Source organism: Chryseobacterium paludis, from assembly GCF_025403485.1.
GTDB classification, from domain to species: domain Bacteria; phylum Bacteroidota; class Bacteroidia; order Flavobacteriales; family Weeksellaceae; genus Chryseobacterium; species Chryseobacterium paludis.
In genome coordinates, this window is sequence record NZ_CP099966.1 from 1,441,788 (window position 1) to 1,499,458 (window position 57,671).

The following is a 57,671-nucleotide window of genomic DNA, read 5'->3' on the forward strand; positions in this document are numbered from 1 at the left end:
CGCAATTTTTCACGCTGCAGAACCCTGGTCTGCGAATAGCATTGCTGATGGAAATATTGTAACCGGACAGAACCCAGCTTCTGCAAAAGGTGTTGGTGAAAAAATAGTTGCAATTTTAGAATCAAAAAAGAAATAACCTTTAACATTAAATTCAAGAAAATGAGTCAAAAAGCTGTTTATATATACGCCAAATGGCAAGTAAAAGAAGGGAAACTAGACACCGTATTGTATCTCATGAAAGAAGTCGCTGAGAAAAGCTCTAAGGAAGAAGGAAATTTGTTCTATAATCTTCATCAAAGTCAACAAGATGAAAATACATTAATCTTATTTGAAGGTTATACAGATAAAGATGCTGTAGAAATACATCGTAATTCTGAATATTTCAAAAATTTAGTTCTGGAAAAAATCGTTCCATTGCTGGAAAGTAGAGAAGTAATTGTTATGGATAAAATTTTATAGCAATCTTTTCTAAAAACAAAAATTCCGGAAACTATTGGTAGTCCGGAATTTTTAATTTTAATTTTCAAAGAAATCAACATCTTCATTACTTATTTTCACGAGATATTCTATTCCGTCTATTGCTTTTGAGATAATCTGGTTTCGAAGCATATTTGACATATTTTCCCAATAGGCTCTTCCATAAAAAGAGTAGTTCTGGGGAATAATTTCAATCTCAACAGTACGTACAAAACCTTCTTTTGGTTTATTACTGATCATGGTACCTCTTTTTACCCTTACTTCCTTTACCTCATCTTTTAAAATCATCCTGCAATAGTTCTTGACATCTTCCAGGGATATAATTTTATCTCTAGTTGTCAGAGCATATTTATAAGCTTGAATGCTGTCTGTCCCTTTCTGCTCTTCAGCCCCACCAATAGTTTCAGTAAGAAGCACTAAAGACTGTGATTTCAACTGATTTGAAAGCTCTGTTCCAGGACGCATATGATTAGCAAGAGTACAATGTGTGATCCAGAAAGAAGCATACGTATGGTCTGTCTTTTCAACAGGCTCCATTATCACATAATTAAGTTCTTGTTTGATACTTCTTTTGGCATTATTTACTTTTTGTACCATAGACTTCATTTTGTCTGACATTTCACTCAATACTCCTTTTACATTATCCCTGTTTAATAAAGAAAATGCTGCAATTTCATCTCTTGTCAGTTCTAGAACATTAGCAATCATATCAACTGCATTTCTATTGGTAAAACGTTCCATTCCTCCTTTTCTGACTGTATAAAGACCTTTCTTTAAATCATCAGCTGGTGTAAAAGGAATTTCCGTATATCTTCTACCTTCTCCATCCTGAACTTCGTCTACATATAAAAAATGCTCCCCTTCGTCGGTTACCAGCGGAATATTATTTCCCATAATATCCAAACTATATTCAGTTTTTTTCCACCCTCTGTTATAAATTGGAAAAGCATTAAATACGAATGAAAAATTATCTAAAATTTCAGCAGAAAACTGTGGTGGAAACTCAAAGGTCAGCCATAAATAACGCTTTCCTTCAAGGTATTTTTCAATTTCCTCTCTACCTTCAAGAAAGTCCAGATTCTCAGGGAGTTTTCCGGGTTCCGAAAACAAACTATCTGATAAGCCTGTTATTTCGATAAATTTATGATGATAAATACTTTTAATATCTTCTATCGTTTTTGTTTTGATAGATTGCTCACGGAACATTTGTTCATACCCTTCTGCCTGAGTATTTTTCAAATAGGATAATCCTTCTCTTATAAACAAAGGATTTCCATCACTTGTAACCGTTATGTAAGGTAAAAGTTTATATACAAAATCAAGATGTTCAAAAGCCGGGTTTGAACAAAATATACTAAGGTATTTAGGAAAGTTCTCACTTACATATTTAGAGACATTTACACCAATAGTAACCTTGCGATAATCTTCCGGTTTACCTTGGAATCTAGCAATAGGAATCTTGTTCAATCTTTCATCAATACTGTAGCAGGTATTCCCTACAAACATGATTGAGGTCTGTACTTTATTGATCCTTACATTTCCAATCGGAGTGAAAGGAATATTAACCTGTTTATCTGATTCTGATTTTACAGTGGAAGTCATCTGCTTTCTGAAGAAAAACTCTGTATGTTCCAGCAATACTTCAGAAGATTCTGAAGGCTGGGTAAATGCGATAGAATGAGAAGGAATAGGGTGAGTATAAATAGATGGCGTAAGTAATTTTGCCAGCTTTTCTAATATGCGGGCATTTACGGTCTGTATCTCATTATTCGCTTTGAAAATCTCAGTACTGAATGCATCTATCAATAATTTCACAAATGGATCCAAAGATTGTGGGCTCTTTAATCCCCAGACTTTAGTTGCATTTTGAAGCATTCTTGCTTTTACGGATTCTTTAGAATATATATTCTGATCTAAATTCATAAATTTTAATTACAATAAATATTTAATCAATAGACATCGGGCTCAGAAATAATTCTGTAGAAAAACTGAATCGGTCACCTGTCGCCTCCATTTTGGCATTAATGGCGATTCGTACTTTTTTCTTTATCTCTGTATGTTCCTTGGTGTCATAATTATGTTCTACGATTTGCACATGAGCGTCAACTTGTGGCTGAACAATTCTTGGTTCGTATTCCTGTATCTGTCTTTTTAGACTCTTAATAAAAATATTCTCCCAAACAGCACTTGTAACTCCGTTATCGAATTCAAGATTCCATACATCATTTCCGTAATTTTCATCATATCTATTTTCTCCTTTTTTAGTTGTTATCAACAACATAATGTTATGGGCGATACTCTCCCCCATGTCGCAGGTATCTATACTTCCTCCTTCGGACATTAATGTTGACGGAACAAAAGGCATTCTGTAATTTGGTGTGTCCATATATCAACTTTTCTTGCTTTTTCTTTATTTTTTCATTCGCATAAAACAAAATACCAATTTAAACATTTTTCAATAAATAATATATGATACAGAAATAAAAATATTCCTTAAAATTTACGGCTTTCAAACCTGTTTGAAAGCCGTAAATGAAGTTATTTCGAAATGAATATTGAATATTTTAAAGCAAAAGGAATTACCATATTCCCTGGTTAGCAAGTTATTTGCTATCTCTTTTATTTCTGTTAATAAAGTAGTAAACCGGAAGTCCGAGTAAAACCATTACAAAACCTGGCCATGTATACTGTTGTTTATAGATCAGTAATAAAATACAGAAACCAGCTCCTATCAACAGATAAATGATAGGTGTAATCGGGTATAACCATGTTTTATAAGGCCTCTCAAGGTTAGGCTGTTTAAACCTTAGGTAAATCACTCCAAAAACTGTTATCATGTAAAATAAAACAATAACAAAAGAGATCATATCCAGTAAATTTCCATATTGTCCACTCAGACACAATATGGAAGCCCAGATTCCCTGCATCCAAAGTGCATTTCCGGGAACCTCATTTTTATTATTTTTTTCTGCTGATTGAAAAAACATTCCGTCCTTAGCCATCGTTTGAAAAACCCTTGCTCCAGCTAAGATTAATCCGTTATTACATCCGAAAGTAGAAATCATTACCAGTAAAGCAATAATAACCGTTCCCGCACTTCCAAATATATTGTGTGAAGCTGCAACAGCTACCCTGTCATTTGCTGCAAAAGCAATTGAATCCCGATCGAGAGCATTTAAATAAACATAATTTACTGCTATATAAAGAATCATTACAGCAGAAGTTCCGAAAATCATTGACTTCACAACATTCTTCTTTGGGTTTTCAATTTCACCTGATACAAAGGTGACACTTTCCCAAGCCACAGAACTGAAAACAGAACCAACCATCGCTGCTGCTATACCTCCTAGCAAAGTCATTCCTCCAATAGGCTCCCAGCCTTGTTTAAGAAAATTTCCACTCAGATCCTTTTTAAGATTACTGAAAGCGTCATAACCAGAGCTGAAGTTTTCGGAAAGATGAGAAACATCTATCAAAATAAAACCTGCGGCAATTAGTCCCAACAGAGCAACAATTTTAGATCCTGTAAAAATATTCTGTAATATCTTACCACTCTCTACACCTCTAGTGTTGATATAAGTAAGCAGAACAATAATAGCAATTGCTAATATCTGAATCCATGTAATTTTAAATTCTCCACTTTGAAAAATAGCTTCTGCATCATTAAGAGCTGGAATCAGGTAAGCAGTAAATTTACCAAAAGCCATTGCTACAGCAGCAATAGTACCCGTCTGGATTACCGTAAAAAGTCCCCATCCATACAAGAAACCCATCCTCTTACCGAAGATCTCTTTAAGATAGGTATACTGTCCTCCTGCCTTAGGAAATAATGCAGAAAGTTCCCCATAGCTAATTGCCGCAGCTACCGTCATTATTCCTGTGATAACCCATACAATGATCAGCCAGTAACCAGAACCCAGATTCCGCATCATGTCTGCACTTACAATAAAGATTCCACTTCCGATCATTGAACCCATTACTAACATAATGGCATCCCAAAGTTTTAATTTTTTATGCATAAATTATTTAGAATTCCCAAATATAAACAAATATGCACTTGATTTTGAATTTTGTGTAAAATTTAGTGATACGCCTATTTTTTATCAAGTATATCACACTTATTAATTCAATTTTTATTGTTATTTTTGAAAAAAATATTAAAAATGAAATTCAAAGCCATACTATTTGCTGTAGCGATCAGTGCTTCTACTGTAGCTTTTGCACAAGAAACAGTACAAAAGAAATTTTCTCCACCGGCAGGAAATGCTATTGTAGGTGATACCTACGGAGCTGGCGTTGGTTCATCTGTTGAATCAAAGGCTATCAGCGTTGAAAAATTAGGTAAGAAACTTAAGAAAGAAAATAAAAAGGTTGAAAATGTAGCGATTAAAGGAAAAGTAACCGATGTTTGTGAGAAAAAAGGATGTTGGTTAACAATCCAGACAGAAGATAATTCTCAATTTTTCGTAAAAATGAAAGATTATGCATTCTTTGTTCCTACCGCTTTAAAAGGGAAAAACGTAGTTTTAGAGGGTGACGCTGAAAGAAAGATAATTTCTATTGACGAGCAGAAACACTATGCAGAGGACGCTAAAAAACCACAATCAGAGATTGATGCGATCACTACACCGAAAGAAGAGATCAGATTTGTAGCAAATGGAATTAAGGTGGTAAATTAATCCAAATTAAAAGAGTATCTATAAAACAAAAGCGGAACCAATTGTTCCGCTTTTTTAATCTTCAATAGTAAAATCTACTTTCTCATCCAGTTTTGGATATTTAGTAGAGCAAACAAATTTCTTTCCTGTACAGTCTATTTCCAACCATCCTTTTCTTTTTTTAACATCTCCCACTTCCATTACAAAAGGTATAAAAGACAGATCATCCTTTTCCTCCTCCTTTACTTCTCGATATTGTACTGCTATATCCAGGACACAATGATGATCCGTATTGAGCTTTACATTTCTATAAACAATATCATAATGGCTTTCTTTATTTTCAGGGATATCTAAATAGGTCTCCCAACCAGTAATACCAGAGTTTAGCTCAGTGATTGCTTTTAAAGCATAGTATAATGCTATTGTATAATATTTTCTGGTTCCCTTTCTGGTGTAATCATCTATAAAATGTCCTCCTTCAAATAGAATAGTAGGCATTCCGGCTTTTATGAAATTATCCCCCGTAGATGTAGGATAAAACTCATCTGAGTATCTTCCGATCTGATTAGGGATCAACTCCTGTAGATGATTATAAATATTTGCAATCACTGCCATGCATTTCTTTCGATTATCTGTAACCGTCCGTTCTTCATTTTCAGATGGAGCTAAAAATGAAAGTGTAGCGGGATGAATTCCATCTGTTGTAAAGATGGTTCTCTGCTCATGAAGATTCAGTGCATAATCATATCTATTTTGAGAAACAATATTCTTAAGGAGCTTAATCTCTTTACTGGCTTCATTATGGAAATCCCGATTGAGATCAATATCTACGGCATTTAATCTGGTCCATTTTTCAGAACCATCAGGATTTAGCATAAAGATAAAATCCAGTTTAATCCTGCTAAAGAGTTCCTGCTTCATAAAGTGATCTTTATCCAAGCTAACTAATAAATCTAACATGGCATGAGTAGCGTTTGATTCATTTCCATGCATTTGTGACCAAGCCAGAACATTAATATCTCCTGTTCCAATGCTTAGTTTAAAAATAGGTTTATCTAAATAAGATTTTCCAATCTCCTGAATATAATCGCTGAGATTCGTCTGTAAGTAAGAAAATAATTTTTCAGGGGAAATATAGCGATTAGGAAATGTAGGGTTTTGAAGGTAGAGCTGTTCAAAGTTCATCTGACTAATAATTTACATGAGTCAAAAATAACCATTTTTAGGTGAAAAATGAAATTAACATTTGTAATATAGTTAAACGATGTAAATTGCCATTATGTCTGTGGATAAAATTGTGGATTACATATAATTAAATGTAATATATTTAAATATTTAAAAGTCAGTTATTTATGAGATTTATCTATATTATACAATTAACTTTACTTTAAGTGAATAATATTCTGATTATCAACAATTGAGTGTAATTCTTTTAAACAAGAAAAAGTGTGGAAAACATTGCATTTATCTATCGTATACAAATGTAAATTGTGGATTATTTTTTAATTTCAACTCCATTTTTCGTCAAATTTAATCTGAGTTTAATTAGGTAAATAAGCTTTAAAGAAAGTCTATAATACCAAATAACGTATATTAAAAATAAATGTTAAAATTGAATTATAGAGGGTGTTTATGCCCCAAAATGTATCATATCACAAGCATTGCGATAGTCATTTATCTATATAATCAGATTATTAGCTTATCTCTCACTCTTTAGCTATAACAAAGCGTATAAATACAACCATAATAGCTTATACCAGGAGATTTAATAGAAATATTTACATAGAATTTTATCAATAACTCATTTACCTCATCCATTACTTTAAGTTATTTATCAAAAAACAGATTTTGAGGATAAATTGTTGAATAAAAATCAATGATTAATTTTATCAACATTATAAATAGTTGTTTATCAGACGAATATGTAGTTTACTTTTGTATACTTGATAACTTTGTAATTGTTTACATTTGTATTTTGCATTTGTAAATCTTATCTTTACATTTGTAAAATGATTAAAAGCTTATTTTATGAGTTTAAATGAAAGAATTTCCAAAGTTATAGAGTACTCCAAACTTACACCTTCAGAGTTCGCTGATGAAATTGATGTACAACGTTCTTCTATTTCTCATATCACTTCGGGAAGGAATAAACCTTCCTTAGAGTTTATCATAAAAATAAAGTCTCACTTCCCCGAGATCCTTTGGGACTGGTTAGTAAATGGTGACGGTGAGATGTTGAAGTCTGCTCTACCTGAAACTTCTGAACAGATAGCAGAAGAAACAGATGAAGACAAATTAAAGCCAACCTCACTTCCGGATCTATTTACTATGATGAATAATGATGAAGATTTTGGAATTGAAGAAACAGAAGTAATCCCTCAAAAACAAGCTATCCGAGAATCTCCTATATCATACAAGATCCAATCTCATGAAAAAATAATCGATTCTCAGCGATTAGAAAAACCTAATGACGAAATGATCAACCAAGTAATTGAAAATCAGAGTCATAAAATAAAAAGAATTGTTTTGTTTTATGAAAATGGAAAATTCGAAAGTTTTGAGCCATAAAAACCTTATTAAAATAAGAATATCTTAAAAAGGAAAATCCTAGTCTTTTAAATTTAAGACAATATATAAAATATAAAGAATTTATAAGATTGATGAAGAATTTTATGATGAAAATAGAATAAAATAAGCCTCACAAATTGTGAGGCTTATTTATTTATATACAGAATAGAATATTACTATTATTATCTGTTATTTTTTCTTCTATCTAATTCTTTCTTTAAAAGTCCCAATTCTCTTCCTGTCTGCCCGGCTACAGAAGTATTTTCCTGAGCTCTTCTTGTAAGATATGGAACAACATCTTTTACAGGCCCATAAGGAAGATATTTAGCCACATTATAGCCTTTATCTGATAATGAGAATGTAATATTATCACTCATCCCATAAAGCTGTCCAAAATAAACATGTGGATTTCCAGTTTCAAGAGATTTTGCTTTCATTTTATCCATTACCAGTTCAGAAGAGATCTCATTATGGGTTCCAAAGAATGCAGACACCTTATCCAAATGATTCATTACGAAATCAATTCCTGCATTGTAATTCTGATCAGTAGCTTCTTTATTCGGCTGAATTGGATCAGCATATCCTTTTTGTTCAGCTCTTGCTCTTTCTTTTTCCATATATGCACCACGAACTATTTTGTAGCCAATAAAATAATTCTTTTCTCTGGCTCTTTGCAAATGCTCTTCCATATATTCCAGTCTTCCGGTTCTGTACATCTGAATAGTATTCCAAACAATAGGCTTCTCCTGATTGTACTTTTCCATCATTTCTTCACAAAGATGGTCTGCTGCATCCTGCATCCATGTTTCTTCAGCATCTACCATTACTTTTTTATCATTTTCATGGCAAAGCTTACAAACCTCATCAAATCTTTTTACAACTCTTTCCCATTCTTCTTTTTGACTCGTAGTCAATTCAGCATTCTTGCCAACAGCTTCGTAGAGATCAATTCTACCAAAAGCCGTAGGTTTAAAAACAATAAATGGAATTGCTGGATTTCCCACTGAAAATCTTACAATATCTTTAATTTCTTTACATACTGCATCAAAGGTCTCTTCATCTTCTTTCCCTTCAATAGAATAATCGAAAATACTTCCGACTCCTCGCTTGAAAAGTTGCTTTACAACTTTCATACTTTCTTCGCGTGTTTCACCACCACAGAACTGTTCGAATAAGGTATTCTTCACAATTCCTGTAACGAACGGAAAATTATTATGAACTGTAAAATTAAGAATAGAAGTTCCAACACTTGTCAAAGCTGGTTGTTCAATCATTTTAAACATCCAATAAGCTTTTCTTAATTGGGCATCTGTTTTGTCTGCAAATGCAACTTTAGTATCGTTAAAAATGGGCATTCCTTTTTATTAAATTTAATTTGGCAAAGGTAATAATAACCTTAGTCTTTTTAAAGAATATTTTCTATAATTTACTTTCGATTCCATTTAAAAGCATGGCAATGATTCCTACAAAAACCCAAAGCCTTAATATATTTAAGGTAATGAATTTACTTTTCCTTGAGTAATTCAACAATAAATAGATGCATACAATCATGATAAACATCCCTCCGGTAAAATAATAGGCCATAAATCCGGAAATTCCCGTTTTTACAATAAGCTTCATGGACACAGCCATTGTGATCACAAGTAGAGAAATGATAATGATCTTTGTCTTTTTATTGTCGAAAAAATTGGGAATTGTAGTATATCCAAATGCTTTATCCACACTTTTCGTTAAGGTATCTTTTACAATATCAATACACAAAAGAATGAGAAAAAGAAAGATAGCCATTAAAAGAACTTTTTTCGAAAAAGTTTCATAATACACCATCATTCCAAAGAAAGGATAGAGTGTAAGACTTACAAAAGTAAGGTTATTGAGTATTAGGATACGACTTAATTTATGGCTGTAAAACCACATAAAAAACTGATAGATCAGAAAAAATATAAAGACATTATGTGAAATAAACCATGCCACTCCCAAGGATATAACACTTAATACCAAATAGGCATAGAGAAAATATTTCTGAGCAATAAAGCTCTGTAATCTCGTCCGGAAAGGTTTTACGATATGATCTTTTTCAAAATCATAGAATTGGTTGATAATACCGCCAGCAAGAATTGTTAAAACAGTACAGAAGATAATTCCGTGAACTTTAAAATCAAATACAAAATTCCTGAAACTTTCTTCTTGATTAAATAAAAAAAAGGTAGATACATAAAGGGCAAAAGTAAGCAAACCTGCTACAAAGAACCTGGCACCCAAAAGAAAGCCCACGAATTGTGAGAATCTATAAAATAAAGATTTGGATATAAAATTTTGTGATTGGAAAGTTTCTTTTTCAGAATTCATTCCCAACCTATTTAGAATCTGTAAATTACTTCTTTGCTAAAACCATCAAGCATTTTTTCAGCTTTTTCATAGTCTTTTGTGAAGCCTAAAATATAACCTCCACCTCCGCTTCCACAGAGTTTAAGATAGTATGCATTAGAGTCCAATCCTTTTTTCCAGATATTAAAAATACTTTCAGGAATCATTGGACGGAAATGTTCATAAGCCCAATGTGAAAGCTTTTTTAAATTTCTAAAGAAAGGGTTCATATCTTTTTTTAGGAAAGACTCAATACAAGCATTATTATAACGTATAAATTCTTCTTTCAAAGTTTTACGGAAACCTTCGGTTTTCATTTTTTCAAAGAAAATCTGAATCATTGGTCCTGTTTCACCGCTCATTCCAGAATCAATAAGGAAGATGGCTCCTTTTCCTTTCTCGCCATCAGGAATAGAAACTCTATCAAGGTTTTCTTTATTTTCAATAAGAATAGGTAAATTCATATAACAGATCAAAGGATCCATACCTGAGCTTTTACCATGGAAATAACTTTCCATTTCACCAAAAACGGCTTTTAATTTTTTAAGATTATCTTTAGAAATGCTTTCAGGATTCAGTTTATTCAATGAATATCTTTCAAAAACTGCTGCTACTAAAGCTCCGGAACTTCCAACCCCATATCCCTGTGGAATATTAGAATCAAAGAAAAGTCCTTTTGAAATATCTTTTTTAAAGTCTTCAATATTAAGCTTGAAATCATCAGAAAGGTTTAACTCACCAAGAAAATTAGCATATTTCTGCAGATGTTGATTTGATTTTGACTCAAATTCAGAATTCAAATCAGAAAATTTTAGAGCTCCTTTGTAAAAGCTATAAGGTACGACAAGACCCTGAGAGTCTTCTATCATCCCATATTCTCCAAACAGAATTATTTTTGCGTAAAATAGAGGGTTCGTCATCTTGACAATAAATCTTTTTGCAAATTTATAATTATTCTGCTGAATATAAGCAAAATCCAGGCCGAATTACAATTTTTTTTTGAATAATAAGGACTCAACGGTTATAATCCAACTAACTTTAAAACGATTAGGAATTAATAGAAAAAAGCCTGAGATAATCAGGCTTTTTAAATAAGGTATATATTTTTATTGTTTTATTAATTTCTTAGTAACCGTTTGTTTCTCCGTTTCTACCGAAACTACATAATTTCCGGTTTGAATTGAAGAGAGATTGACTTCAAGTTTATTGCCTTTTAATGAAGAAGAAGATAATACTAATCTTCCTGCTTCATCATACATTTTATATGATTTCAGGTTTTCTTTAGAAGAAATGACGATTAAATTTTTTGCGGGATTCGGATAGATACTGACAGTGTTATCTTTAGTACCAACCTCTTCTATTCCTAAAACTGCACATGAAAAATTAGCTTTCCATCCATTTTCAGTAACTCCAGGGTCTGATTCAAATTTTACCGTAATCGCTCCTGTTGAATGGGTAGAAGTAAACGATCCAGGTAGGGTATTTCCAGTTAAAGTCCCGTTAGTAAATAATGGTGAAGCAGTGGATGGTCCGTTATAAATATACAAATAATCATAATCTTGTTCAAGCGCAAGCTCAGTAAAATTCAGTGTAAGTGCTGAACCTGCATTAGGATAAAATGTCTTAACGATGGTTTCATTGTTTCCGTAAGCAGCAGTTGCCCCTCCGGTGTCTGTAAACAAGGCACCACCACACCAATTGGCATCTGTTAAAAATACTTGCGACCTCTGATAAGCATTGGATCCGGAACAACTTGAACCTACAAACAGCTTATAATAAGTTGCGGGTTGAAGATTAGTTAAATTAAGGTTTTGAGTAGTTGTATTTCCAGAGGTAACAAGAGTTCCATCCATTGTTGTCAATTTATATTTCCAGGATGTAGAAGTAGCATCTGTAATGGTAGCACTTGCTGTATTGGTTGTAACATTAGAAATATTCATTGCTGTAACTGTAAGATTACAGGCGGTTGTACAATTGGTACCAAGACAAGGTTTAGAATCTACTGTATTTCTAATTAATGCTGCAGGCTGAGGACCAAATCCATTACTAAAACTAATTCCTACTCCAGAAACTAGATGGCAGTAACTCATGATCGTTCCTTTAACTGTAGTCGCTGGAATAGGTCCTGTGCAGCCTTCACTATAACCAGCTTGTGCCCCACATCCGTCGATCGGAGTTCCATTTCCATTCCATGCGCATGCATGAGTATGTGGTGACCCTAAGCTATGCCCCATTTCATGAGTCATTGCCTGAATAGTCCATGAATATATAGGTACATTTGAATATGTTTGAGAGATTCCAGAATAAGCATATTTATTTCCTGTACAAAGCGAATTCAGAAAAGCTATACTTGTTGTTGCTGGTGCATTAACAAGGTGAGCCAGATCACCATTAAAAGTGGGTCTGTTTGTTTTGAAACTGTTTAAATTACCACTTGGAGTTCCTGTATATGGATCTACAGTTGTCCAGATAAATATTTCATTTAAGGCTACTCTTACATCATCATTGCTATAAAGAGTAGCTATATTATTGTGAACCGCAGTAAGCCAGTTAGTCACGGTAGTCGTGTTTGAACCATTATTCTGATAAGGTGCAAAACAAACTTCATAATAAATTCTAACACAATTTTCTGTTACCGCTTTTTTACTAGTATTAGGATCAAAAGCTATTTTTTGAGTTTGATTTTCTTTTAATTCATCTACTCCACAAACAAATGGATTAGCTCCAGTTAGTTTCGATTCAGAGTAACTGACAAAATCTTCAGAGTTTTTCACTTTTCCTACAACAACATTTCCAAGATCTGAAGTAGAAGCTACTCCTACTACATCATTATCAAAGAAACTAAAAGCGACCACAGAGCTATTATCTCCTTTAATAATACCTCGGTAATAAACCCCAGGAGTATACTGTACAATCTCCCCTTTATTAGTGGTTACTTTAAAATTATCTGTAAAAATCTGACTTTTATATAATTCTATGGTTATTTTTTTGTCTCCCTCAAAAGGAAATGACATTTCAAGAAATTCGGGCTTATCTTTTACAAGTTTTTTTAGCTCAACAGAATTAATAGACATTGCTGTAATATCCGTTGCAGCTCTTTTGTATTCAGCCATTTTTGATGAAGCTTTGTTGACTTCAAACAAATCATATTTCACAAAACTTTTACTTTGATTATGATATTCTGTTATTTTTTGAGCAATGGGTCTTAAATTTTGAGAAAAACTTAAGATAAAGCACATTGAAATACCAAGAAGTAGAATTTTCTTTATCATTATTATTAATTTATTAATGCAAATAAACAAAAAAATTCCACATTAAGTGATTAATAATCATAATTTATCTTAATTTACTAATTAATGAACAACTAAAAGAGAATTAAATTAAAATAATTCATTAAAAAACATACTTTATTTGATATTAACCACAAAACATCAAGATTAAAATAAAAAAAGACGTTAAAATAACGTCTTTTTCATTTTGTATATATACTATTTTTTACAAAGTATCTCGTTCTTTCAACGTATTTACTTTTAGGAATCGAATCAATATTAGCCCAACACCAAAGAATAATGTCATAGAAAGCGCTGCAATACGCATATTATTAAAGTGCTCTATTAATGTCGCAAAAATAAATGTTCCTATAATGATCGCTATTTTTTCTAACACATCATAAAAACTGAAGAAAGTTGTATTTTCCATGGAATCTTCCGGTAATAGTTTTGAATAGGTAGATCTTGACATTGCCTGGAGTCCACCCATAACTAAACCAACTACTGCAGCAACCCCATAGAACTGATATTCTACTGTAGGATTTTCTTTATTTAAGAAATATGCCCATAAACAAGCTACGATCCATAAAACAATAGCAATAGAGATTACATTTTTATTACCTATTTTTCTTGATAATCTCGAGAAAATAACAGCACCTATAATAGCTTCAATCTGAATCACTAAAAGTGTTCCTATAAGCTTATCCTGTGCCAGATTGATTTCACTTTTCCCAAACAATGTTGCCATTAAAAAGATCGTTTGCATTCCTACACTGTAGAAAAAGAAACTCGATAAGAAAAACTTAAGGTTTTTATCTTTAAACAGTTCATTCCCAACTTTAAAAAGCTCATGAAAACTTTCTTTGGCAATATCTTTATAAAAACTCATATTATCCTTTAAAACCTCAAAGAAACCTCCTTGCTCTTCATGTTTTTTAAATATGTTCTTATAGTTCAATAATACCAAATCTTTAGGAAGATTGTCTTTTACATTACCAAACTGTGGCAAATGCTTAAATGTATATTGAGAGAATCCAAACCACCATGCCCCTGTTAAAAGAAAGCTTATTCTTGTAAATAGCAATTGCTGAGCTGCTCCTTTTGCAAAGACCTGAATCAAAACCAAACAAATCACCACCAGAACTACAGATCCTATATACCCATAAACATAGCCTTTTGCTGAAAGTGCATCCTGTTTATCCCGAGTCGCAATATCTGGTAAAAATGAGTTATAAAATACCAAACTCCCCCAGAATCCCACACTCGCCGTAATACTGAAGAGTAGCCCTAAAAAAACATTATGCATTCCTGTAAACATAGCCAATCCCATACAAGAAGTAGCACCTAAATAACAGAAAAACTGTAAAAATGATTTCTTATTTCCAATTGTATCTGCTAAAGAAGATAAAAATGGAGAAAGTAAAACCACAATGAAAAAAGAGATTGTCAATGAATAGCCATATACAGCATCCGGTTGATATTCTTTTCCAAAGACTTTTATTAAATGCCTTACAGGGACATCAATCCATTGTTTGGTTTCTACTACATATTCCTTCTTTTCATACGCGGTAGTAAGAATAGAATAGTAAATAGGAAAAATAGTAGAAGTAATAACCAGGGAGTATACAGAGTTGGCCCAGTCATAAACGGCCCAAGCCTTCATAATCTTCGGGTTATTCTTTATATTTTTTGGTTGTTGATTCTCTGTTTCAGACATTTCAAATATATTAGATGCACAAAAATAGAAAAACCGCTGAATATTCAACGGTTTTTTTTATTAATTAGATTATTGTGAAAGATTATAAATTATTAAACAGCTTTTTATATTTATAATTTCTGCTGGCTCTATCTTACAAAACCTCATATAAAGACTAAAAGACATTGCTAGAATATTTTTAACAAAATTTATTAATTTACTTTCTTTACAAATTCATCCAAGGGTTTCCGCACTTTTTTTAATGGCAGGTTCCAGTCGTTTGTTTCATCTCTATAACCTAATGCAAGAAGCATAGAGCTACGCAATCCTTTCTCACGTAAATCTAAAACCTCATCTAACATTACAGGATCGAATCCCTCCATTGGCGAAGCATCAATTTTGTTTAAAGCAGCGGTTGCAAGTGCAAGTCCCAAAGCAATATTAGCCTGTTTTGCTGCATGATGAAAGTTTTCTTCTTTAGACATTTTGCCAAAAAATTGTTTAGCAAAATTTCGTTGCCTACCCGAAATTGTAGTATCTGCATTTCGTATTAGGTTTAAATGATCAAATACCTTATCTATTCTTTCCGGTGTATAATTATCCCAGGCTGCAAATACCAATACATGAGATGCCTCCACAATTTGTGGTTGATTCATCGTAATCGGCAAAAGTTTTTCTTTCCATAATTTATCGGAAATAATAAAGATTTCGTAAGGTTGTAATCCAATACCTGATGGTGCCAGATGAGCAGCTTTAATGATTGCATCGAGAATATCATGTGGAATGGACTCTCCTGTCATTCTTTTTGTTGCATACCTCCATTCTAAGGCTTTTATAATATCCATTTCTCTTTACTAAATATTAACTGTACTTTTCTACCCATTTTGCTTTAAGCTCGGCTCTCGCATTGATAAATTCTATATCTGTTCCTTGGGCTATAGCATCCAGAGGATAACGTAAAGGACGTGTTCCTTTCTCCATATTAATAAGGTTTAATACGCCATCTGCAATGACTTGGGGATCCATATTGAATTCAGCCATTTTACCAAATAATCCAGCTCCGATATTGTTAAACATTTCTGTAGCAACAGGATCATATTCCTTGGTAATTTCTGGCTTATCAGCTTGTACTCCTGCTTTACTCCCGGAATTCATTTCTGTTGGATACACTCCTGGCTGGATGGTTACATTTTCTATATTGAATTGAGATAGCTCATCCTGAATAGCTTCTGTAATTGCTTCAACACTAAATTTAGAGGCAAGGTAAGGTCCCATAAAAGGCATTGCATGTCCACTAGCTCCGGAAGTAATATTAATAATAAGCCCTGACTTCACCTTCCGCATGCCTGGTAAAACAGCTTGATAGGTACGAATAACACCATAGAAATTGACTTCAAAAAACTTTTTAATCTGATCGATAGAATATGCCTCTACCAATCCAAAACCTGCCAGACCCGCATTGTTCACCAGTACATCTATTTTTCCATGTTTAGCCAGTGTATTTTCAAAAGCTTCTTTTACTGATGCATCATTAGTAACATCTATATCTACCACATCTACATTTGGAAGTGCCGAAAGTTCTGTAGCTACTGCTTCATTTTTGTCTTTTGTTCCACGCATCCCTGCAATAACAGTATGCCCTGCTTGTGACAATGTAATTGTCATTAATTTTCCGAATCCGGTACTTGTCCCTGTAATGAAAATTGTTTTGCTCATATCTTTTAAATTTTTTATTTAATATTGAGGCAAAATTAGTATCAGAAACCGTCGTGATCCATTGATATTTAAAGGAAAAAACCATTGACAATTATCAATGGTTTTACTTTTTTGTTGATTGTGTTCGTATGCGACTAAGCGTTTCAGGTGAAACACCCAGATATGAGGCAATCATGTGCTGAGGAATTCGATTCACTATTAATGGATTCTTTTGAATAAAATCCTGGTATTTTTCTTCTGCAGATAAACTTATATTTGCGTGTATTCTTTTTTGTGAAACCAGGAAACTTCTTTGTAGAATTTCATTAACCAGGTTATTTAATTGTGGTATTTTCTGACATATACTTATAAAATCATCTTTCGTAATAAGGATAATTTCTGAATTTTCCAATGCAACGATATTAAACTCTGAGGGGTTTCCAGATGTTAAGCTTTCCCGATCACCTGTCCAATAGTTTTCTGCCGAAAAATTCATGATATGTTCCTGACCTTTGGAATCTACAGAAAAAGTCTTCACCAATCCACCTGAAACAAAAGCATTATATTTCCACACGTCACCTTCCTGGAGTAAATACTGGCGCTTTTGGAGTCTTTTTAATATCGCTACACTTTTTATTAACTCAATCTCGTGCTCAGAGAGAGTGATTTTTTCTTTTAAATAATTTATAAAATAATCAAGCATTGGATAATGATAAATGATAATTTAAAGGTAGTTATTTAATGCTAAACTTAGTTTTACAATCTATTGATTTAAGCTTTACCACAAAGTTAAATAAAGGCTTTCATAATCAGCGTATCTATTCATGTATCTACAATAAAAAAGTTGGAGCTATCTGCTCCAACTTTTTGCATTCTAAATCCTATTTGAAGGATTACATATTTTCAATAACAATGGCAGAAGCACCACCACCTCCATTACAGATCGCAGCAGCACCATATTTAGCATTGTTTTGTTTTAACACGTTAATTAAAGTAACTATAATTCTTGAACCAGAACTTCCCAGTGGATGTCCTAAAGCGACAGCACCACCATTTACATTTACTTTAGCAGCATCCAATCCTAAGATCTTATTATTTGCCAAACCAACTACAGAGAAAGCCTCATTAAATTCAAAGAAATCAATATCACTAATTTCTAAACCAGCTTTTTTAAGAGCGATAGGTAGAGCTTTAGCAGGTGCTGTTGTGAAATTTTCAGGCTCCTGAGCCGCATCAGCATAAGATACTATTCTTGCTAAAGGTTTAAGACCTAATTCTTCCATTTTTTCTTTAGAAACAAGGATTAACGCAGAAGCTCCATCATTTAAAGTAGATGCATTAGCTGCTGTTACTGTTCCGCCCTCTTTTTTAAATACTGTTGGAAGTGTTGGAAGTCTGTCAAAATTAACAGCCTTATATTCTTCATCTTCAGCAAAAATTACAGGCTCTCCTTTTCTCTGAGGGATCTCAACAGATACTACCTCATCATTGAATTTCCCTTCACCCCATGCCTTAGCTGATCTTTTATAAGATTCAATAGCAAATTGATCCTGATCTTCTCTAGAAAAAGAATAGTCAGTTGCACATTTTTCTGCACAAACTCCCATATGAACTTTATTATAAACGTCTGTAAGACCATCTAAAACCATTCCGTCCTGCATTTTTACATCACCTAGTTTTGTTGCAAGTCTAGCATTATAATAATGTGGAACTGAAGACATATTTTCCATTCCTCCGGCAACGATTACATCTACATCACCTGCTTTAATTGCCTGTGCTGCCATAGTTACTGCTTTCATTCCTGAAGCACAAACTTTATTTACTGTAGTAGAAGGAGTTTCAATAGAAAGTCCTGCTCCTAATGCTACCTGACGAGCAGGTGCCTGTCCTTCTCCTGCCTGTAAAACGTTCCCCATGTAAATTTCCTGAACCATTTTAGGATCAAGACCAATCTTGTCTAATGCTCCTTTTACAGCAACAGTCCCCAACTTAGTAGCCGGAACAGTTGATAAACTTCCCATAAAACTACCCATTGGTGTTCTTACTGCGGAAACGATGAATACTTCTTTCATGTGTATGATATATTTTTTTTATTGATATATTTAACCTTACGGTTTCATTTTACTAATAATTTGTTATACTTTAGTTAATATCTTCTACTTTACTAAGTATAAATTCTGAGGTCTTATTATTATATTCTGAGGTTAATTTCAGAAAATTGCGATCTGTTTCTATGATTCTATTAACCATCACTTCACCTAATTTTACAGGATAATTTTCATCGGATTTTCCAATTATCGTAACTTTATAACTACAATTATCAACAAAATCCAGGCGTGACCTCACATAATCTTTACCATCATTATAATATTCTGTCTGGATATTATCCTGAACAGTCATTACCCATTTATCAATAGGCATATCAACACGTAGAAATTTTCCGGCCTTTATGATTTGACAATTAGTTGGGTTATCAGATGTTAAGAACATATTTTGTTGAGACTTCAATTTAGAAAATCCCATACAAAAAAATACAATTAATAAAGTGTTAAGATGTTTCATATTTCTGTTGCGTTTTTTTAATTAGCAATAAAAAAGCTCCCAAAAACTCAACGATCCAACCCCATTTTAGCTTTACTACACCTGCAAAGGTTTCCCGCCAGGATTTAAAGGGTAAAAAACTGAAATAATCCAAAGATTGAAGCTTAACAGCAATCAAGGTAAAAATGAATAATAGGATTAACAAAACTCCAAAAATCTGTGCTATTTTTGGTTTATTATTAACTACTCCAAAAAGCGCGCATGCTGTAAGGATCCAGCAGGCAACAGCTAAATAATGATCTAATTTCCAGTAATTCCAATTTCCTATAATGGGAACGTGAACCAGTGGTAAAAAGCTCCCTACTATTATCAGTAGTACTCCTATTAACTGAATATTTTTCATATTTCTTAAAGTGCCAAAATACAAAAAAAAACACACTTTAAATCAGTGTGTTTTAAAAACAAATTTTTCAAATTTAAACATTGACGGCTATAAAAAATCTAATGAAAAACTAATAATTTAATAAGAAAAAATAAGTTTCTTTGTTTAATTAAAAATTGATATTGGCAATCTCAATTCCGATTTGCAATCCATATTTATTCCTTAGCTTAGCATCATTGTTGAAAGCCGGAGTAAAATCTTTTTGTATAAATATGTTGATACCCTCATAGCTGACTCCAAATTTTCCACCAAAAATAAAGTTATTAACGCCATGCATTGCTCTTTCTCTTTCCACAATTCTTTTGGTATTCTCCGTTGAAAATCTGTTATATATAACACTTCCAACTTTCACACCTCCATAAATACCTGCTATAATGCTGAATTGTTTTTTCCTGTTATCAAGATATTTTACACCATCATATTCTATATATTTAGGATTTAAAACAAATTTAAAATCAACAGGAACAAAAAGATAAGAATTGGTAAGATAGGTATCTTTTAAATTTCCCCGTGTAAAATCCTCTGTGAACAAAGTCTTGCTATCCTGTGCAAACGCCTTACCATATTTTGGAACAAATCTATCCATCCTTACTCCAAGTCCTACTCTATAAAAAACAGAACTTGTAAAACCTCCAATCTGATCTTCATATCTTAATGTATAACTTGAAGAATTGATAACCGTATTTTTCACATCAGAATCCTTATCATAAAGTTTAAACGGTTTATCCTTTGTGGTAAGCATGGCACCCGTTAAGCTTATTGAAAACTCCAATGTATGTAGATAGTCCTTAGGTGTCTTTTTATTTTTGTTGAGCTTTACCCTAATACCATTGAATCCGAACTGCATTTCATTTTTATCTCTATTTAAAGTATCCGGTTTCTGTAAAACCGAGTTTTTCACCATTTCTTTTGTTGCATTTTCCAGCTCGGACTGCTGTGCATCTACTTTTTCATTGATAATCTGTTCATACTTTGAAGCTATGTCTGTTCTCATTTTCTTCTTTTCATCAGATGTAATTTTATTTTCTTTAAAACTTTTATCAATAACATCCAATTCTGTATTCATATTTGATTTTTCAGAAACTACAATGCTGTCGATTTTTTTAGAATAAATCTTTATCTGGGATTCCATTTGTGGGCTTTCCTGCGCAAAATTGTAAGAAAAAGCCATTACGGCAGCCAATAGAGTAATTTTATTTTTCATAGTTTAAATGTTATTTTTGAGACCATATTTTACCTCTGCTCCATTTTCAGAACAGTATATTTTGTATTAAAAAGTTTAAAGATTATTTGGTACCAGAAGAATCGGAAAACACGGTCAGTCCGAGGATTTTAAAAGAATTAGGGCCTTTAATTTTAATTTTATCCATATCTACCACTCCCATTTTTTTATGTTCATTATGATTCTCTTCACGGGTTTTATCAAATTCTCTTCCTAGCAGTAATTCATCAGCATTGATATAATTTGCTTTTTTCTTTTGAGCAATTACAATTGGCTTTTCAACAATCTGATCGTGGGCTTTCTCCTTCACAGTAGGGATATTGACGAGGGTTTCTGTATTTTTTTCTTCTTTAGCTTTAACTAAAATCGGATTATAAGATTTAAACTCTTCTGGATAAGTTTTAATTATGGCTTTTTCAGATTTAATTTCAGCTGCATTTCTTTTATCTGAAATCGCTACGTTTTTATGCTTTACTTCTTCAGCTTCTAAGCGATTAAATTTATCATCCTCTTTTTCTACTGTTGAAGTTTTGTCAGGCTTATCAGATTTTGTAACTAATACAGTATTTTCAACTTGTTTTGAATCAAAATAAAAATATATTCCACAAGAAATCAAAAGCAATACGACAGCAGCGTATTTCCACCATTGAACAGATTGTTTTAAGGGCAAATCAGAGGTTTCTCCCATTCCATGATCTATTCTATCCCAAAGATCACGAGACGGCTTTATTTCTCTGCTTTCGTAATCAGATCTTAATTGTCTCAGTGTTTCTTTTTTCATTTTCTTTTGTTTTAAAAAATTCAACAAGCCATTTTTTAGCTTTATTCAGCTGACTCTTGCTTGTTCCTTCGGAGATATTAAGAATTTCAGCTATTTCCTGATGTTTTTTCTCTTCAAAAACATATAGATTAAAAATTATCCTATATCCTGCCGGCATCTTAGAGAATACTTCTTCAAGATTAATTTCCTCTAGTTGTTCTTCAAAGTTTTCATCAGAAAAATCATCTGCAACATCAATGTCTACATAAAGTATATTTTTAGACTTCCGTACAAAACTTATAGAGTCATTAACTACAATTTTTCTCAACCAAAAAGGAAAGCTTTTATAATCTCTGCACTCATTTAATTTTGTGAAACACTTTAGAAATGCATTTAATAATACATCTTCTGCATCATGAATATTATTAGTATATGAATTTGCAATAGCCAACATTCTACACGAGAAAGCTTCATAAAGAGCCTTCTGAGCTCTCCGATCTTGTTTTTTAGCAAGTATAAAGTTTTCCTCTAAGTTCTTCATGTATGAGTTTCTATCTATAAGACGATGGAAATGATAAAAGGTTGCCTCAAAAATAAAAAAAATGCACTTTATTTTTAAAGTGCATTTTAATATATTGATAATTAACTTAATAAAATTTAGTGATTTACATTAGCTACCTCTTTAGGATCATGCTTATGTTTAAATAAGAGAGCAAAAAGTATGGCAAGTACCAAGGCATATGCTGCAAAAGATAGCCAGATCTGATGCCAGTCTTTTACCAAAACAATTGAAGATAAAGTTCCGTCATTATTTACCGCAGCATTAAAAGAATTTTTAAGAATCTCTAAAAACGTAGGGTTATCCGGTGTTGTTTCTAGGTAAGATGATAAATCGGAAACATTAGTAAATCTATGTGTAAAGAATTTATCAATAGCCCAACCTGCCATATAGCTTCCAAAAACAGCTCCAAAACCATTGGTCATCATCATAAACAAACCCTGTGCAGAAGAACGGATCTTTTTATCAGTTGTAGTTTCTACAAAAAGGGAACCTGAGATATTAAAGAAATCAAAAGCCATCCCGTAAACAATACAAGAAAGCACAATTAAAGCCAAGCCATATCCATCGGGAATTCCGTAAGCAAAAAATCCAAATCTTAAAACCCATGCAAACATTGACATCAACATTACTTTTTTAATTCCGAACTTTTTCAAAAAGAAAGGGATAGCAAGTATAAATAAAGTTTCAGAAACCTGAGAAATGGACATAATAATTGTTGATCGCTGTACTACAAAAGAATTTGCATATTTTGGAAAATGTGCAAATTCACTTAGGAAAACATCTCCATAAGCATTAGTCAACTGTAATGCAGCCCCTAAAAGCATGGAAAACAAGAAAAATAATGCCATTTTATAGTTTCCGAAAAGCTTGAATGCATTTAAACCAAGCTGTTCTGATAAAGGTGCACTTTTATCAATCAATTTCTGTGGTGGACATTTTGGTAGGGTAAGTGCATAGATTCCAAGTAAAATTGCAACAACTCCACCAATATAAAACTGTCCTTCTGTTGCTTTATTTCCTGTAAGATTTGTAATCCACATTGCTACAATAAACCCAATTGTCCCCCAAACACGAATGGGAGGAAAATCTTTTACAACATCCAAATTACTATTCTTTAGTATCGTGTAAGAAATAGAGTTCGCAAGTGCAATTGTTGGCATATAAAAACACATGGCAGCAAGCATTACGTAAAAGAACGAATTAGGATCTCCTGTATGTGGTAAGATAAATAGAACAATCCCATAAAGAATTTGTAGAGCCGAAAAAATTCGCTCCGCATTTACCCAGCGGTCTGCAATAATTCCGGTGATGGTAGGCATAAAGATAGAAGCTATCCCCATTGTTCCGAAAACAGCTCCAAACTGTGTCCCGTCCCAATGTTTTGTACCGAACCAAAAATTAGCCATCGTAATCAGCCATGCTCCCCAAACAAAAAACTGCAGAAAGCTGAGGATGGTAAGTCGTAATTTTAAATTCATAGTTTAGTTATAAATATCTCTTTTAATCAATTTTCTTTTTCCTTCTTTTGATTTCTTCCTGAATTTCTAAGGCAGTATCATAATCTTCTTCTTTTACTGCATCTTCTAATAATTTTTGAAGTTCTTCCATTGAAAGAGATTTTAAATTATCCTCAGACTGAACGGTTTCAGAGAATGATTGTTCTTCTTTCGAAACATCTTCTAATTCCAAAAGAATTCCTGCTTCATTTAAAACTTGTTGGGTGGTGAAAATTGGTGCGTCAAAACGTACCGCCATAGCAACAGCATCAGAAGTTCGGGCATCTAAGATAAGCTCTTCTTCTGTTACTTTGTTTTTAAAGTTAATATTAGAAAAGAAAACTCCATCTACAATCTGATAAATAATGACTGAGACCAATTCGTAATTCGCCGAAACTATAAATTTTGTAAATAAATCGTGTGTAAGAGGACGTGGTGGATGAATATCTTTCTCCAGACCGAGAGAAATGGATTGTGCTTCGAAATTTCCTATAACAACAGGTAATTTTATATGTGTTTCTTCATGTTCCAATAACAAAGCGTACGCCCCTGATTGGGTCTGGCTGTACGATATTCCTCGAATAATTAGCTGTTTATAATCCATAACTACAAAGATAAATTAATTTTTTATTGTAGGTTTTACTTTTTAGACAAAAATAAAAGCTCGGAGTGCCCGAACTTTTATTTTTTTTATTTATTATAAGCTAAATTTTATCCTTTGATTGCTTTAATCTTTTCAGTTAATGCAGGAATAATCTGGAAAGCATCACCTACTACTCCATAGTCAGCAGACTTAAAAAACGGAGCTTCAGGATCACTGTTAATGACTACGATAGTTTTAGAAGAATTCACTCCAGCTAAATGCTGAATTGCTCCAGAAATACCTACAGCAATATAAAGATTTGGAGAGATCGCTTTACCTGTTTGTCCTACGTGTTCTGTGTGAGGTCTCCAACCTATATCAGAAACAGGCTTAGAACAAGCTGTAGCAGCGCCTAAAACATTTGCTAAATCTTCAATCATCCCCCAGTTTTCAGGACCTTTCATCCCTCTACCTGCAGAAACCACTACTTCAGCTTCTTTAAGATCCAGTTTTCCAGAACTCTGTTCATGAGAAACTACTTTAGTATCTTCATTGGCTACAGATAAATTTTTCACTTCTTCAGAACCGGAAGCTGCATTTTCCTTAACCCCGAAAGCATTTTGAGAAACCGTAACGATCACTCCTGTACCTTCAGCTTTAGCATGCATAAATCCTTTTCCTGAGAAAGCTCTTCTTTTCACCTGGAATGGCGAAAGACTTTCTGGCGCTTCCAGAACGTTAGTAATTAAAGAATAATTCTTCATTATAGCTAACATTGGTGCTACAGAAGAAGCATCTGTAGTATGCGGGAAAATGATAATATTTCCATCAGCTACTTCACTTACTGCCTGAGCAAAAGCTTTTGCTGAAAAACTTTTAAGACCTTCGTCTTTAATATTGATAACATTTGATGCTCCATATTTATATAATAAATCTGAAGAATCAGTAGGGTTTACAGAAATCGCTGTAACGGTATCTCCAGCCTGATCTGCAACAGCTTTAGCATAAGAAACTGCCTCGAAAGCTGCTTTTTTGTAAACTCCATTTATATTTTCTGCGTATACGAATACTGCCATTTTTTTAAAATTTAAAGATTAAAAAATTAAAGGATTAAAGAAATGGATTTAGAACAGGATCTTTAAATATCCTTGCTTCTGACATCCAGTTTCTAATTTTTATATCACTTTAGCTTCCTCATGAAGAAGTCTTACCAACTCATCCAAATTATCAGGAGAAACCATTTTCACAGCAGCCCTAGGTGGAACGCTGTCATAAGAAACTCCCTGAACTTTTACTTCTGAAGAAGTAGGCTCAACAACCTGTAAAGGTTTTGTTCTCGCAGACATAATTCCTCTCATATTAGGAATAATAAGATCTTTCTCATCCACTAATCCCTTCTGACCTGCAATTACAGCAGGAAGTTTTACAGAAATAGTTTCTTTACCGCCTTCAATTTCTCTTACAGCAGTTGCCTCACTTCCATTTACATCTAAACCTACAGATGCGTTCACGAAAGGTTGGTTTAATAACTGAGCTACCATTCCTGGAACAGAGCCTCCATTATAGTCAATCGATTCTTTACCACAAAGGATAAGATCATAACCTCCATTTTGAGCAACAGCAGCAATTTCTTTAGCTGTTGAATAACTATCTTTCGGATCAAGATTTACTCTAACTGCATCATTTGCACCAATTGCCAATGCTTTTCTTATTACAGGTTCTGTAGCAATGTCTCCTACATTTATTACTGTAACCGTAGCTCCTTGAGATTCCTGAAGTTTAACCGCCTTTGTCAATGCAAATTCATCTAAAGGATTAATAACCCACTGAATTCCATTTTTGTCGAAAGCAGATTTATCTGCTGTAAAGTTAATTTTGGAAGTAGTATCCGGAACACTACTAATACAAACTAATATTTTCATGTGTACTATTTTATTTTTCTCTTTTTATCGCATAAAAGTTCTGTACCGTTATGCAGAGATTTTGTTTGATTAATTTCTGTAAATATAAATAAAAAATATATTATGCATGCATAATACTTATGATTTTATTATTCAATACATTAAATGTAATTACTTACCTGGTTTTGTTGCCCTAAACTCTATCTTACTAGGCAAAACCCGTGGGTTCATTTTTAAAATATCCAATACCAAATTCCCCATATCTTCGGGTTGGATTTTCCATTCATCCTTTTCAGAAACTACATTTCCATTGAAATTTGTTGCTACAGAACCTGGCATGATCACCGTTGTTTTAATATTGTATTTTCTAAGGTCTATCATAGCAGCTTGTGTAAATCCTACAACTCCAAATTTTGAAGCATTATACCCGGTACCATTTTCAAAAAAATTAGCTCCAGCCAAACTTGAAATTGTGATATAATATCCTTCTGACTTTTTCAACTCTTCTACTGATGCTTTTAATGTGTAAAAAGCACCTGTTAAATTAGTTTCTATCATAGAATTCCATTCCTCAGAAGTTAATTCATCTACAGGTTTAAATATCCCTAATCCAGCGTTAGCAATAACAAAATCCAATTTTCCGAATTTATCTATGGTATATCTGATAGCTTCTTCTTCACTTTCCAAGCTTCTCACATCAGAAACAATTCCTAATACCTGACTGGAATATTTTTGTAATTCTTTTTCCGCTTCCATTACATCTTCCCGTTTTCTTCCTGAGAACGCAATAGATACTCCATTCTCAAGCAAAATTTTAGCTATTCCAAAACCTATACCTTTGGTTCCACCTGTTATATAGGCTACTTTATTCTCGATCATATATTTCACTTTAATTTCTCTAAAATAAAAAAAACGCTTCAATTGAAGCGTTTTATTGAGACTAAGATTTATCAGTAATTTATTTTTTAATGAATTTTTTAGAAAATTGCTCCCCTTTGGTTTCAATAGAAAGGATATACACTCCTGGAAGAAGATTCCTTACATCTATTTTATCACCATTAAGTTTAGCGTTTATGATTCTTCCCGCCGCATTAAAAATTTCAGCTTTAGTAATCTGTGACTTTGATTGTATAGTAATAAAATCAGTTGCAGGATTAGGATAAACTGAAATATCATTTTCTTTCGCAACAGCCTCTTTTGTCGCTAATACTGTCGTATTTTTAGCGGTTAACATATAGTTATCAAAAGAAGTGATGTGAGCCACTGTATTTCCTGAACCAACTACTGAAACAAAATCCATTTCATACGGATCTATGCCTGCAGCAAGCGGTATATAATTTGAAGCAGGGCTATAAACAACACCTCCAGGTCCTGTCCATGTAACCGCTCCTGTGGTTTTATTAAATGTGCACTTTAATGTGATCCATGTATTTGCAGGATAAGTATATGTGTTTGGCTCCAAATAAAAAAGAATATTTCCCATTGCCCCACTATTAGTATTGTGATAGTTTGCTATACCAACAACTCTTTGTGTAGCAAATTCATATCCAGCTCCAAGCAGCGTTTTATGGGTTGTCTCATCATAAACTAAAACAGTTGCTCTACCCACGCCACCTGTCACACTTCCAGTGTATAAATTAAATTCCAGTTCAAGGATATTATTTCCTGGTGTTCTTGCAGCCCACGCAGCAGGTAGTCCATCTTTCCACATATACTTTGTTCCTGTTGCGGTCGAACTTCCCGTAAGCTGCAAAGATTTGTCATGAGAAGCATCGATATTTACAATTTGTGCATCTGAATTTTGACCTCCTGCAAAATCTGTACGAAACCCACCTTGCCCCAAAGTAGTCGGGGTCACGGTTGTACCGACATTTCCTATATTATAGGAATTAAAATTATCTTCTTGTAAAGATTGGGCATTTAATGTCTGTAATAAAACAAATAAAAATGCATTAATTAGTAAAATTTTTTTCATAAGATTTTTTTTAATTTGATATTATTATTGAAACTATTTATAATTAGCTTCTATTGATAAGACAACAAAAGTTAAAAAAGGTTGCCTGTAAATAAAAAAATAAACAAAATGTCTCCTATCAATGAATTTAAAAAACATAATCATTTATTAAGATGCATTTTTGACAAGTTATTTGTTTAATTTTCTGAAATTCTTTAATTCTATGATTAGCAAAATTGATCGTTACAAAGCTATTTTGGTATTAAGAGATTACCAATACTTAAAAACAAGTAATTATTTATACCTGATATTAGGTATTTTCAGTATTACAAGTTTTAAGTAGATTACAAATTAGTCTTATAATAAAAGTATTATTTACATCAAAATCTATAAAACTGTAAACATTCACACTTGTCTAATTGAATGTATATACAAAAAAAGCGCTCCAATTGGAGCGCTGTATGTTTATGTAAATTAAGATTTACCTGTAATTATTCTTTAATAATTTTTTGAATATATACTTTTCCATCATTAGCTTTAACTTTTAAAATATAGTTTCCTTTTGGATAGCTTGATACATTCACTTCGTTCACATTTTTGTTATTTCCGATAGAAGTAACTACTCTACCATTCATATCAAAAATATCTATTCCTTCAGATTTCAAATTGTTTCCAAATTTAAATTTCAGGACATCTTTAACTGGATTTGGATAAACCTGTAGATCTTTAGAATTAATTACCTCTGTAACTCCTAAAGTATTTTGTCCTGTAACTGTAATAACCCATCTTGCTGAACCAAAAGCCGCCAAGGCACCTGTTCCGGTTGCAATAGGTGTATCAATACCACAAGCCTCTGAAGACAAATATGAAGGTGCTGTTTGCGCACTTGCATTAGTTCCTAAATAAAAAGACTGTGGTGGGGTAGTACCACTACCATCATGAAATAGTTCTACTATAAATGTACCTCCTGCAGGAACAATTTGCGAAAGACCAGTTCCAGTGTTTACCATTCCTAACACGTTAGCTGGTGTTACATTAACCGTTGTTGTTCCAAGAAAAGTAGGAGTTCCTGTTGGAAATGTACCAACTAAAGTATAAAGATTGACCTCCACAGGAAGAGTTGTACTAGCAGTTTGAACTCCAAACGCTACATTAGTAATATTATAGTTATAGTTAATCCCATAATCGGATAATTTAAAAACTCTATAATATGAATTATCTGAAGTAAAGCCTCCAGCTTGATTTCCGCAGGCAACAGAACCAGTTGATACTACTGTATTCTGTGTTGCGTTTTGTGATATTACTTGTGCAAAGGTTGTACCTGCAAATATTACAACCGCTAAAGATGTAAAGATTTTTCTCATGATATTATTTTTTAGTTATTTTTGTAAAGATATTTTTTTTTCTTGATTAAAAAAAATTTTAATTTAAAAAATATATAATCAAAAATAATCAGTCATATAAACAATAAAATAAACAACACAATACACTATTAAGTGAAAAATAAGTATTTTTATATTATTTTTTATAATTAATAAAATAAACCATTAAGTATTTTTTATTTAAAATATAACCATCAAAAAAGAGAATGCCCATTACAGGCATTCTCTTTTTCGATTTTAAGCTTAGTGGTTAATTACTTTAACAATAATTATCTTTCACAAATAGCTTTTATTTTGAATAGTTTTCGAAGAATAATGGAATACTTTCAATTCCTTTATAGAAATTGAATAAGCCATAATGTTCATTGGGAGAATGGATAGCATCGGAATCCAGACCAAAGCCCATTAAAACAGATTTCGCACCTAATACTTTTTCAAACATAGAGGTGATAGGAATACTTCCGCCTCCTCTGTAAGGTAATACTTCTTTTCCAAATGCTGTTTCCATTGCTTGTTTTGCAGCTGCAAATTCTTTGGTATCAGTTGGCAAAACATAAGGCATCCCTCCATGATGTGGAGTAACTTTCACTCTAACAGTATCAGGAGCAATTTTCTCGAAATATTTTGTAAATTTTTCTGTGATCTCTTCCGGAGTTTGATAAGGAACCAAACGCATTGAAATCTTTGCAAAAGCTTTTGAAGGAATAACTGTTTTTGCTCCTTCTCCTGTGTAACCTCCCCAAATCCCATTACAGTCTAAAGTAGGACGGATAGAAGTTCTCTCCAAGGTTGTATATCCTTTTTCTCCTTCTACATTGCCAAGACCAATTGCTTTTTTAAACTCTTCTGGATTATCTTTCAATTTATTCATTTCAGCTCTTTCTTCATCTGAAACTACATCCACATTATCGTAAAAACCATCAATCGTAATATGTCCATCTTCATCGATCAATTTTGCAATCATCCTTGAAAGAACATGAATAGGGTTTGGAACAGCTCCTCCATAAAGGCCAGAATGTAAATCTCTGTTCGGCCCTTCCACTTCTACTTCTACATAACTTAAACCTCTTAAACCTGTAGTAACAGTAGGTTGTTCGTTGCTATAAATATGGGTGTCAGAAATTAAAATGCAATCGCAAGCTAATTTCTCTTTGTTTTCATTTACAAAATCTCCCAAGCTTACAGATCCAACTTCTTCTTCTCCTTCTAAAATAAACTTAACATTACAAGGAAGAGAATTGGTTTTCATCATTGCTTCAAAAGCTTTCAGGTGCATGAAAAATTGACCTTTATCATCTGCAGAACCTCTTGCAAAAATTGCCCCATCAGGATGAAGTTCAGTTTTTTCAATATAGGGTTCGAAAGGTGGTTTTTTCCACAGTTCTAATGGATCAGCAGGTTGAACATCATAATGTCCATAAACCAATACCGTTGGCAGGCTTTTATCTAAAATTTTCTCACCAAAAACAATAGGATAGCCTTTTGTCTGGCATACTTCAACATTATCAGCGCCAGCATTCTTAAGATGTGTTGCACATACCTCTGCACATTTCAATACGTCACCTTTGTAAGCAGGATCTGCAGAAATAGAAGGAATTCTCAATAACTCAAATAACTCATCTACGAAACGCTGTTTGTTTTCGTTGATGTAATTTAATGTCTCTTGCATTGTAAAAATTTGTTTTGTTAAAATTAGAAAAAATGGTCCGCAGGAGCAAGCAAAAACAGAGAATTTTCCCACAGACTGATATTTATTGGAAATTTAGAAACCATTACTATTTTAAAACAAAAAATGCCCTGCAATTTTGCAAGACATTTTTATATTTTCTACTAATAATTAGTGTTCAGCTTTAGCTTTCTCAGCTTCTACAGGCTTTGCAGTGGTAGCGCTATCTTTTTTTGGAGCCTCAGCATCCTGTTTTTCAGTAACACCAGCTTCTTTGTGCTCTGCAGCAGCTTCATGCCCCTTACCATGAGCTTCTCCACCTCCTTGCGCATCATCAGAATATCTTTCTGCTCCTTCTTCCAGTTTTAAGGTATTCTTATTCCCTCCAGCTTGTATTTTCTTACAGCTTACTGCTACACTTGCAATGGCTAAACATATAATTAATTTTCTCATGCTTAAATTTTAGATTGCCCAAAATTAAGAAATCTTGCCTCTTTTGGCAACATTTTTATATTGATTTTAAAATAATTTTTCCTTTTTTGGATTGGGTAAAAATAAGATATTGCTCACCACCATCCTTTAAACCATATTTCTTCTTAATTTCATCTGGCTTCAGAGGATAGTTCTTAGAAATAATATTAAATTGCTCTTTCTTTTTAATCTTCTTACTATCAATAACTTCCATCTCTAAAACTCTCCCAGGAAAATTACTGATCATTTTATCGGAAGTGTAAATATGGGTATTGGGATGAAGTTTCTCCAAATTAAATTTTTCTGAAATTAAATTAAAGATTCCACATTTTAATATTGAATTATTGGGTAAATAAATAAATCTTTCAGGCTCAGTATATTCAGAGTGAGCATTTTCTTCTTCACCAAATTGAAATGTAAAAGGTGATTCATTAACCTCCAGGTTCACACAATGGCAAATAATATTTCCTGAATTTTTATTTGACAAAGATATAACAACCTCCTTTACATCATTTCTGACAGCAATAATATCAATTCTTGAAATTTGCTTTACTACAGATATCAGATACTTCAAATCAATTAATGGTGATAGTTTTATAATAACTTCATTTGAGATAGATAGTAAATGATCCTGAATTTCTAAAATATCGGGAGACAAGTCTTCTAAAAGAAAAACTTTATTCTTGTTGCTATCCCTTCTTGCGGGATCTAAATATATAACATCAAAAAAATCTTTATTTTCACTTAAAAAATCTTCCAGATTTGTGTTGATGAATTTTGCTTTTTTTCCTAAAACAGTCCAATTATGTTCAACAATCTTTAAGAGCTCTGTATTCTGTTCTATTAAGGTAACATCTTTAAAATTTTGGGATAGGTAATAAGCATCTATTCCAAAGCCACTTGTAAGATCAATAAACTTATTCCCATGTAAAGATTCTGATTTATAAAGGGCTGTTTTTTCTGAAGATGCTTGCTCTAAATTAAGCTGTGGTGGAAAAACAATTTCATTGTGCAGTAAAAAGGGGAATTTTTTCAATGCCACTTGTTTTCCTTTTATTTGCTGAACAATTTCCTGCATCGTCACTTCAGGAAATGGAGATTTTTTCAATAATAAAGAATGCAAATCTGAATTTGTATTTGCATTAATGAATTCTTGAACCTTTTGGTCTAGTATTTTGTTTCCCACAGATTTCACAAATATCACAGATTAAAAAACCATTAATCAATAGTTCCATTTATTTTTCTAATTATACTTTTAGCAATAAAGTCTGTATTAAAATTAATTAATATGCCCAACTTAAAACCAGTTAATTTAAAATAAGTTAATAATTGTTTGTGATGCACTTTTCATTTTCATTCATTTGTGTAGTTTTATTTGAAGTAATTTACAAATCAGTGTGATTTGTGAAATCTGTGGGAACAAAAATTTACTCCAATAAATATTTATCTTTTGTAAAAGATATAATCCGTTAATAATGGCTCAACCCCACTTTGCTTTAATAAAGAGTTGATCTGACCTCTATGATAAGTTGAATGATTAATAGCATGAAAAAGCATCTCAAACACACTATTTTCAAATTTGGTGCCTCTTGAATTTTGATAACCTATTCTGTTATCTAAATTAAAATTTTGAACAATCTGAATACTTTTTAAAAAATTCTGATGGTTGATTTCTTCCAGATCTTCAAGTGGATTTATCTGCCAAACCCCAAACGGTTGTTCTCCCAATATTCTTGCATTCCAGATTTGTTGAGCGTCAAGCGTATGGTTTATCAATGCAATGGTTTTTTCATCAATTTTCGAGATTTCTTCTTTAATAAGTTTTATAATTTCTCGATTATAATGATGAGTATATTCAAATAAATCAATTAACTTTTCATTCATTACTCAAACATTTCTGCCCAACGGACCGGTTTTATTTCTTTCTCGTTGTAAAGCTCTTTAATTGACCTTTTAACTTCTAGTTTTGGATAAAGATTCACTCCGATCAGCTTTATTTTACCTTCTTCAACCCATTTTTGTTCTTCAATGGCTTGATCATAGATCTTCTTCTGTACAATTCCTTGTTTAATTAATTCCAAATACCCTCCTGCATCTTCTATTTCCAGGAATAAGTCCCATGATTTATCTGCAATCTGTTGAGTTAGATCCTCAACATAATAACTACCATTAGAAGCGTCTTCAAATACATTAATTATACTTTCATAAGCTAATACAATCTGCTGCTTGAAAGAGATCTCTTGTGAGTTTTCAGAGCTTTTTTCAATCTTATAATCGTTACTATAAACAGCATCAGCCCCACCTATCATAGCAGCTGCAAGCTCTAATGTGGAACGGATAAGGTTATTTTCACTATCTGAAAACGCTTTATTTCTCAGAGAAGTTTCTGCAAAAATATATGGAATCAGATCTAAATTATATTCTTTTGAAAGTTGATTAAAAATCAATTTGAAAGCTCTTATTTTGGCCATTTCAAAGAAGTAATTGCTTCCAACTGCTATCCTGAAAATTAGTTTGTTTAAAATTTCAGTTCCAAAGACTTCAACAAGTTCTTTAGATTTTGCCAGACCAATACCTAACTGCTGAAAGATCGCAGCTCCTGAATTTTGATGAAGAGAAATATCTACGCAAATATTCCTTCTAAAGTCTTTAGCAAGTAATTCTTTGACAAGTTGTTCATTAATTATCCCTTCTTTTTCATCGAACACATCGATTAATGAGAAATACTGATCTTCATCTTTTGGACTGATATGTTCGGCAAGGTCTTTATTATTAACAAAAATTGTTTTTTGCTCAAGGTTTTCTACATTCTGATCCAAAAGGAAAGCAAAAACGTCATCTTCTAAACTTTCATGGTAATTAGATACTAAATGTGTACTTTCTTCAACTTTTGGCAGATTTACTAAAGGTTTTTGTACTGCACTATAAAAAGGCTTTACAACAATTCCTTCTAAATTTTCTTTTTTCAGAATGGTATAAATATCTTCTGTTTTAAGTTGCTTTTTTACTAAATTTTCCCAGTCGGGAAATGTATTTATATTTGACATTTAGTTGAAAGTTATGAGTTAAGAGAATAATTTATGAATCCTATTTTTTAGGAATATTTGTACTGTCTACCACCAGAATAAAGATCTCTTCATCTGGTTTTTTCATAAAATAATTTTCTCTTGCGTATTTTTCTTTTTCAGATTTATTGTTCATCAGTTTTTTATAAAACGTATCGTTCTTTTCATACTCGGTTTTATAATACTGTAATTGTTCCTGGTATTTATTAATCTCACCATTAAGTTCATTAATTACCAAGAACGAAGTTTTATCAAAAAAAACCATCCAAACCAAAAATAAACAGATAGTGATAAAATACCTGTTTACAATGTATTTTTGAAGAAGCTTTAATACTTCTGATTTTGGTTGTATGTCTTTAATTAATTTATTTGCCATTTTAGTGTTTTCTCAACGAGTTTTTTATAACAGTAGTTAAAAAATCAATCGCTACGGAATTTTGTTTCATATTAGGGATAATAAGATCGGCTTCATTTTTTGAAGGCTCGATAAATTCCTGATGCATTGGTTTCAAAGTGGTTTGATAGCGATGTAAAACTTCACTTAAATCTCTTCCTCTTTCCTGAGTATCTCTTCTAATCCTCCTAATTAGTCTTTCATCTGAATCTGCATGAACAAAAACTTTCAAATCAAATTCTTTCAATAACTCCTTATTAGTAAGTACCAAAATTCCCTCCACAACCAAAACATTTTTAGGTTCTACAGTAACATGATCTCCGGTTCTGGAATGAGTAACAAAGCTGTAAATCGGCTGTTCAATAGGTTCATTATTTTTTAAAGCTTTTACATGTTTTAACATCAGTTCAAAATCTATTGACTTCGGGTGGTCATAATTTAAAGCTTCCCTTTCAGTCAGTGTAAGATTATGGTTATCATGATAATAATTATCCTGAGAAAGGATGTTCATTCCTTCGATATCAAGCTGTTGGAGTATTTTATCAACAACTGTAGTTTTGCCGGATCCTGTTCCTCCTGCAATTCCTATTACAAGCATTCTTTTTGAGTTTCTATATAGTTGGGTACAAATATACTATTTTAGTTGAATGCAAGTAAAGTAATGCCTCTGTAATTCTTGAATAAAAAAAAGCCGGCATAAAATGCCGGCTTTCATTAGAGTTTTATTTTTTGATAAATTTAGTAGATAAATTTATGCCTTTCATATTCAATAAGTAGTCACCTGTTTGAAGATTAGAAACATCAACTTTATTTTTACCGTTTCCAATGGTGGTTTCTAAAACTTTTCGGCCTTCCATGTTGTAGATCTCCACTTTTTCTTCTTTAGTTATTTTTAAAGAAATGTTCAATACATCATGTACCGGATTGGGATAAACAGCAATAATTTCTTTTTTAGAAACATCATCAACACTCAGCTGACAGCTGTAAGCTGGTAAAACATATCCTGCAGCAGTAAATTCCTGTGTCATAATAGCAATATCCCCACAAGTGAATCCAAATTGCCCAAGCATATCAATCGCCGCCTGTCTCACTGCAATTGCTGCCTGTTGCTGATTAGTGCTCGATCCTGTCATAGATATTCCCTCCAAAAATGCCCGGTCAGTTTTCGCTCTTCCTATTTGATCATAAATCCTCATAAGAGCAGAAGCCCATATTTGTCCTCTGATGTGAATAGCTCCACTCCCTGGATATAAAGCTGTATAGTTTGTAATTCTTCCTGCCCAGCATTCATTATGTCCATCCCAGCTGAACATCCAATTATATTGTGGAGCAGATGAAGGCCATTGATTAAGGCTTCTGCTATACGACTGAGCCCAATAGTCTCCACATCCCTCGCTCAATCCCTGAACCTGAGACAAATTTCCATTCGTTAACCAATCATGTACTCCATGACCTAACTCATGTAAAATAACATCGGCATCTTCAGCATCATCTACACAGCCTTCGCCAAAAACCAATCTGCCATTACTGTAATAAGAATTATCATCACCATCCACTCCGTGTGGGTCATACCACAATATCCCTTCGTTAGTTAATGGTTTACATACGATATTCAAGGTTTCATTAATGTATCTTAAGCTATTATCTATATGCCAGTAAGCGTTTACCGCCTCAAAACCCTGTTCATTTCTGTTAAACAGGAATTGATTTGTTGCTTGAGTAAACAGCCCTGTTGCCGGTGTTTCTAATTCTTTAATTTCTGCATAAGAACCTTTTAATTTATACACTCCCCCAGCAAAATCTACTTCGGGAATGGTAACCAGAGTTCTTGCAGCATCCAAACTAGCATTAGTTGCATCATCATTATCTATATACTGTCCCCCATAAGTAACCTGCATTTTAGAGAGAGGATCAGGATTGAAAATATAACCCGAGCCGGGTACAAAAGCTTTTTTTGTATTTATTTCTTTATTTGTGCTTTTTTTTCTGGGCTTTTTGATTTCATTTTTATCATGATGATAAAGTGCAATATCCTCTACACTGATTATGTTACCATTTTGTGCATCTACTATTGTTTCCCAGCTTCCGGGATTATCATGAGAATTTGTAAGTACTCTGTAGACAAGTTTTGTTTCACCACTTTTTGTGGCATAAACAAACAGTTTAGTTTCTTCAAAAGTAACTTTCCCTTTTGTTTTTGAAACAGTATGGGCTTTTTGAAGCGCTTCAGAGGCTTTAAGCGAAGGAACTGTATTTACTTCTTCAATATTCTTTTTTAAATTTTCAGTGGAGGTATAAGTGATTTTACCTTCCTTATTGAAGTGTACCAGGATCTCAGATTGAAAAACAGGTACATCTTTCACATATTGTTGAAAGCGCAATGTTTCTCCAGAGGTTCCTTTTTTCACAAAGTTTAGAGTCAGTTGACTACTTTGAATTCCTAGATTCCTAGAATTTTCACTAATCCATTTTTTCGCAGGTGCTTCAAAAGAAGATTCTTGGGCTAATAGGCTGGAAGATGCCAGTACACACCCAAGGAGTAAAGAATTAATTTTTAATCTCATATAATATTTTTTAAGTTGTTTTACTAAAATAGCAAAGATTATTGAGATAAGACCTTCTATTTTAAAATATCTTAATAAAATATTAAATAATTGTAAATAGATCAAAAAAAGCCCCGACATCATGTCAGGGCTATATTATACTATTTCACTTGTTAATTCTCTTGAAATTAATTTTTCGTGCATCGGCTTCAAAACTTCCATTGAGCCTGTTTTTACTGTACATTTACCTTTATAATGTATTAATATGGTACATTGTTCAGCTTGCTCTAAGGTATGTTTGCAGATTTCCACCAAACTATCAATTACATAATCAAAAGTATGAATGTCATCATTGTGTAAAATTAATTTGTAAACATCATCCGTTTCTTCCAACACAAGAACTTCTTCTTCATACTGACGTTTTGGATTTTCGTAATCCCTTATTCCGTTATAAAAAATCATTTTAGAATTATTTAAACTTCTCCTAATCTATCTGCGATATCATTTAAAATATTTGGTCCTTCATAAACCAATTCAACAAGCTCAACGCTCTTATTATTCATTTTTAAGATCTTAAAATGATAATTCTCAAGGTCAAATTCCTGATTTTCAACTGGAATATCTTCCAAAGCATGAAGGATAAAACCTGCTAATGTATTGTATTCACTTTCTTCTGAAGGCGCTAATTTCTTAGGTAAAAATTCATTAATTTCTTCTAAAGGCTGCGTAGCCTGTACCCAATAAATATTGTCTCCAATTTTATCCACCACCTTATCTTCATCATCCTCTTCATCCTGAATCTCACCCACTAATTCTTCAAGTATATCTTCTAGTGTGATAATACCTTCGGTACCACCAAATTCGTCAATCACAATAGCTAAATGTTGCTTTTTCTGTTGGAAAATCTTTAGTAGATCAGAGATCTTTTTACTTCCAACCACAAAGAATGCATCTCGCATCAAGATTTTTAAATCATCATGATTCAGTTCTCCCTTTCTCTTAACAAATTCCCGGATAATCTCTTTTGTATAAAGAATACCTATTACATTATCAATAGAGTCTATATATACAGGAATTCTGGAATAACCACTATCCATAATTTTGTTAATAATATCACTGATATCTTCTTCAAAATCAATTGATGTAATATTTTGCCTCGGAACCATGATTTGTTTCGCAGAATGATCTGTAAAATCAAACGCATTTTTAATGATCTCATAGTTCTCCTCTTCAATTTCTCCACTATCTGCACTTTGTTTTACCAAAAGCTGAAGCTCTTCAGTGGAGTGAATCTCCTGTTCTGAAGCAGGGTGAATTTTCATTAATCTTAAAACCCCATTAGACATGGAATTCATTAACCAAATAAAAGGTTTAAAGATGGTATAGAAAACCCTTAAAGGAACAGCAGTTGCCATTGTCGTAGCCTCTGATTTCCTTATAGCAATTGACTTTGGAATAAGCTCTCCAAAAACAATATGCATAATCGTAATGATAACAAAACTGATTATTAACGATATTGAAGTAACAGAAGCTGGGCTCAATTCAAAATTAATTGATATAAAAAGATTTTCGATAACATGATGCAATGCGCTTTCTCCCACCCAACCAAGGGCAAGTGAAGCCAATGTAATTCCTAATTGTGTTGCAGATAAATATTCATCAAGATGTTTTATGATGTGCTCTGCCTGTTTAGCCATAGAATCACCTTCTGCAGCTTTTATCTGAATTTGCGAGTAACGAACTTTAACAATTGAAAATTCTGCGGCTACGAAAAAGCCATTAAGTAATACAAGAAACAAGGCTAACAAAAGCCTGACTATGTCCGAGTCCATTTAGAAAATTATATAAAATTAATTTTTACAAAGATATATAAAATAAAAGTAACAAAAAAAGCATCAATATACTCGATGCTTTAATATTCTGTTAAAAATATTTCTTACGAATTTTCAGATCTCTGCTTCAGAAATACTACTTAGATATTTTTACAAAAAAAAGTAAAAGTAAAATATCCTTCTAAATTTCATATAGATACTTACGAGCTTTAAAAATAACTTAAGCCATTTATTCTGGAAATTATTGTCTAATTATTTTCCCAAGCCTTACGTACTTCAGCTTCTATATCATTTTCTACTACAACTTCTTTGTCAAAAACTAAAGATGCCCGTGTTTTCTTGTTATAAAGAGGCCAATTATTTATCTCACTTTTGTTTGGATTGCCCGTGTGAGCAAAGTTGAGCCAAGCTTGTTGCATTGTCTGCGAAAGATTTTGTATTTCCTTTTCATCCGAACCTTTCAGCGTTTCTACCACATCGTCTGATTGAAGATTACCAAATGCAAACGGAATTTCTAATGAATGAAAACTACAAAGTCCTGATGTTCTTAAATAATCGCTTGCCCACCTAAAACGGTACATAAAAACAGGATTGCTATCCAACATTGCTGTTGCAATAGTAACAGCAGGCATCCAAATGCTTGCATCACCTCCCATTTTAATGGGTCTTAAATCTGCCGGGATTTCTCTATAAGCTTCTTTAATTTCAGAAGCTGTATTGGGATAATTTTGCTCCAAATAAATATTTATCAGTGTATCATTAACCGGCATAATTTTAGGCACAGGCAACAAAGCAAACATAGTCCCTTCATCTTCATTTGAGCCAACTATTAAAGGTACCTGACTTCCCAAACCTTCCACGACAGACTGCTCTGGACGAAGAGGTAGCATATCATCACCAACTATGGGTTGAAATACGATATTACCCGGAACAAGTTCTGTCATTTCTTCTATGAGTTGTGTAGATGCTTTTAATAAAGTATCAACTGGTATATGAATCAGTTTAGTAAGCTCTGATGGACCGAGTCCTAAGATTTTTAAAAAACGGATTGTCCATTGGGTAGCCGTTTTGGTATCTGTGTAAATACAAGATGAACAAGGACTCTGGGCAATGGCCTTATGAAATAACCCTTTTGACAAAGGTGATCCTAGCTGATTAACAACACTCGCTCCCCCTGCTGATTCGCCAAAAATGGTAATATTTTCAGGATCTCCACCAAAAGCAGCAATATTTTCTTTTACCCACTCAAGTGCTGCTAACTGATCCCGTAAACCATTATTAGAGTCAAAGAGATCATTATCTACTAAATCTTTAGTGTACAAAAAGCCAAATGGACCTAATCTATAATTAATGGTTACTACAACTACATTTCCTGTTTTCGCAAAACTAGCGCCATTATAAGCTGGTGTAGAACCTGAGCCTGTTACAAAAGCTCCCCCGTGTATCCAAAAAAGTACGGGCCGTTTGCTATTATCAGCGGCAGGCGACCAAATGTTAAGGAAAAGACAATCTTCACTGGTCTGCTCTTTGAGTGCTTCGGGGCTAATTTGTGGTGCAATTGCACTAAATGCAGTTGTATCTTTTATTCCGCTCCAACTTTGCGGTGGTTTTGGAGCCTTAAATCTTAATTGATTAATAGGCGCTTGGGCGTAAGGTATTCCTTTCCATACAGCAATACCATTTTCTACTGCACCATGTACTTTACCATACTGAGTAGAAACTAATGTAGGGATATTCATATTTGTGTTTTATATCGTCGCGAATATATACATAATACAAATAACAAAAAAAAGCATCGATAAAATCGATGCTTTTTTTTGTTATTTTAATAATTTTTTAAGAATTTTTCAAAGCTTCTGCTCCGGAAACGATTTCCAAGATCTCGTTTGTAATAGCAGCCTGTCTTGCTTTGTTATAGAAGATTACTAAATCATTCTTTAAAGATTGAGCATTATCTGTTGCTTTATGCATTGCAGTCATTCTCGCTCCATGTTCAGATGCTACTGAATCTAAAACAGCTTTGAAAACCTGTGTTTTAATTGACTTTGGAATCAAATTATCCAAAATCTCATTTTTATTAGGTTCAAAAATATAATCTGTTTCTACCTGAGGTTCTGTAGTTTCGGGCATCAAAATCGGAAGAAGCTGTTCTTTAGTAACTTCCTGAGTTGCAGCATTAACAAATTTATTATAAATTAAATAAACTTCGTCAAACTTCCCTTCCTTGAAACTATTCATTACTCCTTCAGTAAGGTTGGAAACAGCATCAAAGTTCAAATTATCAAAAACAGCGCTTTCATTTGAATATACAGTACGGCTTCTTCTTACAGCATCATATGCTTTTTTACCAATTGTAAGAACTTCGATCTCATATTGAGCGTTATTCTGAAACTGAATATTAAGCTCTTTTACAATAGATGAGTTAAAAGCTCCCGCAAGACCTCTATTTGAAGTAACAGCAATAAAAAGAACTCTTTTAACTTCTCTTTTCTGAGCATAAATAGAAACCTGATCAGGATCTGAACTAGAATTTACATTCTGGATGATTTCTTGTAATTTTTCAGAATAAGGTCTTAACATTACGATTGCATCTTGCGCTTTTTTAAGTTTCGCTGCAGAAACCATTTTCATAGCACGTGTAATCTGCATCGTAGATGAAATTGAACTGATTCTTCCTCGTATTTCTTTTAAGTTTGCCATTTTATGTTTTCAATGTATAAAGTTTAAGGTTCAAAGACTTGCTTCAAACCTTAAACATTGAATTTTTTAATTATATTTTGAAGCTAAATCGTTAGCAGCTTGCTTAAGAACGTCTGTAATTTCATTATCGATTTTCCCAGCTTTAATAGCAGCCATAGTTTCAGGGTGCTTAGATCTTAGGAAAGCGATATATTCAATTTGGAATTCTTTTACTTTTCTGATAGGAACGTTTCTCAACAAGTTCTCAGTACCTGCATATATCATAGCTACCTGGCTATCTACAGGAAGTGGAGAGTTAACTGGTTGCTTAAGAAGTTCCACGTTTCTTTCTCCTTTAGAGATTACTGCTAAAGTAGAAGCATCAAGGTCAGAACCGAATTTAGCAAATGCTTCAAGTTCTTTATATTGAGCCTGGTCAAGTTTTAATGTACCAGAAACTTTTTTCATTGATTTGATCTGTGCATTACCTCCTACTCTCGATACAGAGATACCTACGTTAATTGCAGGACGAACTCCGGAGTTGAATAAATCAGATTCCAAGAAGATCTGTCCATCTGTAATCGAAATTACGTTAGTAGGAATATATGCAGAAACGTCACCAGCTTGAGTTTCAATAATTGGAAGTGCAGTTAATGAACCACCACCTTTTACTAAAGGTCTTAAAGACTCAGGTAAGTCATTCATTTGGCTTGCGATAGTATCATCAGCAATTACTTTTGCAGCTCTTTCCAATAATCTTGAGTGAAGATAGAAAACGTCTCCAGGGTAAGCTTCACGTCCCGGTGGTCTTCTTAATAGTAGAGAAAGCTCACGGTAAGCAACAGCTTGTTTAGATAAATCATCATAAACAATAAGAGCTGGTCTACCAGTGTCTCTGAAGAACTCTCCGATAGAAGCACCTGCCATAGCAGAATACACCTGCATTGGAACCGGATCTGATGCATTAGCTGCAACAATAACCGTATACTCTAAAGCTCCTTTATCAGAAAGCGTTTTAACGATTTGAGCTACTGTAGAAGCTTTCTGTCCGATTGCAACATATATACAATATACAGGCTTTCCTGCATCAAAAAATTCTTTTTGATTGATGATCGTATCAATAGCAACAGTAGTTTTACCTGTTTGTCTGTCACCAATGATAAGCTCTCTTTGTCCTCTTCCTACAGGAATCATAGAGTCGATAGCAACGATACCTGTCTGTAACGGTTCAGTTACCGGTTGTCTAAAGATAACTCCAGGAGCTTTTCTTTCCAATGGCATTTCATATAAATCCCCAGTAATAGGACCTTTACCATCGATAGGGTTACCAAGAGTATCTACTACTCTTCCTAACATTCCTTCTCCTACTTTAATAGAAGAAATTCTTTTTGTTCTTCTTACTGTATCTCCTTCTCTAACTAATTTACTTTCTCCCAAAAGAGCAACACCTACGTTGTCTTCTTCAAGGTTAAGTACAATACCTTCTACATCACTAGAAAATTTAACCAACTCTCCGTATTGTACGTTTTCTAACCCGTATACACGAGCAATTCCATCACCGATGGTTAAAACTGTACCTACTTCCTCAACGTTTGATTGAGTATCGAAGTTGGCCAATTGCTGTTTTAAGATCGCAGATACTTCTGCCGGATTTATTTCTGCCATTGTATGGTTGTTTTTATCTTAATTTAATTGAAAATCTTTTTTAACCTGATTCAGTTTGTTTTTCACAGATGCATCGATCTGCTGGTCTCCCACTCTTAAAATATAACCTCCTAAAATTTTAGGATTCACATTTACTTTCAAATCGAAATTTGAAGTATTACTAACCAAATTGGTAGATTTCAAAATTTGATCTATATTCTCTTTTGAAAGCTCAGTAGCCGTAGTAAGCGTTATTCTTAATACACCATTGATATCTTCCACTTTGTTGATAAATTCCTGAGCGATATTCTTAAGTTGATTTTCACGTCCTTGTTTAATAACCAATCTGATTAAATTCTGAGAAGAAAGTGATAAACCTTTAAAAATCTCATTTGCTACTTCTGTTTTCTTTTTAGCATCAATGTAAGGGGTAAGGAAGAATTTGTTTAAATCCACGGATTCAGACATTAACTTCACTACATCTTTCATTTCAGAAAACACAGTAGCTGTCTGTCCGGATTCATTTGTGAAATCCAGCAAACCTTGTGCATATCTTTTAGCTACTTTAGATGTAAGCATTATTAGTTAAGATTAGATTTGTTTAAATAATTTTGAACCAACTCGTTTTGAGCTTCGTTGTTGTCTAGTTTTTGTTTAAGGATAGACTCAGCGATATTTACAGATAAAGCACCAATTTGAGTTTTGATATCTGCCATAGCAGCATTTTTCTCAGTTTCAATAGTCTGTTTAGCCGCTGCGATCAATTTATCGCCTTCAGATTTAGCAACATCTTTAGCTTCTCCTACAATTCTATCTTTAATTTCTCTTGCTTCTTTAAGGATAGCATCTCTTTCAATTTTAGCTTCACGAATGATTCTTTCGTTATCAGCTTTAAGATCTTCCATTTCTTTTTTAGCCAATTTAGCTTGATTTAATGCATCAACAATAGAAGTTTCTCTGTCGTTTACTGCATTAACAATTGGTTTCCAAGCGAATTTTGCTAAAAGAAACAACAGGATAACAAAAGTAAGCGTCATCCAAAACAAAAGTCCAATTCCAGGTTCAATAATTCCCATATCTGTAAATTCTTTTTTTAATGTGATAATTTTATGGATATCTTTTTAAAATTCTTAGCAGCAGCCAACCGCTTCACTGCTAAGAATATTTCTTTGAGGATAATTACTTGATGAAAGCACCAAAGATGATCGCGATAAGACCAGCACCTTCAATAAGACCAGCAGCAATAAGCATTGCTCCTTGAATCTTACCAGCTTGTTCTGGTTGTCTAGCGATAGCATCCATTGCGTGACCTCCGATTTTACCAATACCAAGACCTACTCCTAATACTGCTAAACCAATTCCTACGTAAATTAATCCTGCTCCAGTTGATAAATCCATAATAAATAAATATTTAGTTAAAAATTATTTTAAAATTAAAAGCTCTTTTAGTGAGCGTGTTCTTCATGTCCATGCTCGTGTTCGTGCTCTGCAACAGCGATACCAATAAACAATGCTGACAATACTGTGAATATATAAGCTTGTAACGCAGCAACTAATAGTTCCAATACAGAAACGAATAATGCTAATGGTACAGATGCAAATCCTAAGAATGGAGATTTAAAAATAAAGATCAAAGATATAATCGCTAAGATCATAATGTGACCTGCAGTAATGTTAGCAAAAAGTCGCATCATTAAAGCGAAAGGCTTTGTAAAGATCCCGATGATTTCAATTGGAACCATAATTGGGTACAATAATAGAGGAACTGGTGGCATAAAAATATGCTTCCAATAGTCTTTATTAGCACTGAACAAAGTAATTAATAAAGTAATAACAGCTAAAACTGCAGTAATTGCGATGTTACCTGTAAGGTTCGATCCACCTGGAAAGAATGGAACTAATCCAAAAAGGTTATTAAACCAGATAAAGAAAAATGCGGTTAATAGGTAAGGCATATATCTTTTATATTTCACTGATCCAATATTTGGTATCGCTACTTCATCTCTGATAAATACGATTACAGGCTCCATTATTTTCCCAAAACCTTTTGGAAGCTGAGATTTTTTATAATTTCTCGCCATGCTGATAAATACAACCAACATAAAGATCACTGACAAGAACATTGATGCGGCATTCTTTGTAATTGACAGATCGAAATAAACATCGCTTGATTTTTGTTTTCCACTTATTAAAGCAAACAAAGTTGCTTTTTGAATTCCTTTAGTAGAAACAACCTGTCCTTCTTCTAATGTATACCCATCGTGTTCATGACCATGAGCAATATTGCTTGAAAGGAAAGTATGCCATCCTTCATTATCCTTAATAATTATTGGCAATGGAACAGAAACATGATGCTCTTCTCCATTATCATCTTTGGTAGTCCATAAATGCCATTCGTTAGAATCACCAATGTGTTCCATGATCATTTTGGTAGCATTAAAGCCCTTTTCTGCTTCTGTATGCTCTACTTTTTCAGCTGCCTTCTCACCTTCAGATTCATGTTGTGCATTAGCTAAACCACTAATAAACACAAATAAAAATGCGAAAAATAATGAAGAAATTTTTCTGTTCATATCTCTTTTTTAATCGTGTGCAAATATATCGATTTTATTAAACTTTACCAATATTAAAAATTGATTTTTATCATCAAAAAAGTCAAGATTTGTTAATCAGTTTTATTATAGATAAATATATAAGGAAAGAAGCGATGATAAAGCAAATCACAATAAACAAAAAATCGGCTTTTGTTTTATCAATTATTAGTAAAGAAATAATAAGCCATACAACATCTTTGGAAAGGTTAACCACAAGAAATTTCATTCCTGCATCCGGTTTACCATACAAATATCTTTTAAACAGTATGTAGACTATACTGTTAAGGACTATTATTAAAAGTACAATAATGAGGCTATTCCAAATATTCATTTTGCAAAAATATAATTATAATTTATTAAGCAAAATAAATCTCTGTCCTCTATATAATATATATTATTAAAAATTCCTTATTTTTGCAGACTATAATTTACAATCAATATGTTTAATAGTTTACAGGATAAATTAGACAAAGCGCTTCATAATCTTTCCGGACGTGGAAAAATTACAGAAATCAATGTCGCGGAAACCGTAAAAGAAATTCGTAGAGCATTGGTAGATGCCGATGTTAATTATAAAGTAGCAAAAGATCTTACTAAAAGAGTTCAGGATAAAGCTTTAGGAGAGAATGTTCTTACTTCTCTTACCCCGGGGCAGTTGATGACTAAAATTGTTCATGACGAATTAGTCGACTTGATGGGTGGATCTCAGGAAGGCATTAATCTTTCTGGGAAACCTTCAGTAATTCTTATTGCGGGTCTTCAGGGTTCTGGTAAAACTACGTTTTCCGGGAAACTAGCTAATTATTTAAATACTAAAAAGAATAAAAAACCTTTATTGGTAGCATGTGACGTTTATCGTCCGGCTGCGATCGATCAGCTTAAAGTTTTAGGGGGTCAGATCGGAGTTCCTGTTTTCACAGAAGAAGGTTCTACAAACCCTTCTACAATTGCTGAAAATGCGATCAATTTTGCAAAAGCAAACGGCCACGATGTTGTAATCGTGGATACAGCAGGACGTTTGGCTATTGATGAGCAGATGATGAATGAGATCAAGTCTGTTCATTATTTCATCAAGCCTCAGGAAACATTATTTGTTGTTGACTCCATGACCGGTCAGGATGCCGTAAATACAGCAAAAGCATTTAATGAGGCTCTGAATTTTGATGGTGTTGTCCTTACCAAATTAGATGGTGATACAAGAGGGGGTGCTGCTTTAACGATCCGTTCTGTGGTTGAAAAACCAATCAAATTTATTTCTACAGGAGAGAAAATGGAGGCTTTAGATCTTTTCTACCCGGAAAGGATGGCTGACAGAATCTTAGGAATGGGAGATGTTGTTTCCCTAGTTGAAAGAGCTCAGGAGCAATTTGATGAAGAAGAAGCTAAAAAACTTCATAAAAAAATTGCTAAAAATGAATTTGGTTTTGATGACTTCTTGAAGCAAATTAACCAGATCAAGAAGATGGGTAATATGAAAGATTTAATGGGGATGATTCCAGGAGTTGGAAAGGCAATTAAAGATGTTGAGATCAGCGACGATGCATTCAAACATATTGAGGCGATCATCTACTCTATGACTCCGGATGAAAGAAGAAGACCTTCTATTATTAATACACAGAGAAAACAAAGAATTGCCAGAGGTGCGGGAAGAAAGATTGAGGATGTAAACCAATTGATGAAGCAATTTGATCAAATGGGTAAAATGATGAAGATGATGCAAGGCCCTCAAGGAAAGCAGATGATGCAGATGATGAGCAAAATGCCAAACATGCCGGGAATGGGTGGTATGATGGGGAAATAGTGAATATAAAAATAATAAGACATAAAAAAACTCTCAGAAATTCTGAGAGTTTTTATTTTATTTGAATTTATATCCCAATCCGATCTGGAAGAAATTCATCTTCAATTTTTCATCCTGTACAGGATTTTTGATCATATTTGTTAGTCCGAAACTATAACGTGCATCTACAAATAATCCTTTGTATACATTGTAATCAGCACCGAAGAAAAGTCCAAAATCTGTAGATTTTAAATTATCATTGAAAGCTCTTTCAAGATATTCTTCACCCTCGTTGATTCCCTGAGGGTTGGCCATTGCTCCACTTACTTTAATTTTTGCCGTCGTATTGGTTTTAAAACTCACATAAGGACCTGCATAAATTCCTAATTCCGGAGTTGCATAATATCTTGCTGATACAGGAATTACAATTCTATTAAAATTTAAATTTTCAGTTACTGTAACCCCACCAGGCAGTGACACTTTTGCCTTTCCTCCTAAATTTGCATATTGTACTTCTCCCTGAACAGCAAATTTATTATTAAATTTATGCTCAACTAAAGCTCCAATATAAAATCCAGATTTTGATTTTAAGCCTCCTTCAATCTCCTCAAATTCAATATCATTGTCATTAGAATTTAATTTTGATAAAGCATAACCAGCTTTTACTCCAAATTTAGTCTGCGCATTCATACTCGCAAAAAAAGCCAATGCTGATGCTAATAAGATTTTTTTCATGTTCGATTGATTTTAAAATTTTAGTTTTATTTATAACAAAAAGACCTAAGCAAGCTTAAGTCTTTTTATATTTAATGTACTTTGTTAATTACTTAGCAAAAACATATTTAACTCCGAAAGTTACAGAAGATAAGTTCAATCCGAAGTTATAGTTGTTAGTAGCATCACCGTCTTTTGGCTTATAATTGCTGTAACCAAACTCTCCGATTGTAGCTTCGATAGACCAGTTTTTGTTTAAGAAATAATCTAAACCTGGCTTCACAGTAACACCAATTTTAGTGTATTTAGCTTCAGTAGAAGTTGAGTTTGTAACTGTAGTAGAACCTGAAGTAGTTACTGAATTGTTTTCAGTTTCAGTTTTCCCAAACTGCATTGGTACTGCTAATTGTCCGAAAATATATAATTTATCAGATAAAGTCCAATATTTTCTTACGAAAGGAGCAACAACAAAAGCTGGTTTTTTAACAATGCTTTCAGTTACATTTACAGCACCTGGCAATGCTAAAGTCGTTGTTTGAGTAGTTTTTTCAGTCTGGTATCCAACTCCAACTCCAACTGCTAAGTTTGTTCCAACAAAATATCCAACTGTAGGTAATACATTGAAGTTTTCTTTTTTGTAGTTACCATTGTCGCTTTCTTCTTGAGAATAACCAACAGATCCTGATAAATATGCAGTTCCTTTTGCAATCTGAGCATTAGATAAACCGAAAAGTGCAATAGCACTCGCTAATAATAATTTTTTCATTTTAAAAAATTTTAATACTTTCTTAGAGCAAATTTACAGCGGGGTACCTTAATATTAAAATTTGTTAATATGATTAATATCACTCACAAAAATCAATGCTTTATAATAATAAAATGCAGCTGAGAGGGACTTTTAAGTTTTTCACAATATTTTGAATAAAAAAACTCCAATTATGCAATTGGAGTTAAGAAACCTTAATATTTCTTAAAATTTATCTAAGGTAGAAATTGTAACCAATATTTACAGCTCCTATAGTCCAGCTTGTTCTATACCAGCCATAATCACGTCTGTTACTAATGCTTTGGTACCCTATATACAATTCTCCTTTAGACATTTGATAACCAAATTTTGGCTGAGCATAAAATCCGCCATCGATACCATCTTTTAAAGAAATTGCATATCCAAGATCTAATCCTACAAAAATAGGAGCCCCTGAAAACTTATACTTTCCAGAAACAGCCACTGGAATAAATCCAAAATCATCAAAGTTGTCTTTCCCAAAGAAATGAGAGTATCCAGAAGCAACACCCAGGTCGAAACCTTTTGCAATATTCCACATATAAGATGCGTCCACACCTAAAGTAAATGATGAAACATCACTGGCATCAGCTACAGGAATCCCAATATGCCCCCCTAGTTTAAAACCTTCTTGTGCATGAACAGCACTCCCTAGTAGCGCAAAAGCGCCCAATAATAATAGTTTTTTCATTTTTAAATAGTTTTGATTGATACTGCAAAATTAACATTTATTTTTAATTTCAAAACCAGTAAAAACACGGATAAAAAAACCACTTACTTAATAAGTGGTTCAAATTATAATATTATAAGCTTCTTTTTTCTTGACTTTTTCGATTTACTGAACTATTCTTTATTTGGAAAACCATCATTCTTTTAATCTCTTAACCTTTTATCCTCTTCATTGTAAGCAAGAATAATTTTTCTCACAACCGGATGTCTTACCACATCTTCTTCAGTAAGATGTACAAAACCTATTTCATTGACTCCATGAAGAATTCGCATGGCTTCTTTTAGTCCAGATTGTTGGTTTCTTGGTAAATCTATCTGAGTTGGATCTCCCGTAATAATGAATTTAGCATTCATTCCCATTCTGGTAAGAAACATCTTCATTTGAGCATGTGTTGTATTTTGTGCTTCATCCAAAATAACGAAGGCGTCGTCCAGCGTTCTACCTCTCATAAAAGCTAATGGAGCCACTTCAATTACTTTTTTCTCCATAAAACCTTCCAGTTTCTCATGAGGAATCATATCTCTAAGAGCATCATATAATGGCTGTAAATAGGGATCAAGCTTTTCTTTCAGATCTCCTGGTAAAAAACCTAAACTCTCCCCTGCTTCTACTGCGGGTCTGGTAAGAATAATTCTTTTAACTTCTTTATCTCTTAAAGCCCTCGCTGCTAAAGCGACACTGGTATATGTTTTACCAGTCCCGGCAGGTCCTATAGCAAAAACCATATCTTTTTTCTCTGTCTCTTTTACAAGTTTTTTAAGATTAGTGGTTTTAGCTTTTATTACTTTACCATTAACTCCTTTTACGATAATATCCTGATCAAAGATCAAATGTTTTTCGTTCTCGTCCTTAATATTAAGAAGGTTTTCAACATCCTTAAGTTCAATAGAATTATTTTTTGAAATAAATTTAACAATATCATCAAGTTTTTGTCTAAATATATCTAAAGCTTCCTGATTTCCTTTTGCCAAGATATAATGATCTCTACCAGTAATTTTAAGGGTTGGAAAGCTGGATTTTAATAAATTGAAATATTGGTTATTAACTCCATAGAAGATTTTCACATCGATATCTTCCAAATCATATGTTAATTCAAACATGTAAGCATTTTTTTATTAGATCTAAATTTAGAGTTTTTTTTCAAACTTGTATTAATTTTGTTAGTAACAATTTTCATCTCAAGGGCTTTAAGACACAATTGCTTAACCCTTAATTAAATAAAATACATTTTCATTCTAAATTTATTGAAAATAAATACAAATTTAAGTTTGTCGTTATATTTCCAAGTATCAAAATAACAGTTTTCATATTGTATCTGGGATTCATCTAATTTTAGAGATCAGCCCTGTTTTAGATGGCAGCTATATAATCAAATCGCCTTGCAGTTACTCTTTTTATTATTTTTTATGAGTTGTAAACACCCGATTTTCCTTTATTTTAAATAAATTTGCAAGACTAGTATTATTCCACAACTACAAAAATGTCAATTATCACGCTTACTTCGGATTTCGGAAATTTAGATTACAGGGTTTCAGCTGTGAAAGGCAAGATTCTTTCTCTAAATCCTGAGGTTAACATTATTGATATTACCCACGAAATTCAGGCATACAATCTTATACAGACTTCATATATCGTAAGAAATGCTTATAAACATTTTCCTAAAGGAACCATTCATATCGTATCTGTAGACAGCTTTTATCACAAATCACGAAGAAATATTTTATACAAGGCAGATGGTTCTTACTTTTTAGCAGCCGACAATGGCCTATTAAGTCTTGTATTTTTTGATATTAAACCTGAGGCTATTTATGAGATTACTTTAAATAACAGGTTTGATGATGTTATTAATTTTACTTCTACAGATATTTTTGTGCCGGCAGCAGTACATTTGGCTAACGGGGGCCTTCCAGAAGTGATCGGTAGAAAAATAAAAAATGTAAAAGAACTTTTATTTCCAAAACCGGTCTATAACGAGGCTGAAAAAATGATTATTGGCGAGGTCATGTACATTGATAATTTCGGAAATATAATATCAAATATCAGCAAGGATTTTTTTGAAGCAGCAGGTAAAGGACATGAGAACTTTACGATCAAATTCAGGAATTTAAGTCTTTCAAAAGTATTTTCAAGTCACACTGAGGTTGTTTCAGATTGGGAAAGGGAGACTGAATTTCACGGACAGTCAGCAGCTATTTTTAATGACAGTCAACTGTTGGAGCTTACCATTTATAAAGGAAGCAAAAAAAATGGTGCAAAAAGTTTGTTTGGATTAAATGTTGGCGGTAATATTTACATAGAATTTCTGTAAAATTATATATTCCGTAAAAAAACCGATTTTTTTTATATATTTGTCAAAATCTAAAAAATAAAAATGGCAGAGTACAAATTATTGCTTCCTTCCATGGGAGAAGGTGTTATGGAAGCTACAATTATCACTTGGTTATTCAATGAGGGTGATCATGTGAAGGAGGATGATTCCGTAGTAGAAATTGCAACAGATAAGGTAGATTCAGACGTTCCGACACCAGTTTCGGGAAAAATTATAAAAATCTTAAAGCAAAAGGATGAAGTTGCTAAAGTTGGTGAAGCCATTGCTATTTTAGAAATTGAAGGAGAAGGCGGAAATACAGCTGAAGAAGTTAAAACTGAAACTCCAGCTTCTGCTCCGGATACACAAGTTTTAAAAACAATTGAAGAACCGTTGAAAACGGGGAATTCTAATGTTGAATTTTCAGGAGACCTTTACTTATCTCCACTTGTAAAATCAATTGCACAACAAGAAAATATTTCAGAATCTGAACTAAAATCCATTAAAGGAAGTGGTTTAGAAGGAAGAATTACCAAAGAAGATATATTATCATATGTAAGTAACAGAGGTAGCCAGCCTCAGGCAGCACCAGTTCAGCAAGCTATTTCAGCTCCACAGCCAGTTGCTACAACTCCTGTTGTTACTCCAATCTCAGTTTCAGTAGGTGATGAGATCATTCCAATGGACAGAATGAGAAAAATCATTGCTGAGAACATGGTAAAAGCAAAACATATTGCGCCGCATGTTACTTCTTTCATTGAAACAGACGTTACCAACGTTGTAAAATGGAGAAATAAACATAAGGATCTATTCGAAAAGCGCGAAGGTGAAAAACTTACTTTCATGCCTATTTTTGTTAAAGCAATTGTAAAAGCAATCCAGGACTATCCAATGATCAATGTTTCTGTAAATGGAGATAATATCATTAAAAAGAAAAACATCAATATTGGTATGGCTACGGCACTTCCTGATGGAAACCTTATTGTTCCTGTAATTAAAAATGCAGATCAACTTTCTCTTTCTGGTTTGGCAAAAGCGATCAATGATTTAGCTTTCAGAGCAAGAAATAAGAAATTAAGACCGGAAGACACTCAGGGAGCTACTTATACAATATCTAATGTAGGAAGCTTTGGAAATTTAATGGGAACTCCTATTATTCCTCAGCCTCAGGTTGCTATTTTAGCAATTGGAGCAATTGTTAAAAAACCTGCAGTATTAGAAACTAAAGATGGTGATGTGATTGCTATTCGTCAGTTAATGTTCATGTCTCACTCTTATGACCACAGAGTGGTAGACGGTTCTTTAGGTGGAATGTTCCTGAAACATGTTCATGACTACCTTCAAAACTGGGATCTGAATACAGAAGTATAAGTAATAGGCAATAATTCATATTGCTTATTATAAAATATTAACCTTCGATTTATCGGAGGTTTTTTTACGTGTAAAAATCATTATACCCTAATTCTTAGCACCTGCCAACGAAATTACCCAAACGGCAAATACCCCGTAAAGAATCAGAAAAATCAACACAGAGAAGAAAAAAACAAGAAGTAATATCCTGGTTATCCCAGCCTTTGAAAAAATGACACCCAAAAGAATAACAAACAGATTGAGTAAGACGAGATAGTGATAAGTATCAAAAAACTCATTAGTCAAAAATCCATTGATTATTAAAAATAAGATATGAGAAATAACAAAAAATATGCAAACCAAGATTGCTAATGCATTTGGATTTTTCTTAAAAACTTCAAACATATCTTTATTTTATTAATTTCAGAACTAATATAATCATTTAAAAGATTTATGGACCTATTCTTCTACTTATTGGAAGTTAAACGAATTAGTATTACATTTAAAACAAACTTTAAATGATGAAATTAGATTATAAAAACAAATGCTTTTCTTTGCCAGTATCGAGGTTAAAAAATTACTGGCATTCCTCTTCTCAAATCAACGTACCCTCTTTAAACATTACCAATTAGTCTTATGCGTTCCATTCTTACCATCGTCCGCAGAGGTCTCAAGAAGTCTTTTGACAATATCCGAAACGAACAATTGAAGTACAACCTGCTTCAGGCTATTCCATTTTGGGTTGGCTCAGTGATCACAGGATTTTTTGCCGTGATGTACGCTAAAATATTTGCATGGGGTGAAGGACTTTTAAATATAATTTTTAATTGGCATTCATGGATGATCTTCATTATTGCTCCAATCTGTTTTGTCTTGTCATGGTGGCTTGTTAAAGAATTTGCGCCCAATGCTAAAGGAAGTGGAATTCCACAGGTAATGGCGGCTGTAGAATTAGCCAATCCAAAGGAACACACAAAAATAAGAAGTCTGCTTAGTCTTAAAATTATCTTTTTTAAAATTATTTCCTCAGTTATATTAGTAATTGGCGGTGGTGCAGTTGGACGTGAAGGACCTACTATTCAAATTGCAGGTTCTATCTTTAGGAAAGTCAATGAATATCTTCCTGAATGGTGGCCGAAAATATCCAAAAAGAATATGATAATGACTGGCGCAGCAGCCGGACTCGCAGCCGCTTTTAACACTCCTCTTGGCGGAATTGTATTTGCTGTGGAAGAATTATCAAAGACCCACATCAACTACTTTAAAACAGCTCTTTTTACTGCTGTGATCATTGCTGGCCTAACCGCTCAAACCTTAGCCGGTTCCTATTTATACCTGGGTTATCCTAAAACACATGATGTTTCTCTTATGGTTATGTTTCCCATTGTTCTTGTAGCAGGTGTATCAGGTATTTTGGCAAGCCAGCTTTCTGTTATGATGCTCAAAATGAATGACTGGAAAAAGAAAAACCTTAAAACAGATGGAGCAAACGTATTTTTTCTTGTAGCTTGTGCACTTATCATCGCATCCATTGCCTATTTCATTAACCGAGAGATTTTAGGTTCTGGGAAAGAGATCATGGAACGGGTTCTTTTCACCAAAAATAAACATGAAGACTGGTATGTTCCCATCTTAAGAATGCTGGGGCCTGCTCTATCATTTACTTCTGGTGGTGCCGGTGGGATTTTCGCTCCTGCCCTTTCAGCTGGTGCAAGTATTGGCTCGGTCATTTCCGGAGTCATCCATCTCACCCAAAATGAAACAAACGTCGTTATCCTAGCTGGAATGGTCGCTTTTCTTACCGGAATTACAAGGGCTCCCTTTACCTCGGCCATTATTGTTCTTGAAATGACCGACAGGCACTCATTGATTTTTCATTTAATGCTGGCAGGAATGGTTTCCTCTATTCTTTCTATTTTAGTTAGCCGTCACTCGTTATACGATGTATTAAAAGTAAATTTCTTAACTGAAATAAGAAATAAGAAGGAATAAGAAGAAGGCTTAAGGAATATAATTGATAATTGATAATTCATAACTTTTAATTATTAATTCAGTTCTAACAAATATTCACGATCTATTGCATACTTAAAATACTTTCACTAATTTTGCACCTCGAAATAATTAACAAATTCATTTAACATTATGAACAATTACGAAACTGTTTTCATTTTAACTCCCGTTCTATCTGACGCACAGGTGGAGGAAGCAGTAAAAAAATTTGAAACTCTTTTAAAAGAGAAAAACTGCGAAATCGTTGCTAAAGAGAACTGGGGATTAAAAAAATTAGCTTATCCGATTCAATTAAAAAAGAACGGATTCTACACTTTAATCGAGTTTAAAGGAGAAGGTACTATCGTTGCTGATTTAGAATTAGCTTTCAAACGTGACGAAAGAGTAATCCGTTACCTTACTACGAAGCTTGACAAGCATGCTATTGACTATGCTGTAACAAGAAGAACTAAAGTAAAAGTAGCTAAAGCTTAATTATTAACCCATTATTAAAAAAGACAAGACATGGCAATAGATGAAATGGCTAAACAAGCCTCAGCTGGAGGAGAATCAGAAGTAAAATTCCTTACTCCACTTGATATCAATACAAAATCTGAAAAGAAATATTGTAGATTCAAAAAATTTGGAATTAAGCATGTAGATTATAAAGATGCTGATTTCTTATTACAGTTCGTAAACGAACAAGGTAAAATTTTACCAAGAAGATACACTGGAACTTCTTTAAAATACCAAAGAAAAGTTTCTGCTGCTATCAAAAGAGCAAGACATTTGGCTTTAATGCCTTACGTAGCTGACTTATTAAAATAAGACAACAAAAAAATAAATAAGAGAAGAAGGTTCGCCTTCTTCTTTTGTTGCTGAATTAATTTATAAATTCTAACGAAGGAAAGAGAAACCCGGAATATAAACCCCGGAACTCGGAACTCTAAAACGGACAACAACAATGGAAATTATCTTAAAAAAAGACGTAGAAAACTTAGGACTTGAGTTTGATACAGTAAATGTAAAACCAGGTTATGCTAGAAACTTTTTACTTCCTCAAGGAATTGCTCTTTTAGCTACACCAAAAAATAAAGCGACTTTAGAAGCTACTTTAGAAGCTAGAAAAGAAGAAGAAGCTAAATTAGTTGCTGCTGCTAACGCTGTAGTAGATCAATTGAAGAAAACTTCTATCACTATTCCTGCTAAAGTTGGATCTGGTGATAAATTATTCGGATCTATCAACAATGCTGACCTTTCTGCAGCTCTTGCTAAAGCTGGTGTTGAAGTAGAAAAGAAATACATCAAAATCCCTGGAAATACAATCAAGAGAACTGGTAAAGTAACTGCTATCATCAGATTACACAGAAATGTTGAATACAACTTCGAATTTGATGTTGTTTCTGACGCTCCTGTTGTAGCTGCTCCTAAAAAAGTAGAAGCTCCTAAACCTGCAGCTGAAACTGAATCAGAAGAAGCTTAAGAATAAACGGGATTTCCCGAAATATATAAACCACTTCCTTTGAAGTGGTTTTTTTGTTTTCATTTTTATCTA

At 33.2% G+C, this 57,671-nt stretch carries 58 protein-coding genes (1 of these 58 only partly in view); 11 read left to right on the forward strand and 47 right to left on the reverse strand.

Annotated elements, in window-relative coordinates:
• Together NG806_RS06275 and NG806_RS06280 are read left to right on the forward strand one after the other, a co-directional pair.
• A protein-coding gene (locus NG806_RS06275; protein WP_214824458.1) for a type 1 glutamine amidotransferase domain-containing protein crosses the window boundary here: on the forward strand, positions 1 to 136 show its 3' portion. 545 nt of this gene lie to the left of the window's left edge; 136 of the gene's 681 nt are visible here — the last part of the coding sequence; its start codon lies beyond the left edge, outside the window; the stop codon is at positions 134 to 136.
• Between the two features lie 23 nt (positions 137 to 159).
• Positions 160 to 459, forward strand: coding sequence for a putative quinol monooxygenase (locus tag NG806_RS06280; RefSeq protein WP_261512390.1), 300 nt, complete (start codon positions 160 to 162; stop codon positions 457 to 459).
• 57 nt (positions 460 to 516) lie between these two features.
• Here NG806_RS06280 and NG806_RS06285 read toward each other — a convergent pair whose 3' ends face one another.
• From NG806_RS06285 to NG806_RS06295, 3 genes are all read right to left on the reverse strand, one after another.
• A complete protein-coding gene (locus NG806_RS06285; RefSeq protein WP_214824443.1) occupies positions 517 to 2,400 on the reverse strand; it encodes a type VI secretion system baseplate subunit TssF in 1,884 nt (627 codons plus the stop codon).
• 22 nt (positions 2,401 to 2,422) lie between these two features.
• Positions 2,423 to 2,863, reverse strand: a complete 441-nt coding sequence (locus NG806_RS06290) for a GPW/gp25 family protein (RefSeq protein ID WP_214824439.1) — start codon at positions 2,861 to 2,863, stop codon at positions 2,423 to 2,425.
• A gap of 217 nt (positions 2,864 to 3,080) precedes the next feature.
• Positions 3,081 to 4,496, reverse strand: coding sequence for an APC family permease (locus tag NG806_RS06295; protein ID WP_214824437.1), 1,416 nt, complete (start codon positions 4,494 to 4,496; stop codon positions 3,081 to 3,083).
• Between the two features lie 144 nt (positions 4,497 to 4,640).
• Here NG806_RS06295 and NG806_RS06300 point away from each other — a divergent pair, with 144 nt between their 5' ends.
• Positions 4,641 to 5,156 (forward strand): DUF4920 domain-containing protein, encoded by a 516-nt coding sequence (locus NG806_RS06300; protein ID WP_261512391.1) that lies wholly within the window; start codon positions 4,641 to 4,643, stop codon positions 5,154 to 5,156.
• Between the two features lie 54 nt (positions 5,157 to 5,210).
• On the opposite strand, the gene NG806_RS06305 is transcribed toward NG806_RS06300, so the two are convergent.
• Entirely contained in the window at positions 5,211 to 6,320 is a 1,110-nt protein-coding gene (locus NG806_RS06305) for a M14 family zinc carboxypeptidase (protein WP_261512393.1), read from the reverse strand.
• An 843-nt stretch (positions 6,321 to 7,163) separates the two neighbouring features.
• Here NG806_RS06305 and NG806_RS06310 point away from each other — a divergent pair.
• Positions 7,164 to 7,703, forward strand: a complete 540-nt coding sequence (locus tag NG806_RS06310; RefSeq protein WP_261512394.1) for a helix-turn-helix transcriptional regulator — start codon at positions 7,164 to 7,166, stop codon at positions 7,701 to 7,703.
• A gap of 182 nt (positions 7,704 to 7,885) precedes the next feature.
• On the opposite strand, the gene NG806_RS06315 is transcribed toward NG806_RS06310, so the two are convergent.
• The 39 genes from NG806_RS06315 to atpB all read right to left on the reverse strand — a co-directional run bounded on the left by NG806_RS06315 (position 7,886) and on the right by atpB (position 46,440).
• On the reverse strand, positions 7,886 to 9,058 hold the full coding sequence (locus NG806_RS06315) for a proline dehydrogenase family protein (protein ID WP_261512395.1): 1,173 nt from the start codon (positions 9,056 to 9,058) through the stop codon (positions 7,886 to 7,888).
• A gap of 64 nt (positions 9,059 to 9,122) precedes the next feature.
• On the reverse strand, positions 9,123 to 10,052 hold the full coding sequence (locus tag NG806_RS06320) for a UbiA family prenyltransferase (RefSeq protein ID WP_214824427.1): 930 nt from the start codon (positions 10,050 to 10,052) through the stop codon (positions 9,123 to 9,125).
• An 11-nt stretch (positions 10,053 to 10,063) separates the two neighbouring features.
• Positions 10,064 to 10,990: a mevalonate kinase family protein gene (locus tag NG806_RS06325; protein WP_261512396.1), complete on the reverse strand. Its 927-nt coding sequence runs from the start codon at positions 10,988 to 10,990 to the stop codon at positions 10,064 to 10,066.
• 186 nt (positions 10,991 to 11,176) lie between these two features.
• The gene (locus NG806_RS06330) at positions 11,177 to 13,342 is read right to left on the reverse strand and encodes a T9SS type A sorting domain-containing protein (protein ID WP_261512397.1); all 2,166 of its coding nucleotides are present in this window, start codon (positions 13,340 to 13,342) and stop codon (positions 11,177 to 11,179) included.
• Positions 13,343 to 13,565: 223 nt separating this feature from the next.
• The gene (locus tag NG806_RS06335; protein WP_214824419.1) at positions 13,566 to 15,056 is read right to left on the reverse strand and encodes an MFS transporter; all 1,491 of its coding nucleotides are present in this window, start codon (positions 15,054 to 15,056) and stop codon (positions 13,566 to 13,568) included.
• Between the two features lie 191 nt (positions 15,057 to 15,247).
• Entirely contained in the window at positions 15,248 to 15,880 is a 633-nt protein-coding gene (locus NG806_RS06340) for a nitroreductase family protein (RefSeq protein WP_390882581.1), read from the reverse strand.
• A 16-nt stretch (positions 15,881 to 15,896) separates the two neighbouring features.
• Complete coding sequence (locus NG806_RS06345; protein ID WP_261512399.1) at positions 15,897 to 16,751, reverse strand: SDR family oxidoreductase; 855 nt, start codon at positions 16,749 to 16,751, stop codon at positions 15,897 to 15,899.
• 103 nt (positions 16,752 to 16,854) lie between these two features.
• Positions 16,855 to 17,433 (reverse strand): Crp/Fnr family transcriptional regulator, encoded by a 579-nt coding sequence (locus NG806_RS06350; protein WP_261512400.1) that lies wholly within the window; start codon positions 17,431 to 17,433, stop codon positions 16,855 to 16,857.
• Between the two features lie 190 nt (positions 17,434 to 17,623).
• Entirely contained in the window at positions 17,624 to 18,802 is a 1,179-nt protein-coding gene (locus NG806_RS06355) for an acetyl-CoA C-acyltransferase (RefSeq protein ID WP_214824399.1), read from the reverse strand.
• A 70-nt stretch (positions 18,803 to 18,872) separates the two neighbouring features.
• Positions 18,873 to 19,220, reverse strand: coding sequence for a hypothetical protein (locus tag NG806_RS06360; protein ID WP_214824396.1), 348 nt, complete (start codon positions 19,218 to 19,220; stop codon positions 18,873 to 18,875).
• A 58-nt stretch (positions 19,221 to 19,278) separates the two neighbouring features.
• Positions 19,279 to 19,674: a hypothetical protein gene (locus NG806_RS06365; protein ID WP_261512401.1), complete on the reverse strand. Its 396-nt coding sequence runs from the start codon at positions 19,672 to 19,674 to the stop codon at positions 19,279 to 19,281.
• A gap of 148 nt (positions 19,675 to 19,822) precedes the next feature.
• Entirely contained in the window at positions 19,823 to 20,917 is a 1,095-nt protein-coding gene (locus NG806_RS06370) for a hypothetical protein (RefSeq protein WP_261512402.1), read from the reverse strand.
• An 82-nt stretch (positions 20,918 to 20,999) separates the two neighbouring features.
• Positions 21,000 to 21,716 carry a hypothetical protein gene (locus NG806_RS06375; RefSeq protein ID WP_261512403.1) on the reverse strand — a complete coding sequence of 239 codons (717 nt, stop codon included), beginning with the start codon at positions 21,714 to 21,716 and terminating at the stop codon, positions 21,000 to 21,002.
• Positions 21,682 to 22,236 carry an RNA polymerase sigma factor gene (locus NG806_RS06380; RefSeq protein ID WP_214824384.1) on the reverse strand — a complete coding sequence of 185 codons (555 nt, stop codon included), beginning with the start codon at positions 22,234 to 22,236 and terminating at the stop codon, positions 21,682 to 21,684. The genes NG806_RS06375 and NG806_RS06380 overlap by 35 nt, the downstream gene beginning before the upstream one ends.
• Before the next feature lie 116 nt (positions 22,237 to 22,352).
• The gene (locus NG806_RS06385; RefSeq protein WP_214824381.1) at positions 22,353 to 23,735 is read right to left on the reverse strand and encodes a nucleoside permease; all 1,383 of its coding nucleotides are present in this window, start codon (positions 23,733 to 23,735) and stop codon (positions 22,353 to 22,355) included.
• 22 nt (positions 23,736 to 23,757) lie between these two features.
• On the reverse strand, positions 23,758 to 24,357 hold the full coding sequence (locus tag NG806_RS06390; protein WP_214824378.1) for a bifunctional nuclease family protein: 600 nt from the start codon (positions 24,355 to 24,357) through the stop codon (positions 23,758 to 23,760).
• 107 nt (positions 24,358 to 24,464) lie between these two features.
• Complete coding sequence (locus NG806_RS06395; protein ID WP_261512404.1) at positions 24,465 to 25,412, reverse strand: electron transfer flavoprotein subunit alpha/FixB family protein; 948 nt, start codon at positions 25,410 to 25,412, stop codon at positions 24,465 to 24,467.
• 99 nt (positions 25,413 to 25,511) lie between these two features.
• Entirely contained in the window at positions 25,512 to 26,258 is a 747-nt protein-coding gene (locus NG806_RS06400; protein ID WP_214824368.1) for an electron transfer flavoprotein subunit beta/FixA family protein, read from the reverse strand.
• A 150-nt stretch (positions 26,259 to 26,408) separates the two neighbouring features.
• On the reverse strand, positions 26,409 to 27,116 hold the full coding sequence (locus NG806_RS06405; protein ID WP_214824364.1) for an SDR family oxidoreductase: 708 nt from the start codon (positions 27,114 to 27,116) through the stop codon (positions 26,409 to 26,411).
• Between the two features lie 79 nt (positions 27,117 to 27,195).
• Entirely contained in the window at positions 27,196 to 28,212 is a 1,017-nt protein-coding gene (locus NG806_RS06410; RefSeq protein WP_214824361.1) for a T9SS type A sorting domain-containing protein, read from the reverse strand.
• Positions 28,213 to 28,682: 470 nt separating this feature from the next.
• On the reverse strand, positions 28,683 to 29,555 hold the full coding sequence (locus NG806_RS06415) for a T9SS type A sorting domain-containing protein (protein WP_214824359.1): 873 nt from the start codon (positions 29,553 to 29,555) through the stop codon (positions 28,683 to 28,685).
• A 307-nt stretch (positions 29,556 to 29,862) separates the two neighbouring features.
• The gene (locus NG806_RS06420) at positions 29,863 to 31,242 is read right to left on the reverse strand and encodes a dipeptidase (RefSeq protein ID WP_214824356.1); all 1,380 of its coding nucleotides are present in this window, start codon (positions 31,240 to 31,242) and stop codon (positions 29,863 to 29,865) included.
• A gap of 168 nt (positions 31,243 to 31,410) precedes the next feature.
• Entirely contained in the window at positions 31,411 to 31,692 is a 282-nt protein-coding gene (locus NG806_RS06425) for a hypothetical protein (protein ID WP_214824353.1), read from the reverse strand.
• A 55-nt stretch (positions 31,693 to 31,747) separates the two neighbouring features.
• Positions 31,748 to 32,833 carry a class I SAM-dependent methyltransferase gene (locus tag NG806_RS06430; RefSeq protein WP_261512405.1) on the reverse strand — a complete coding sequence of 362 codons (1,086 nt, stop codon included), beginning with the start codon at positions 32,831 to 32,833 and terminating at the stop codon, positions 31,748 to 31,750.
• A 95-nt stretch (positions 32,834 to 32,928) separates the two neighbouring features.
• Positions 32,929 to 33,054, reverse strand: a complete 126-nt coding sequence (locus tag NG806_RS06435; RefSeq protein ID WP_261512406.1) for a GxxExxY protein — start codon at positions 33,052 to 33,054, stop codon at positions 32,929 to 32,931.
• 99 nt (positions 33,055 to 33,153) lie between these two features.
• Positions 33,154 to 33,594, reverse strand: a complete 441-nt coding sequence (locus NG806_RS06440; RefSeq protein ID WP_261512407.1) for a DinB family protein — start codon at positions 33,592 to 33,594, stop codon at positions 33,154 to 33,156.
• A complete protein-coding gene (locus tag NG806_RS06445) occupies positions 33,594 to 34,757 on the reverse strand; it encodes a methylmalonyl-CoA mutase family protein (protein WP_214824348.1) in 1,164 nt (387 codons plus the stop codon). The genes NG806_RS06440 and NG806_RS06445 overlap by 1 nt, the downstream gene beginning before the upstream one ends.
• A gap of 40 nt (positions 34,758 to 34,797) precedes the next feature.
• Positions 34,798 to 35,151, reverse strand: coding sequence for an FtsB family cell division protein (locus NG806_RS06450; RefSeq protein ID WP_214824346.1), 354 nt, complete (start codon positions 35,149 to 35,151; stop codon positions 34,798 to 34,800).
• Position 35,152: 1 nt separating this feature from the next.
• Positions 35,153 to 35,767 (reverse strand): uridine kinase, encoded by a 615-nt coding sequence (gene udk / locus NG806_RS06455; protein WP_072406162.1) that lies wholly within the window; start codon positions 35,765 to 35,767, stop codon positions 35,153 to 35,155.
• Between the two features lie 124 nt (positions 35,768 to 35,891).
• Positions 35,892 to 37,733 carry a T9SS type A sorting domain-containing protein gene (locus tag NG806_RS06460; RefSeq protein ID WP_261512408.1) on the reverse strand — a complete coding sequence of 614 codons (1,842 nt, stop codon included), beginning with the start codon at positions 37,731 to 37,733 and terminating at the stop codon, positions 35,892 to 35,894.
• Between the two features lie 135 nt (positions 37,734 to 37,868).
• Positions 37,869 to 38,174 (reverse strand): ATP-dependent Clp protease adaptor ClpS, encoded by a 306-nt coding sequence (locus tag NG806_RS06465; protein ID WP_214824335.1) that lies wholly within the window; start codon positions 38,172 to 38,174, stop codon positions 37,869 to 37,871.
• A gap of 11 nt (positions 38,175 to 38,185) precedes the next feature.
• The gene (locus NG806_RS06470; protein WP_214824333.1) at positions 38,186 to 39,544 is read right to left on the reverse strand and encodes a hemolysin family protein; all 1,359 of its coding nucleotides are present in this window, start codon (positions 39,542 to 39,544) and stop codon (positions 38,186 to 38,188) included.
• A gap of 248 nt (positions 39,545 to 39,792) precedes the next feature.
• Positions 39,793 to 41,283 carry a carboxylesterase/lipase family protein gene (locus tag NG806_RS06475; RefSeq protein ID WP_261512410.1) on the reverse strand — a complete coding sequence of 497 codons (1,491 nt, stop codon included), beginning with the start codon at positions 41,281 to 41,283 and terminating at the stop codon, positions 39,793 to 39,795.
• A gap of 97 nt (positions 41,284 to 41,380) precedes the next feature.
• Positions 41,381 to 42,244, reverse strand: a complete 864-nt coding sequence (atpG, locus tag NG806_RS06480; RefSeq protein ID WP_214824328.1) for an ATP synthase F1 subunit gamma — start codon at positions 42,242 to 42,244, stop codon at positions 41,381 to 41,383.
• A 66-nt stretch (positions 42,245 to 42,310) separates the two neighbouring features.
• Positions 42,311 to 43,888, reverse strand: coding sequence for a F0F1 ATP synthase subunit alpha (gene atpA / locus NG806_RS06485; RefSeq protein WP_214824326.1), 1,578 nt, complete (start codon positions 43,886 to 43,888; stop codon positions 42,311 to 42,313).
• Between the two features lie 18 nt (positions 43,889 to 43,906).
• A complete protein-coding gene (gene atpH, locus NG806_RS06490; RefSeq protein WP_214824325.1) occupies positions 43,907 to 44,446 on the reverse strand; it encodes an ATP synthase F1 subunit delta in 540 nt (179 codons plus the stop codon).
• A gap of 2 nt (positions 44,447 to 44,448) precedes the next feature.
• Complete coding sequence (locus NG806_RS06495; RefSeq protein WP_214824322.1) at positions 44,449 to 44,943, reverse strand: F0F1 ATP synthase subunit B; 495 nt, start codon at positions 44,941 to 44,943, stop codon at positions 44,449 to 44,451.
• 103 nt (positions 44,944 to 45,046) lie between these two features.
• Positions 45,047 to 45,265 carry an ATP synthase F0 subunit C gene (locus NG806_RS06500; RefSeq protein ID WP_007844726.1) on the reverse strand — a complete coding sequence of 73 codons (219 nt, stop codon included), beginning with the start codon at positions 45,263 to 45,265 and terminating at the stop codon, positions 45,047 to 45,049.
• A gap of 47 nt (positions 45,266 to 45,312) precedes the next feature.
• Positions 45,313 to 46,440, reverse strand: a complete 1,128-nt coding sequence (gene atpB, locus NG806_RS06505) for a F0F1 ATP synthase subunit A (RefSeq protein WP_214824320.1) — start codon at positions 46,438 to 46,440, stop codon at positions 45,313 to 45,315.
• Between the two features lie 460 nt (positions 46,441 to 46,900).
• On the opposite strand from atpB, the gene ffh reads away from it, so the two are divergent.
• Positions 46,901 to 48,262, forward strand: a complete 1,362-nt coding sequence (ffh, locus tag NG806_RS06510) for a signal recognition particle protein (RefSeq protein ID WP_214824318.1) — start codon at positions 46,901 to 46,903, stop codon at positions 48,260 to 48,262.
• A gap of 57 nt (positions 48,263 to 48,319) precedes the next feature.
• Here the strand turns inward: ffh and NG806_RS06515 are convergent, their stop codons facing one another.
• The 4 genes from NG806_RS06515 to NG806_RS06530 form a co-directional block, all read right to left on the reverse strand.
• On the reverse strand, positions 48,320 to 48,976 hold the full coding sequence (locus NG806_RS06515; protein ID WP_214824315.1) for a porin family protein: 657 nt from the start codon (positions 48,974 to 48,976) through the stop codon (positions 48,320 to 48,322).
• An 88-nt stretch (positions 48,977 to 49,064) separates the two neighbouring features.
• Positions 49,065 to 49,721: an outer membrane protein gene (locus NG806_RS06520; protein ID WP_214824312.1), complete on the reverse strand. Its 657-nt coding sequence runs from the start codon at positions 49,719 to 49,721 to the stop codon at positions 49,065 to 49,067.
• 211 nt (positions 49,722 to 49,932) lie between these two features.
• On the reverse strand, positions 49,933 to 50,430 hold the full coding sequence (locus NG806_RS06525; RefSeq protein WP_214824309.1) for a hypothetical protein: 498 nt from the start codon (positions 50,428 to 50,430) through the stop codon (positions 49,933 to 49,935).
• Between the two features lie 182 nt (positions 50,431 to 50,612).
• Positions 50,613 to 51,569, reverse strand: coding sequence for a PhoH family protein (locus NG806_RS06530; RefSeq protein WP_214824307.1), 957 nt, complete (start codon positions 51,567 to 51,569; stop codon positions 50,613 to 50,615).
• A gap of 380 nt (positions 51,570 to 51,949) precedes the next feature.
• Between NG806_RS06530 and NG806_RS06535 the strand changes: the two genes are divergently transcribed.
• The 6 genes from NG806_RS06535 to rplI all read left to right on the forward strand — a co-directional run bounded on the left by NG806_RS06535 (position 51,950) and on the right by rplI (position 57,599).
• Positions 51,950 to 52,777: an SAM hydrolase/SAM-dependent halogenase family protein gene (locus tag NG806_RS06535; protein ID WP_214824303.1), complete on the forward strand. Its 828-nt coding sequence runs from the start codon at positions 51,950 to 51,952 to the stop codon at positions 52,775 to 52,777.
• A gap of 63 nt (positions 52,778 to 52,840) precedes the next feature.
• Entirely contained in the window at positions 52,841 to 54,148 is a 1,308-nt protein-coding gene (locus NG806_RS06540) for a dihydrolipoamide acetyltransferase family protein (protein ID WP_214824301.1), read from the forward strand.
• 615 nt (positions 54,149 to 54,763) lie between these two features.
• Positions 54,764 to 56,119 (forward strand): chloride channel protein, encoded by a 1,356-nt coding sequence (locus NG806_RS06545; RefSeq protein WP_214824298.1) that lies wholly within the window; start codon positions 54,764 to 54,766, stop codon positions 56,117 to 56,119.
• A gap of 150 nt (positions 56,120 to 56,269) precedes the next feature.
• The gene (rpsF, locus tag NG806_RS06550; RefSeq protein WP_172278518.1) at positions 56,270 to 56,611 is read left to right on the forward strand and encodes a 30S ribosomal protein S6; all 342 of its coding nucleotides are present in this window, start codon (positions 56,270 to 56,272) and stop codon (positions 56,609 to 56,611) included.
• Positions 56,612 to 56,641: 30 nt separating this feature from the next.
• Positions 56,642 to 56,944 (forward strand): 30S ribosomal protein S18, encoded by a 303-nt coding sequence (gene rpsR / locus NG806_RS06555; RefSeq protein WP_007844708.1) that lies wholly within the window; start codon positions 56,642 to 56,644, stop codon positions 56,942 to 56,944.
• Positions 56,945 to 57,080: 136 nt separating this feature from the next.
• Positions 57,081 to 57,599 (forward strand): 50S ribosomal protein L9, encoded by a 519-nt coding sequence (gene rplI, locus NG806_RS06560; RefSeq protein WP_214824294.1) that lies wholly within the window; start codon positions 57,081 to 57,083, stop codon positions 57,597 to 57,599.
• The last annotated feature ends 72 nt before the right edge of the window (positions 57,600 to 57,671 follow it).

Coding starts and splice junctions, on each gene's coding strand:
- NG806_RS06300 (WP_261512391.1), top strand. CDS start 4,641: ATGAAATTCAAAGCCATACTATTTGCTGTAGCGATCAGTGCTTCTACT.
- NG806_RS06535 (WP_214824303.1), top strand. CDS start 51,950: ATGTCAATTATCACGCTTACTTCGGATTTCGGAAATTTAGATTACAGG.
- NG806_RS06325 (WP_261512396.1), bottom strand. CDS start 10,990: ATGACGAACCCTCTATTTTACGCAAAAATAATTCTGTTTGGAGAATAT.
- NG806_RS06520 (WP_214824312.1), bottom strand. CDS start 49,721: ATGAAAAAATTATTATTAGCGAGTGCTATTGCACTTTTCGGTTTATCT.
- atpG (WP_214824328.1), bottom strand. CDS start 42,244: ATGGCAAACTTAAAAGAAATACGAGGAAGAATCAGTTCAATTTCATCT.
- NG806_RS06460 (WP_261512408.1), bottom strand. CDS start 37,733: ATGAGATTAAAAATTAATTCTTTACTCCTTGGGTGTGTACTGGCATCT.
- NG806_RS06360 (WP_214824396.1), bottom strand. CDS start 19,220: ATGTTCTTAACATCTGATAACCCAACTAATTGTCAAATCATAAAGGCC.
- NG806_RS06340 (WP_390882581.1), bottom strand. CDS start 15,880: ATGGATATTATAAAAGCCTTAGAATGGAGGTATGCAACAAAAAGAATG.
- udk (WP_072406162.1), bottom strand. CDS start 35,767: ATGCTTGTAATAGGAATTGCAGGAGGAACAGGATCCGGCAAAACTACA.
- NG806_RS06385 (WP_214824381.1), bottom strand. CDS start 23,735: ATGAATTTAAAATTACGACTTACCATCCTCAGCTTTCTGCAGTTTTTT.
- NG806_RS06525 (WP_214824309.1), bottom strand. CDS start 50,430: ATGAAAAAACTATTATTATTGGGCGCTTTTGCGCTACTAGGGAGTGCT.
- NG806_RS06295 (WP_214824437.1), bottom strand. CDS start 4,496: ATGCATAAAAAATTAAAACTTTGGGATGCCATTATGTTAGTAATGGGT.
- NG806_RS06400 (WP_214824368.1), bottom strand. CDS start 26,258: ATGAAAATATTAGTTTGTATTAGTAGTGTTCCGGATACTACTTCCAAA.
- atpA (WP_214824326.1), bottom strand. CDS start 43,888: ATGGCAGAAATAAATCCGGCAGAAGTATCTGCGATCTTAAAACAGCAA.
- NG806_RS06345 (WP_261512399.1), bottom strand. CDS start 16,751: ATGAGCAAAACAATTTTCATTACAGGGACAAGTACCGGATTCGGAAAA.
- NG806_RS06415 (WP_214824359.1), bottom strand. CDS start 29,555: ATGAGAAAAATCTTTACATCTTTAGCGGTTGTAATATTTGCAGGTACA.
- NG806_RS06545 (WP_214824298.1), top strand. CDS start 54,764: ATGCGTTCCATTCTTACCATCGTCCGCAGAGGTCTCAAGAAGTCTTTT.
- NG806_RS06540 (WP_214824301.1), top strand. CDS start 52,841: ATGGCAGAGTACAAATTATTGCTTCCTTCCATGGGAGAAGGTGTTATG.
- NG806_RS06425 (WP_214824353.1), bottom strand. CDS start 31,692: ATGAGAAAATTAATTATATGTTTAGCCATTGCAAGTGTAGCAGTAAGC.
- NG806_RS06390 (WP_214824378.1), bottom strand. CDS start 24,357: ATGGATTATAAACAGCTAATTATTCGAGGAATATCGTACAGCCAGACC.
- NG806_RS06410 (WP_214824361.1), bottom strand. CDS start 28,212: ATGAAAAAAATTTTACTAATTAATGCATTTTTATTTGTTTTATTACAG.
- NG806_RS06380 (WP_214824384.1), bottom strand. CDS start 22,236: ATGAAGAACTTAGAGGAAAACTTTATACTTGCTAAAAAACAAGATCGG.
- atpB (WP_214824320.1), bottom strand. CDS start 46,440: ATGAACAGAAAAATTTCTTCATTATTTTTCGCATTTTTATTTGTGTTT.
- NG806_RS06440 (WP_261512407.1), bottom strand. CDS start 33,594: ATGAATGAAAAGTTAATTGATTTATTTGAATATACTCATCATTATAAT.
- NG806_RS06500 (WP_007844726.1), bottom strand. CDS start 45,265: ATGGATTTATCAACTGGAGCAGGATTAATTTACGTAGGAATTGGTTTA.
- NG806_RS06420 (WP_214824356.1), bottom strand. CDS start 31,242: ATGCAAGAGACATTAAATTACATCAACGAAAACAAACAGCGTTTCGTA.
- NG806_RS06495 (WP_214824322.1), bottom strand. CDS start 44,943: ATGGGAATTATTGAACCTGGAATTGGACTTTTGTTTTGGATGACGCTT.
- rpsF (WP_172278518.1), top strand. CDS start 56,270: ATGAACAATTACGAAACTGTTTTCATTTTAACTCCCGTTCTATCTGAC.
- NG806_RS06450 (WP_214824346.1), bottom strand. CDS start 35,151: ATGGCAAATAAATTAATTAAAGACATACAACCAAAATCAGAAGTATTA.
- NG806_RS06370 (WP_261512402.1), bottom strand. CDS start 20,917: ATGAAAAATAAAATTACTCTATTGGCTGCCGTAATGGCTTTTTCTTAC.
- atpH (WP_214824325.1), bottom strand. CDS start 44,446: ATGCTTACATCTAAAGTAGCTAAAAGATATGCACAAGGTTTGCTGGAT.
- NG806_RS06350 (WP_261512400.1), bottom strand. CDS start 17,433: ATGCTTGATTATTTTATAAATTATTTAAAAGAAAAAATCACTCTCTCT.
- NG806_RS06515 (WP_214824315.1), bottom strand. CDS start 48,976: ATGAAAAAAATCTTATTAGCATCAGCATTGGCTTTTTTTGCGAGTATG.
- rplI (WP_214824294.1), top strand. CDS start 57,081: ATGGAAATTATCTTAAAAAAAGACGTAGAAAACTTAGGACTTGAGTTT.
- NG806_RS06465 (WP_214824335.1), bottom strand. CDS start 38,174: ATGATTTTTTATAACGGAATAAGGGATTACGAAAATCCAAAACGTCAG.
- NG806_RS06355 (WP_214824399.1), bottom strand. CDS start 18,802: ATGAAAGAAGTATTCATCGTTTCCGCAGTAAGAACACCAATGGGTAGT.
- NG806_RS06290 (WP_214824439.1), bottom strand. CDS start 2,863: ATGGACACACCAAATTACAGAATGCCTTTTGTTCCGTCAACATTAATG.
- NG806_RS06470 (WP_214824333.1), bottom strand. CDS start 39,544: ATGGACTCGGACATAGTCAGGCTTTTGTTAGCCTTGTTTCTTGTATTA.
- NG806_RS06320 (WP_214824427.1), bottom strand. CDS start 10,052: ATGAATTCTGAAAAAGAAACTTTCCAATCACAAAATTTTATATCCAAA.
- NG806_RS06445 (WP_214824348.1), bottom strand. CDS start 34,757: ATGTCAAATATAAATACATTTCCCGACTGGGAAAATTTAGTAAAAAAG.
- NG806_RS06315 (WP_261512395.1), bottom strand. CDS start 9,058: ATGCCCATTTTTAACGATACTAAAGTTGCATTTGCAGACAAAACAGAT.
- NG806_RS06375 (WP_261512403.1), bottom strand. CDS start 21,716: ATGAAAAAAGAAACACTGAGACAATTAAGATCTGATTACGAAAGCAGA.
- NG806_RS06280 (WP_261512390.1), top strand. CDS start 160: ATGAGTCAAAAAGCTGTTTATATATACGCCAAATGGCAAGTAAAAGAA.
- NG806_RS06530 (WP_214824307.1), bottom strand. CDS start 51,569: ATGTTTGAATTAACATATGATTTGGAAGATATCGATGTGAAAATCTTC.
- NG806_RS06405 (WP_214824364.1), bottom strand. CDS start 27,116: ATGATCGAGAATAAAGTAGCCTATATAACAGGTGGAACCAAAGGTATA.
- ffh (WP_214824318.1), top strand. CDS start 46,901: ATGTTTAATAGTTTACAGGATAAATTAGACAAAGCGCTTCATAATCTT.
- NG806_RS06285 (WP_214824443.1), bottom strand. CDS start 2,400: ATGAATTTAGATCAGAATATATATTCTAAAGAATCCGTAAAAGCAAGA.
- NG806_RS06310 (WP_261512394.1), top strand. CDS start 7,164: ATGAGTTTAAATGAAAGAATTTCCAAAGTTATAGAGTACTCCAAACTT.
- NG806_RS06305 (WP_261512393.1), bottom strand. CDS start 6,320: ATGAACTTTGAACAGCTCTACCTTCAAAACCCTACATTTCCTAATCGC.
- NG806_RS06475 (WP_261512410.1), bottom strand. CDS start 41,283: ATGAATATCCCTACATTAGTTTCTACTCAGTATGGTAAAGTACATGGT.
- rpsR (WP_007844708.1), top strand. CDS start 56,642: ATGGCAATAGATGAAATGGCTAAACAAGCCTCAGCTGGAGGAGAATCA.
- NG806_RS06365 (WP_261512401.1), bottom strand. CDS start 19,674: ATGAAAAATATTCAGTTAATAGGAGTACTACTGATAATAGTAGGGAGC.
- NG806_RS06335 (WP_214824419.1), bottom strand. CDS start 15,056: ATGTCTGAAACAGAGAATCAACAACCAAAAAATATAAAGAATAACCCG.
- NG806_RS06395 (WP_261512404.1), bottom strand. CDS start 25,412: ATGGCAGTATTCGTATACGCAGAAAATATAAATGGAGTTTACAAAAAA.
- NG806_RS06330 (WP_261512397.1), bottom strand. CDS start 13,342: ATGATAAAGAAAATTCTACTTCTTGGTATTTCAATGTGCTTTATCTTA.